Origin of the sequence: Neobacillus jeddahensis (assembly GCF_000612625.1) — a bacterium.
Taxonomy (GTDB): Bacteria; Bacillota; Bacilli; order Bacillales; family Cytobacillaceae; genus Neobacillus; species Neobacillus jeddahensis.
Genome location: NZ_CCAS010000006.1, coordinates 1 through 57,671, shown reverse-complemented (window position 1 = coordinate 57,671; position 57,671 = coordinate 1). Strand labels below are relative to the sequence as shown.

Genomic DNA, 57,671 nt, shown 5'->3' with positions numbered 1-57,671 from the left:
AATGGGTGAGTACTATTTGCCAGTTGGATTAATCAAGGAAGGGAAAATTCTTGATTTTGATACCTTGTCAACGATCCTTGAGCAATGCGTTTCAGAGTGGAAGATACCAAAGCGGATGGTTCGCTTTTTAGTTCCTGATCCCTTTGTAGTAATTCGCAAGGTCATGATTCCAAAGGATATAAGAGTGGATGAAATAAAAGGATATTTATATATGGAGATAGGCAGCAGTATCCACTTACCATTCGAAGATCCGGTCTTTGATTTTCACTTACTAGATAAAGGCAATAGTGAAACAAATGAATTACTATTATTTGCTGCTCCTGAGACAATCGTTCGAGAATATATCGACTTATTTGAAGAAGCAAAATTAAAGCCCGTTGTGGCAGATATTTCATCATTGGCTTTAAATCGTTGTTTTAATCAACTCGATTCAGTACAAGCAGCTGAAAATTACATAATGATTCAATGTGATTTACAAACAGTTAATGTGTGTATCTTTGAAAAAAATATTCCCGTCATTATGAGACATTTAACGATGGATATTGATCGGGGAAAATGGGAACATTCGCTAAATAGTGACTCTGTCCTTTCCTTTCGCTATTCGGGTGATCGTGAGGATATCCTTTTTCCTTTAGAGGAAATTTATAATGAAATAGAAAAGGTCATGAATTTTTATCAATTTTCCCTGAATCAAGGAAAAGCTCAGGTGCAAAAGCTGTTAGTAGATGGTGATCACCCTTGGTTAGATGAAATATATCATCATATGAGGAAACGGTTTGCCATCCCTATTACGAAATTAAGCGATCTCAAAGAAAGTCAGGATGCAAACCAAATACCACACCAGTTTTATTTAAACGTGGGGTTAGGTTTAAAAGAGGTGTAGCAATGCTTATTGATATTAACCTTCTTCCGAAAAGGGATGAAAAGAATATTGCTTCATATGTTATCGTTGGAAGTATTGTGTTAGTTCTGATCATTCTTGCGGCCTCAGTCTTATTCTATTTAAACGATAAGCAACAGGATCTCCAAACAATCGAGAAACAAGTAGCACAGAACCAAAAAATCGTTGATGAGCAGCGTCAGAAACTGGTAGATTTTCAATCCTCAAAATCTGTAGTAGAACTTGAACAAGCTATTAATTGGGCAAAGGAACAACCATTTGATATGGTCTATGTATTACGTGATCTAACGAAAGCCTTGCCACAAAGAGGATTTATTCTAGACTGGGAAATTGGCGAAGATCAAAAGATTAAACAACAAGTCCAGTTTGATACAAAAAGCTATGCCGCCTATTACTTACATGAAGTCCTCAATATTCCCTGGGTTGATGAAGCGGTCATTGTAGAGGCGAAAACAAGCGATATCATGATGACGACGGATGGTGGGGAGACCCAGACTGAAGTCGAGCCAACCGAAACAGACGTCCTCCCACGTTATGTAGCAACATATGAAATAAGACTCGATGTTTCCAAGCTTAAGAAGCAAATTGCCGAAAAGAACAAGAAGGATAAAACCGAGGAAGGGGAGGATACCCCATGAACCTCGAGCTATCAAGAAAACATTTGATCATCCTGATCTTTAGCCTAGTAGTGATCGTACTCCTGGCTGTTGGGTCCTATTACCTCTATATTGTTCCAGTCCAAAATAATCTAGAACTAAAAAAATCAGAATTAAAAACGTCAACCCAAGAGCTGAGTATAATAAGGAATAAGCTTAAGCAGGCAAGTGATCAAACTGTCGAGAGTACGATGGAGCTTCAAGAAAAAGTCCCTGTTAAACGACTTCAAGACCAATTACTTTTAAATATTGAAAAAGCCGAGATTGTATCTGATTCGGTTATTACAAATATGAAGTTAAATGGAACTGAAAGTGATGAGGATGAGCTGGCCACTACAGAGACAACGACGACGAATAATCAAAATACACAAACTGATACAGATGAAAAAACGGAAAATTCATCTCAACAGGATATAACGTTACCGAACGGAATGAGAAAGACCTCGATCTTAATTACTGGTGAAGCTAAGACTTACTTTGAAATGGAAAAATTTCTCACGGAGCTGACGTCTTTATCAAGAATTATCAAGATAGACCAATTAAAATTTACTGGCAGAGAAGAAATTTATTCCGTTGATCAGGCCACTGAACCATTGAAATTTGAGGTAACGATTTCAGCATACTATTATCCGTCGTTATTGGACTTGCAGAAGGAAATCCCACCTTTGGATACTCCAGATGTATCTAACAAGAAGAATCCACTAAGTGAATTTTCCGAGGTGGAAGGAAATGGCGAAAATGATGAAAATAGCACCCCTTAAACGTATGCAATGGAAATGGATCAATTCCAAAAAACTAAATCAGGCCGGATTAACACTGATTGAATTACTAGCTGTGATTGCTATATTGGGGATTGTTTCCACGATTGCGGTCATCTCAATTTCACGAGTCATTCAAGATTCAAAAGACCGTGCCTTTGTTGGGAATGCCTTTGCATTAAAGGATGCAGCTAATTTATATCTAAAAGAAGAAATCATCAATGGAAAAGTTCCCCCTAGCGTCATTACCTATAAAGACTTATATGATTCCGATTATCTTGATGAATTTATAGATCCTGACACTAAGAAGTACTTGAAAGCATCAGCGGATACGTTTGTCACGATCACTGACGAAAAGATTACAGCTGTTTGTCTGGTCGGGGAAGAACGGAATTTATGTTCAAATGGTGGAGCCAATACTCCTATTCCATTTGTAAATTTATCACCTGAGCTAATTAGCGACAATGAATAATATCACCGTGGCTATTTGACTTCTATATGAAAAATTTGGCGAAAGTCTACGATAACAAGACGACAAAAGTCTTGTTATTTTTTTTTTTCTTTATGATAGGATGAAACCACTTACCTATCGGAAGAGAGAGGAGTACGAATTAGTGGACAAGCCTAATAAAGGCAATACCATCAAAATAAAACTAAATGGAGAAGAAAACATATTTCCAGAAGAGCTGGCTAAAACGAAGCCAGAGGATAATCGTGATCCAAAGACAAGAGTAATAAAAATAGATCATTCTAAGCTTGATTCAGCTGGTTTCGAAGAAGCAGCAGCCGCTAAGGATCCTGTCGGTGATGAAAGCTTTGACTGGATGATACCGGAATCATCGGATGATGACATAGAGGAAATAATCAAAGCGAGCTATACTAAACCCAAAAAAAGTGCCCTACCTAAAATTACTTCCTTTTCAACAAACACAAAGAAAAAGACAGGACGGCCATTAGGATCAATCCTTATTGCCGCTGCGTTCGCCATCTTGATTGGGACTACAATTGGTGTTACTTTGTTAAAATTACTGATAAGTGGACCTTCCGATAAAGAGGTAACTCAACCAACCGTTGTAGAGGAACAAGGGGAATCAGACGGAAAAGCTGTCAGTGGTAATAAGGCCACAGCTTCGCTTGCTCAATTAACAGTCTATGTGATCCAAGGTGGGGTTTTTTCTTCGGAAGAAGGGGCGAACGAAACATCGACTCAAATCACTTCAAAAGGGGTTCCAGCTCAATTAATAAAAATGGATGAAAAGCAATACAACTTATTCTTGGGAGTTGCTGATTCAATCGAAACGGCAAAATCACTGGGTAACCACTATAAAGAGCAGGGGGTAACCGAGCTATTTCCCAAGCCGCTCTTACTTGATGAAAAGAAGGTTTCTGGTTTAACTGATAAAGAAAAAAGCTTTATCGAAGCGGCTCCGTCCATCTATCAAACTCTTTCTCAAGTGACGTCCAGTGCGCTCACAACCAACACTATTTCAAAGGAGTCGACTAATACCATTGCCGATTTCGATGAAAAGCTAAAAGCGGATGGTATAAAAAATGAGAAAGTGAAAGATATAAAAGCAGAGCTCACCAGTGCAGACGAAAAAGTAGCAGAGTATCAAAAATCAAAAGATGCCAAGAGCTTAACGGAGGCACAGAAGCATCTATTAAACTTTTTATCCATCTATTTTTCATTGTAGACGACAAAACTTGATATTTTCCGGGAAATAAGGCCTATCCACTAATGGATGGGTCTTTGTTTTATAGTCGGATAATTCTGTTAAATACACAAGAATAAACTTTCCCCCATTCGTGTTATCATATCAATTTCTTCATTAAGAGGAGAGTTGCATCATTTGACAACTTTCTTCAAAAATTTTTTGTGTAAAAAATTGTTTGCTTCTACAATTTCTGATAGGATTGATATGTATCTCCCTATACAAAAATGACAAAATGCAAAAAAGGTAAGGTGATTGAATGCAGAACCTCATTTTAGCCTCTTCTTCTCCACGGCGGAAAGAACTTCTAGAAAATCTCCACTTATCATTCGCGATTTCGAGCAGTGAAGTTGATGAAAGTTTTGACCCATCACTCTCTCCGGAGGATGTTGTCATGGAACTGGCTGAGCGTAAAGCAAGGGCTGTTTTTAAAGAAAATCAAGATGCCTTTGTGATTGGCTCTGATACTATTGTGGTTGCGGATGGTCAAATCTTAGGTAAACCCGCAGATGAAGCAGAAGCCATTAGAATGTTAACAAGGTTGTCAGGAAGACAGCATGAAGTTTTTACAGGGGTTGCGATTTTGTCTCCAACGAAATCCACTCGATTTTACGAAAAAACAGAAGTTTGGTTTTGGGAGTTAACAGACGAAGAAATTAAGGCCTATGTGCAAAGTGGTGAACCGCTTGATAAAGCTGGTGCATATGGCATTCAACAACTTGGAAGTATGCTTGTCAAAAAAATAAATGGAGACTATTTTGCGGTTGTCGGTCTGCCTGTAGCAAGGACGATAAGAGAATTGAAAAAGGTAGGCTACCAGTTGCCGTATTAGGTTTGTCTTGTAAGGGACTCCCAACAATAATAGGGAGGTAAGACATTGTCCACTAATACATTAATGATCCGTGATTTTCCACAAGACGAGAGGCCCAGAGAACGCTTTATTCAACATGGCCCGCAAAGCTTATCGAATCATGAACTTATTGCCATTTTGCTTCGAACAGGAACGAAGGATGAATCGGTATTACAATTATCTAATCGCCTGTTGACTCATTTTGAGGGGCTTAGGCTATTAAAGTCAGCTACATTAGAAGAAATGACAGAAATAAAAGGGATTGGTTCGGCGAAGGCTATTCAAATACTGGCTGCCGTTGAAATTGGCAGAAGAATTGCTAACTTAAACTATACAGATCGTTATGTGATTCGCTCTCCTGAAGATGGGGCCAATTATGTCATGAACGATATGCGTTTTTTGACGCAAGAACATTTTGTTTGCTTATATCTAAATACGAAAAATCAAGTCATTCATAAACAAACTATTTTTATCGGCAGCCTTAACGCGTCAATTGTGCATCCTAGGGAAGTCTTCCGTGAGGCATTAAAACGGTCTGCCGCCTCGTTGATTGCGATTCATAATCATCCCTCGGGGAGCCCAGATCCTAGTCGCGAAGACATTGAAGTAACAAAGAGACTTGTCGAGTGTGGTAAAATAATTGGCATCGACCTGCTTGACCATTTAATCATCGGTGAAAATAAGTTTGTCAGCTTAAAGGAAAAAGGTTATATATGATACTAGGATATTATTTGACGTTACGCTATAATATTGGGTATGATTTTTTAGGATTGATTTAAAAATACTATATAAATAGTACGAAAATAGACATGATAATTAAGGTGATTACCTACCTATTGGATTTTGTGCATTTCGTATCAGAAAGGGAGATACATTAATATGTTTGGAATTAAACCTAGAGATCTTGGAATTGACTTGGGTACGGCTAACACCCTTGTATATGTAAAAGGAAAAGGAATTGTGTTACGAGAGCCTTCAGTTGTGGCGATGCAAACAGACTCGAAAAATATCGTAGCAGTAGGAAACGATGCAAAAAATATGATTGGACGGACACCGGGGAATGTCGTAGCTCTAAGGCCAATGAAGGATGGAGTAATTGCTGACTTTGAAACAACCGCTGCCATGATGAAGTATCATATTCGGCAAGCACAAAAAAGTAATAATCTCTTCTCAGGAAAACCATATGTGATGGTATGTGTGCCATCAGGCATTACTGCTGTGGAAGAGCGAGCTGTTATTGACGCGACAAGACAAGCTGGGGCAAAGGATGCCTACACGATTGAAGAGCCATTTGCGGCAGCAATTGGTGCCAATTTGCCTGTTTGGGAGCCTACTGGTAGCATGGTTGTCGATATCGGTGGTGGGACAACGGAAGTTGCGATTATCTCATTAGGTGGGATTGTAACAAGCCAATCGATTCGTGTAGCAGGAGATGAAATGGACGAGTCCATCATTACCTATATTCGAAAAACCTATAATTTGATGATCGGGGAACGTACGGCTGAATCAATTAAAATGGAAGTAGGCTCTGCCGGGATCCCTGAAGGTATCGACAATATGGAGATTCGTGGACGCGATTTATTAACAGGTCTACCAAAAACAATTGAGATCACAGCAAAGGAAATTGCGACGGCTTTAAATGATACTGTGTTTGCGATTGTTGAGGCTGTGAAAAATACACTAGAAAAAACACCACCTGAACTAGCTGCCGATATTATGGATCGTGGGATTGTTCTGACCGGTGGCGGTGCTTTGCTTCGCAATCTAGATGTGGTGATCAGTGAAGAAACGAAAATGCCTGTCTTGATTGCTGAAAACCCACTTGACTGTGTGGCTATTGGTACAGGGAAAGCATTGGATCATATTCATTTATTTAAAAATAAAGCAAGGGATTCCCGTTAAGTAAGAGAAGCTAAAAACACCATGCGAAATGGTATATTTTTATGGAAAATAGAGGTGTATAATCATGCCACAGTTCTTTTTGAATAAACGACTGATTATTTTGCTTGTCAGCATTATTGTTCTCGTGGCATTGATTGGGTTTTCTTTAAGGGAGAGAGAGAAGCTTTCCTGGCCGGAACAATTTATCAAAGACACGTCCGGCTGGGTTCAATCCCTGGTTTCAAAGCCAACCAACTATGTTGCAGGCTTTTTTGAAAATCTCCAGGACTTAACCAATACATATGAAGAGAATAAAGAATTAAAATCGCGGATCGAAAATCTTGCCAGCCTTGAAGCCCAAGTTCAGGAGCTGAAAAAAGACAATGAAGAATTGCGTGACGTTCTCGGTGAAGAAAAAACCCTGCGAGATTTTGAACCACTTCCAGCTACTGTGATTGGAAGAAACCCTGATCGCTGGCATGAAATGATTATTATCGACAAAGGTAAATTAAACGGTATCAAAAAAAATATGGCTGTTGTGACTGCCAATGGCCTAATTGGAAAAGTAAAGAGTGTGACGCAATTTAGTTCAACAGTCCAGCTGCTTAGCTCGATGGATCCGAAGAATCGGATTTCAGCTGTCGTTCAAGGCGAAACGGATATATATGGACTCGTAGAAGGCTACGATGATGAGAAAAAATTACTGATGGTTAAAGCCATTCCATCAGGGGCAAAAATTGAAAAAGGGCAAAAAGTCGTTACCTCAGGTTTAGGTGATATCTTTCCACAAGGGTTAATGATTGGAAAAGTAGTCGAGGTAAAGCAAGACCAATACGGATTAAATCAAACAGCATTGGTCAAACCTGGCGCTGATTTCTATGATATTAAAACAGTGATGGTGACGAAAAGAAGTATGGCTCAGGCGGATGAAAAAGACCTAACCGACGGGAAGGAGGAGGGATCGTGAAAAAATTCCTTCTTCCTCTTTTGTTTCTGTTTTTATTTTTTTTAGAAAGCTTGTTTGTACAATATGTACCTGCAGACTTGTTTGGACATCATCAAATTACCGTACCGCACTTTCTTTTTGCTGCTCTTTTGTTTCTGATGATGTTTGTTGGAATGAAACAAGGGATTATTTATGCAGCCATTTTCGGTCTGTTATTTGATATTGTCTATATTGAAATTATTGGTATTTACCTATTCCTTTACCCATTTATTTCCTACCTTGCATCGAAAATAATGAATATTATGCAAACAAATTTCTTTATTGCCTTCCTCGTTTCCCTGTTTGGTATTGCCTTATTAGAAGTGGGTGTCTATGAAATGGACCATTTGATTCATGTCACTAGCCTCGATTTTATGAAATTTATTCGTTTGCGTTTATATCCAACTATGATCTTAAATGCAATCTTTATCATTGTTGCGGGGTATCCTTTAAAGCGGATGTTTGAAAAGTACGCTGTTACTCGTAGAGACGAATAGTCTATGGAGGTTGCTATTTTTTTAACTTGCTTATTAGCGTGATAGTTTTCTTTAAATATAAAGAGGAGAATGGACGCCTCGTGTCGAATTTTTATTAAAATATCTGTATTTTCGATTCGGAAGGGCGAAATTAATTTGACAAGCCTATAAAAATAGGTGATATTCGCTTGCTCCGAAATTGTTTTCTTATTATGAGGTGAAAATTCTCCATGAAAAAACGGCAAAATGTTACAATAAAAGGAACGAAGGAAGGACTTGTCCTTCATCTTGATGATACATGCTCCTATGAGGAACTAAAAAGGGAACTGGATCAAAAGCTTTCTGCTAACTCCAGAGCACAGGATGAGCGCAATTTAATCTCTGTGAAAGTGGACGTCGGTAATCGTTATTTAAGCGAGGAACAGCGCGAAGACTTAAAAAACTTAATTCGCCAAAAGAAAAATTTGGTTGTCGATAATATTGATTCGAATGTCATCACAAAAGAAGAAGCACACCGAAAGAAGGCAGAAAATGAAGTCATGACTGTTTCAAGAATTATTCGTTCTGGACAAGTACTTAAAGCACCTGGTGATATTCTGTTAATTGGCGATGTGAATCCAGGTGGAACAGTCATTGCGGGTGGAAATATTTTCATTATGGGTTCACTAAAAGGAATGGCCCATGCTGGCTGTTATGGGAATGATGATGCAGTGATTGCAGCGTCAAGTATGAAACCGTCCCAACTAAGAATTAGTGACAGTATCAATCGAACTCCTGATTCAACCATAAGCAATGAGAAGCGGGAAATGGAATGTGCCTATATTGATGATGACCGACAAATGATTATTGATAGATTGCAAGTTTTAATACAGATAAGGCCTAATTTAAATAGATTAGAAGGGGGACATTAAGGTGGGAGAAGCGATCGTAATTACATCCGGTAAGGGCGGAGTGGGGAAAACAACAACTTCTGCTAATATTGGGACATCTCTGGCCCTTCAAGGTAAAAAAGTATGCTTAGTGGATACAGACATCGGTCTTCGAAACTTGGATGTCGTAATGGGACTTGAAAATAGAATCATTTATGATCTTGTCGATGTTGTCCAAAAACGATGCAAAATTCATCAAGCCTTGGTGAAGGATAAACGTTTTGATGGGTTATTGTACTTACTTCCTGCAGCGCAAACTGTCGATAAATCTGCGGTTACGCCTGAACAGATGAAAGAACTCATGACCGATTTAAAACAAGACTATGATTATATCATTATTGATTGCCCAGCTGGAATTGAACAGGGCTTTCAGAATGCTGTGTCCGGAGCGGATAGGGCAATTGTTGTCACCACTCCTGAGGTTTCTGCTGTCCGTGATGCGGATAGGATTATTGGACTGCTTGAAAAGCAAAAGAACATGGAATCGCCAAAACTAGTGGTTAATCGGATTCGAAATCATATGATGAAGAGCGGCGACATGCTCGACATCGATGAAATTACCCAACATTTATCGATTGAGCTAATTGGGATTGTTGCAGATGATGAAGAGGTCATTAAAGCCTCCAATCATGGCGAACCGATTGCTTTAAATCCTAATAGTAAAGCGTCCATTGCTTATCGTAATATTGCTAGAAGGATTCTTGGTGAGTCCATTCCCCTGCAACCACTTGATGAAGTGGACAAGGGAGTTTTTAAGAAGCTTAAAAAGTTTTTTGGCGTCCGTTAATCGGAGCACCTAAAACATTTAAGCAACTCCATGATGTCAATGTTAGCTTGCCCACTTCTATGTGGACAGGCTTTTTTCGATTGTAAGTCATACTCTTTATTTCACCCGCATAGACTTGTACAAAAAAGTGGGAAAAGGGTTGATGGGTATGGCGCGGTCTACACCGGAAGAAATACGGCGAAGAATAGCCAAAAGAAAAAAAGAACTTGGTTCGACATCAAAAAGTCCTGACCGGCAAATTGATTGGCCGGGTAATGATGAAAAATATGGACTACCTGATTTACGTCCTACAGGGAATAGTGGCGGAGAATCTGGGCATCCATTATTTAGAAAAGAAGTATTCTTTTTTAAAATATTAGCCTCTGTGCTCCTATTTTTAATGGTTGCCATTTTGTTTCGTAATCATGCCGTAACCTTTGAACCTGCAAGGGAATTCGTTGCGAGTCAAATGGACAAGGATTTTAAATTTGCCACTGTTGCCAATTGGTACGAAAACAAGTTTGGCAAACCTTTAGCATTGCTCCCGTTTTCTGACGATGATCAAAGTGGGAAAAAGGAAGTAGTCCAAGAAGGGAACTTCTCTGTACCGGCTATGGGGAAAATTCTCGAAAACTTTGAGAAAAACGGTCAAGGGATCATGATTGAAACGGGAAAAGGGGCGGCTGTTCAATCCATCAATGACGGGAATGTCATGTTTGTAGGTGTGAAAGATGGCATTGGAAAAACAGTGGTTATTCAACATCCGGATAAATCGGAAACCTGGTACGGAAATTTAGACGAGGTTAAGGTCAAATTATATGAGTACATTGATAAAAGAACGGTGGTCGGGACAGTTTCAGCTTCAACTGGTGAAGATAAAACAAAGGGTAAATATTATTTTGCCATTAAAAAGGGTGATGATTTTATCGACCCGATCCAGGTGATTCGCTTTGACTAGAATGATCTCACTATTACGACTCCTCTCTATTCATCCTTTGTTATGGATCGTGATGGCACTAGCGATTGCAACGGCACACTTTGTTGATGTTTGCCTGTTAATCGTCATCATTTTTATCCACGAAATGGGGCATGCAGCTGCGGCTTCTTTTTTTTCCTGGAGAATTAAGAAAATTACCCTGCTCCCTTTCGGCGGTGTGGCTGAAATGGATGAACACGGGAACCGTCCCCTGAAAGAAGAGGCAATTGTCGTGATGGCTGGTCCACTCCAACATATATGGATGGTTGCACTAGCCTATAGCTTATTTTTACTGGACATCCTACCGGATGACTTATTTAGACTGTTTATCGATTATAATGTGATGATTTTTCTGTTTAATCTTTTTCCAGTTTGGCCGCTTGATGGTGGAAAGCTCGTATTTTTACTGCTTTCCTTAAAACGTTCCTTTCCAAGTGCACATAGCTTGACACTAATCATTTCGGGTTGCAGTTTGTCGCTTTTTTCCTTGATGATCTTACTGGCCGCCCCTACACATATAAATGTATGGGTGGTCATTGCCTTTTTATTTTTCTCTCTCTATCATGAGTGGAAGCAACGGCGCTTTGTGTTTATGCGATTCTTGTTAGAACGCTATTATGGAAAAAAGTCGGGCCTGGGCAACTTAAGACCAATTCAAGCCGATGAGCAGGATTTGCTGATTCATGTTTTAGAAAAATTCCAACGGGGTTGTAAACATCCTATTATCGTCGAAGTAGGTGGCCGGGAAACAGGTACCTTGGATGAGAACGAGCTTCTACATGCCTATTTTACAGAAAAACGATTGACCGAAAAAATCGGCGACCTTCTCTTTTCCTATTAATTCGTTATAATAGGAACATCTTATTGAAAAAGTGAGGACGCTTGGCTTGGATACATTAATTGTTAATTACGCTTCACGGGAAAAGCGATTTGCCTATATAAAGGATAACCGTGTGGAGAATATTGTGTTTGACCGACCAAACAATCGCTCGCTGGTCGGTAATATTTATTTTGGGACAGTCACGAAGGTATTGCCGGGGATGAATGCAGCATTCATCGATATCGGTGAAGAGAAAAATGCCTATTTGCAGCGCAATGTCTTGCCGTCATTTGTTGGTTCTATTGATAAACAAAAGAATATCACCTCGTTTGTTCATCAAGGTGAAAAGATGTTGGTACAAGTGGATAAGGATGCCACAGGAACAAAAGGAGCAAAAGTGACGGGGATTATTGAGATGCAAGGTAATCACCTGATTTATATGCCACGAGGACGATATGTGGCGGTATCGAAAAAAATCGCGGATGAAGCACAAATGGCTGCTTTGCGTCGAAGTGGGAACCAACTAAAAACAGAAGAAGAAGGAATCATTTTTCGTACCTCTGCCATTTATAGTACGGAGGAAGAAATACTTGCTGAGCTTACTAATCTGCGAGAACGTTATCAAGAATTGTTACAGATCGCGATGTCCCAAAAAAAGCCAGGGCTGATTTTTCAAACTGATACTTTTGTTGACATGATTATCGCTCAGATAGCGAAAATGAAGACAGGTGAGGTTGTGGTTGATGAATTGTCGTTGAAAAAAATACTTGAGCCTGTTAGCACTAGGGTTAAGCTTGCCTATTACAATGGGAAAGAGAATATTTTCTCAACAAATAAGGTGGACCACGAAATCGATAAAGCACTCAAACGAATTGTTTGGCTCGACCGTGGCGCCTACCTCATCTTTGATGAAACCGAGACATTGACGATTATCGATGTAAATACTGGAAAATATTCTGGGAAGTCCGATTATCAAGATACTGTTGTTGAAACTAACCGGCTGGCAGCGATCGAAATTGTGAGGCAGCTGCGTCTTCGTGATATTGGTGGAATGGTTCTGATTGATTTTATCGATATGAAACGTGCTCAAGACCAGCGGTTTATCCTCGACACAGTTGAAACAGAATTATCCAAAGATGAAAAAAGAACGAAGTTAATCGGATTTACTCCGCTTGGTATTCTTCAGTTAACTAGAAAGAAAACAAAAGTCACGCTCTCAGAGGCCTTGCAGGTGAAATGCCCGACCTGTGAGGGGACTGGGCGGATTCTTAGTGCTGAGACCATTGCCTTTCGGCTTGAAAGAGAGCTGCTAGAGCATCGTCATAGCGAATTTGAGGCTCTTCTGGTTGAGACCACCAGTGAGGTAAAAGAGGCGCTTCTAGGTCCAAATGAAGCCCATAGAGAGGTTTTGGAGGAATGGCTCCACTTAAAGTTGTATTTTACGGTGCAGCCTTCCAGAAAACCTTATTATTTAGTAAAACAATTTGGTACTGAAGCAGAGATTTCAGTAAAGCAATTTAATAACGAATGATGTGCCCAAATTATTATTGACACATTCAATCATAGTATGTTAGGATTTTAATGTTATGTTTGTAGCACCCGTGCTACAACCGCGCAGAACAGGTAGTAAGATTTTGCTGTTCGGCAAAACGCCTGTCTATGGCGAGTCTGAGTTTATAAGGAGGTGCAGTTCATGTACGCAATTATCGAAACTGGCGGTAAACAAATTAAAGTCGAAGAAGGCCAAGCTATCTACATTGAAAAACTTAATGCAGAAGCTGGTGAAGAAGTTACTTTTGACAAGGTTCTTTTCGTTGGCGGTGAAAACGTAAAAGTAGGAAGTCCTGTTGTTGCAGGCGCTACTGTTACAGCTAAAGTTGAAAAACAAGGCCGTGCGAAAAAAATCATCGTTTTCAAGTACAAAGCCAAGAAAAACAACCGTAAGAAGCAAGGTCATCGTCAACCTTACACTAAAGTAATCATCGAAAAAATCAACGCGTAAGGTGTTGAGAATTAGATGATTAACATTACGATTTATCGTACTGAGTCCGGAAAGATTCAATCATTTGAACTGAGCGGTCATGCTTTGTTCGCTGATCGTGGCAAGGACATTGTTTGTGCAGGTGTATCAGCCGTATCTGTTGGTGCGATTAATGCGGTGCACGAACTAACCGGTGTCACTCCCGATCTTGAACATCGGGCAGATGGCTTTCTACGCTGCATTGTACCGGGAGGTCTTCCGGAAGATGTGTATGAGAAAGTACAGCTTCTTTTCGAAGGAATGACTGTATCACTAAGATCGATTGAAGAAACGTACGGAGAGCACATAAAAATAACCTTCAAAAAGTAGGAGGTGGAATAAATGTTATTAAAATTAGATCTTCAATTGTTTGCATCTAAAAAGGGAGTAGGTTCTACTAAGAACGGACGTGACTCCATCTCTAAGCGCCTTGGTGCTAAACGTGCAGATGGTCAATTTGTAACTGGAGGTTCTATCCTTTACCGTCAACGCGGTACAAAGATTTACCCAGGTGAAAACGTTGGCCGTGGCGGAGACGACACTCTTTTTGCAAAAATCGACGGCGTTGTGAAATTCGAACGTTTAGGTCGTGACCGTAAACAAGTGAGCGTTTATCCAGTAGCACAAGAAGCTTAATTGTTCATCAAAAGGAAACTCTAACCTGTTTGGTTAGAGTTTTCTTTTTGCTTAACGAAAGTACCCCTTCCAACTTATACTTCAAGGAAGCTACTTCGTAAAAGCTTCTTTTTACCTCTAATGACATTTCACCTTAAATTGATTACTCATGTTTATTTTTTTGATATACTATTAGAAACAGTGTCCAACACTTAATGTGGGAGTGTACGTATGGGGAAAGAATGGGATATCGTTGAAGTGCTTCGGCACTCACGACATGATTGGTTAAACAAGCTGCAACTAATAAAGGGAAACCTGGATTTAAATCGGATTGACCGTGCCAAACAAGTCATCGATGAAATAGTGATTGAAGCCCAGCATGAAACAAAGCTATCGAATTTACAGATGCCATTGTTTGCATCGCTGCTGTTAAAATCAAACTGGGAAAATCCTTCATTTCGATTGGAATATGAGGTCCTTCTTGACGTTGAATCGATAAAAATTGATGATGCCGCCATGACAAATTGGACAAACTCATTTTTTTCTTGTTTGAATCAAGCCATAGAGGCATTTCAAGAAAACCATTTATCAATCACAATAGAATCGCAATCACATGGCATTCGTTTCTTTTTTGATTTTAGCGGGATAATACTAAAAAGAGAACAGATTGAAAAATACCTTGCTGATTATTCAGTAGATGTAGTGGTCAAGGATTTTTCTAAAAACGAGCTCGCACTAGAGGTCTTTATGCCTATACTGTAATACTTCGTAAAGTGCAAGACTGGAGGAATAAGATGTTTGTCGATCAGGTCAAAATTTATGTAAAAGGCGGCGACGGCGGCAATGGTATGGTCGCATTTCGTCGTGAAAAATATGTTCCAAATGGTGGCCCAGCTGGCGGTGACGGCGGAAAAGGCGCCAATGTTGTTTTTGAAGTGAATGAAGGGTTACGTACCTTAATGGATTTTCGTTATCAACGTCATTTTAAAGCGCCGCGTGGTGAACATGGTATGTCCAAAGGACAGCATGGCAGGGGTTCAAAGGATATGATTGTCAAGGTTCCACCAGGGACAGTTGTCATGGATGCTGAAACAAAAGAGGTTATTGCGGATTTAGTTGAGCATGGACAACAGGCGATTATTGCCAAAGGTGGCCGTGGTGGCCGAGGTAACACACGCTTCGCTACACCGGCAAACCCGGCTCCTGAGATTGCTGAAAATGGCGAACCAGGACAAGAACGTGATGTAATACTAGAATTAAAGCTGCTTGCTGATGTCGGTCTTGTTGGTTTTCCAAGTGTAGGAAAATCGACGTTATTATCAGTGGTCTCATCTGCAAAGCCAAAAATTGCTGAATATCATTTTACTACCATTGTTCCAAACCTTGGAATGGTGGAAACCGAAGATGGTAGAAGCTTTGTGATGGCTGACCTGCCAGGATTAATTGAAGGGGCAAGTGAAGGGGTTGGACTTGGCCATCAATTTTTACGACACATTGAACGGACGAGAGTAATTGTCCATGTCATTGATATGGCTGCAACCGAAGGCAGGGATCCATATGAGGATTACATGACCATTAATAGCGAGTTAAAGGAGTATAATCTCCGTTTGACTGAGCGTCCACAAATCATTGTAGCGAATAAAATGGATATGCCTCAAGCAGAAGAAAACCTGCAAAAGTTTAAAGAGCAGCTGGAAGAAGATTTTCCGATCTTCCCTATATCTGCCCTATCTCGAAAAGGGTTACGGGAATTATTATATGCGGTAGCAGATAAGATTGAGGAGACTCCAGAATTCCCGCTTGAGCATGAAGAAGAAGAAACCGGAGTTCATCGTGTATTATATAAACATGAGGCAGACCCAGAAGCCTTCACGATCACAAGAGACCCGGATGGTTCTTTTGTCGTTTCAGGTGAAAAACTTGAAAGATTATTTAAGATGACGGACTTTTCGAGAGAAGAATCTGTACGCCGTTTCGCACGTCAACTTCGCGGTTTTGGGGTGGATGACGCCTTAAGGCAACGAGGTGCAAAAGATGGGGATATCGTAAAATTATTAGAATTTGAATTTGAGTTCGTCGAGTAGGTAGTGGATAAATGGATAACTTTGATAAAAGGTATTACTTGGTCCGTGAGGATGTTCTGCCAGAAGCGATGAAAAAAACAATTGAAGTGAAAGAGATGCTTGAAAGGGGTAAGGCGGAATCGATTGCTGATGCCGTCCTTAAAGTGGATTTGAGCAGAAGTGCCTTTTATAAATATCGGGATACTGTTTATCCTTTTTCAACGATTCAAAAGGAAAAGATTATCTCGCTCTTCTTTCATTTAGAAGATCGTTCTGGTACATTGTCAAACTTGTTAAGTGTGGTGGCGGCATCTGGCTGTAATGTTTTAACCATTCATCAAACCATTCCACTTCAAGGCAGAGCCAATGTAACATTGTCATTAAACACATCAAATATTATCTCTGATTTGGACGATTTGCTTGCAGAGTTAAGAAAACTTGAATTTGTTGAAAAGGTAGACGTGCTGGGAACTGGTGCATAGCGGACATTTGTTTGCTGGGATTAGTTCTCAGCCTTCTTGTTAAAAGAGGGAGTGGGGAAGGAATGAAAGTCGGTTTTTTAGGACCAAAAGCTACCTTCACTGAACTAGCGGTGAAAAAGGTTTTTCCAGGATATGACCTTGAGCCTTATCGAACAATTCCTGAAAGTATGGATGCATTAGTGGAACACAAAGTCGATCTTGCTGTAGTTCCTGTTGAAAATGCCTTAGAAGGATCTGTAAATATTACCCTTGATTATTTAACCCATGTAGTTCAAATTCCAATTGTGGGCGAAATTACGCTCCCAATTAAGCAGCATTTGCTTGTCCATCCAACCAATCAGGAGGACTGGCCGGCGGTTACGAAAGTATATAGCCACTCGCATGCCATTGCTCAGTGTCATAAATTTTTACATAGCCATTTTAAAGGGGTTCCCATTGAAAGTGTAACGTCAACAGCAGCAGCAGCTAAGCTTGTGATGGAGCATCCCGAATGGAACGTCGCTGCGATTGCCAATGAATTAGCGGCGAAAGAATATGGTTTATCTATGGTGCAAAAAGATATTCATGATTTTGACTATAACCACACTAGTTTCTTCGTTTTATCAGAACAAATTGTAGATTTTGCATCCATTAGTGGCTCCTCACATTACAAAACAACGCTCATGGTTACGCTGCCTTCAGATCAAGCAGGAGCGTTGCATCAGGTGTTATCAGCCTTTGCTTGGAGAAAATTGAACCTCTCAAAAATTGAATCAAGACCAATGAAAACAGGAATTGGCAACTACTTTTTCATTATTGATCTGGAAATGAAGCTCGATGAGGTGTTGATTCCAGGTGCGATTTCGGAACTGGAAGCGCTAGGCTGCGGAGTAAAAATTTTAGGAAGTTATCCATCCTATTTGGTGGAATTGGATTAATAGAAAAGGACCCGTTTTCGTTCAACGGGTCCTTTTCTTATCCCATTCCGCAAAGGAAAAATAGCTTTCATTTTCTTATGATTCAATCAAAAAACCTTCTGCCTTTAAAGCGGCTTCTGCTTTATCTAAAACATGAGTACTTGATGCAGAAATGGTATGAAGGTGGATGCCGCCAGTTAACTCGGACAAGAGTGAAGCGTTTGTTCTTTTCATATTTTCCATAAATTGTTTCACCTCTTGGCGATTAGAAACCATCACAGATGCTGTTAGATCACCGTATACTGAGTGTTCAATTCGAACATCCTTTACTAAAACACCATGGTCTACTAGTAAATTCAGTTCTTTTGCAGTTTCCTTTGGTGAATGTTTGCAGGCAATGGTCCTTTCAAAGGAGGGAGTACTTGAGCTTTGCTTTAGATAAATGTAACCCTGGCTCGTTGCGATAATGGGTTCATTTTTTGCCTTAAGCAGTGTAATATCCCCAACGATCACTTGTCTGCTTACATGGGTCTTTGCCGCCAACTCACTTCCAGTAAGCGGTTCAGTACTATCTTTAAGTTGCTGGAGAATTAAAGACCTTCTTTCCTCTCCCAATATTTTTTTTTCATCAGCCATATAAATCCTCCTATTTTTTTATCTGTTTTACTATTCTAGCACAGTTAGTTTCTTAATATAACGGAGACAGACTTAAATGATTGTACAATGCCCACAATAGTTTCCCCCAGGCGAACAATATCTTCTATTTTGGAGGAATGTCCTAAAGAGATACGAATAAATTCCGTTGCTTCCTCATCGTTTAATCCAAGTGCCTTCGTAACCTTTGCGGGGGTTTGCATGCCAATCTGGCAGGCACTTCCCGTAGATATGGCAAATCCGAGCCGATTGCACTCGAGCATCAGCCATTGTCCCTCAATACCGGTAATCCGCATCCCAATGATAGTTGGTAGCTGTGAGTCATCGTCAGCCTGATAAACCTTTACTCTGTTTTTGATTGGTTCGAGTGCCTCGATAAAAGCCTTTCGCTTCGATTTAAATTTAGATAAGTCTTCTTCCATGTTTCTAATGATTTTCTGTGCAGCGATCGTCATGGCGGCAATCGCTGGAAGGTTTAGTGTTCCTGGCCGAAATCCACTTTCATGTGAACCATCGGGGAAAAATGGTTTCCAAGGAATAGAAGGATTGAGATAGACTCCGCCAATCCCTTTTGGCCCATAAATTTTGTGACCGGAAAAAGAAAAACTACTGACGATGGGAGTAATCTTTTTTAAATTGATTTTTCCAAATGATTGGACAAAATCACTATGGAAATGAATCCTGTTTGCTTTGCAAAATCCAGCCATTTCTTTGATTGGCTGGATTGTCCCAATTTCAGAGTTAATATGTTGTAGTGCTACTAAAATTGTTTCTGGCTTAATGGAATTGATAAGCTGTTCTTGATCAATCAGTCCCTTTGAATTAAAGGGAAGTAGTGTGATTTCATATCCCAGTCTCTCCAGTCTAGTTAAAACACCATGAACTGATGAATGCTCCGCCATTCCAGCAATAATATGTTTTCCATTTTTTAGAGGAGAAGACAATAAAGCTTCGATTGCTAAGAAGTTACTTTCCGAACCGCCACTAGTAAAATATAACCCTTTTTTATCCACGTCTAATAGAGCAGCAAGTTCTTTGCGGCAATTTTCCAGCAATGTCTGAGCTTGTCCGCCAATGTCGTGAAGACTGCTGGTGTTACCGAAAATTTCGGTTGCCACTTTTATATAAACTTCTGCAGCCTCATAATCCATTGGAGTTGTGGCAGCAAAATCAAAATATATCATTATGATTCTCCCATACTCTATTTTTTGTACTTGTTTTTAGTTTAATTCTGTGTAAATATATATGTCAAGACACATGTTTTGTCAGGAAGGTGAAATGTGACAAATGATGATGTAGTAATTATAGGTAGTGGCATAGCTGCATTGCAGCTGGCTGGAAAATTAAATACACATTTAAATGTGAGAATACTCACAAAGGGAAAGATGAGAGTGACAAATTCCTATCTTGCCCAAGGTGGTATTGCAGCAGCAATTGGTGCAAATGACGATCCATCTAAACATGTTGTAGATACGTTGGAAGCAGGAAGATTTCATAATAATCGTGCTGCTGTCGAGCAAGTCATTACTGCAGCCCCATCCCTCATCAGGAACTTGGCGGAGCAAGGAGATTTTTTTGATCGAAATCAAAAGGGTGAATTATTTTTAGGGATGGAAGGCGCTCATAGTGAAAAAAGAATTGTTCATGGTGGCGGCGATGCAACGGGTAAAAACGTCATGGAACATTTAATTAATAATCTTAAAGTAAATGTCAATGTGGAAGAAAATGTTACGGCATATAAATTAATTCTTAATACTGAGAAAAATCGTTGCATCGGTGTCAAGGCAAAAGGGTTAGACGGGAAGATAAGGAAATTCTATGGTAGTCATATCATTATTGCGTCTGGGGGATGCGGCCAATTGTACAGCTACACTTCCAATGCCAAAACAGTCTGTGGCGATGGAATCGCCATGGCCTATTTAGCTGGTGCAGAAATCGTTGATATGGAATTTATTCAATTTCACCCAACGCTCTTGTATATAAATGGTGAAACAAAGGGATTAATCTCTGAGGCTGTCAGAGGAGAAGGGGCAATCCTTGTGACCGCGGATGGTACTCCGATTATGGAAGGGGTACATCCGATGAAGGATCTTGGACCAAGACATGTGGTTTCCCAAAGAATCTATGAATTTCTGAAAAATGGTAAACAAGTATTTTTAAATATTAGTAATATTAAAGAATTTAGCAACCGCTTTCCTTCCATCACAGCTATTTGTGAGCAAAATGGGATTTGTTTAGCAGAGGGGAAAATTCCGGTGGCACCTGGCAGTCATTTTGTAATGGGCGGAATTAAAACTGATTTAATCGGCCGTTCTTCAATTGATGGGCTATTTGCAATTGGTGAAACTTCCTGCATGGGATTGCACGGTGCAAATCGGTTGGCGAGCAATTCTTTATTAGAGGGCCTGTATCAAGGGCATCAATTATCAGAGTGGATTAATCAACAAGGAAAAGGCCAGCTAGAGGCTGAAAAGGATGCTTCTATTCAGCCTATAAACCAGGAAAAGGTAATGTTACCGGATATTGAGCAGATGAAGGATTTAATGATGGAGCGTGTTGGGATTATCAGAAATGAAGCGAATCTAAAGAAGCAAATGGCCTGGTTAGGTCAATTCAAAGCTGATCTTCTCAATTTAGATACATGTTTCCCTTCCGATATATCAAAGATTTTTATGTTGATTACTGCGAGTCTAATCACAGAATCTGCGTTACAAAGAACAGAAAGTCGTGGAGGTCATTATCGAAGTGATTATCCATATGAAGACGATCATCATTGGCTAAGAAAATCAATTATTCATAAATATAAACAGGAATTGGAGAATAACCATGAATTCATTGAAACTGCGCTCGCAACTTGAGAAATTTTTTATTGAGGATATTGGGGAACAAGATCTTACAACTGATTTGATCTTTCGGGATGATGCCACTGGGCAAATCGTTTTTCTTGCAAAAGATAAGGGGATTTTTTGCGGAGAGGAGATTATTAAGACTGGCTTCCAGCTTCTTAATAACGAAATTATCCCCCAAGTCTTTGTAAAGGATGGCCAAGAAATAAAAAAAGGCCAAGAGCTTGCCATCGTCTCAGGAAAAATAGCTGATTTATTAAAAGGTGAACGGGTGGTTCTTAATCTTGTTCAACGGATGAGCGGGATTGCCACATTAACGCAAAAAACTGTTAATGAACTGGACAGTGGTCATACGAAAATATGTGACACAAGGAAAACAACTCCTGGCCTTCGTATGATTGAAAAATATGCAGTGCGCTGTGGTGGCGGCTTTAATCATCGATTCGGTCTCTACGATGGGGTCATGATAAAGGACAACCATATTTCGTTTGCCGGTTCGATTTCAAGTGCAGTAGAAGCAGTTCGAAACAAGGCTGGTCATATGGTAAAGGTTGAAGTCGAAGTGGAAACAGAAGAACAGGTAGTGGAAGCAGTCAATGCAGGGGCAGATGTCATCATGTTTGATAACCGCACGCCCGATGAAATTAAGGAGTTTATCAAACTGGTTCCTCCGAGTATCATTACCGAGGCTTCCGGAGGCATTCAACTAACGAATATTGCTGATTATCGAGATACGGGAGTAGATTATATTTCCCTTGGATACTTGACTCATTCATATAAAGCATTGGATATAAGTGTAAAAGTGATATGGAATAAAGGGGATGAGTAGTTTGAATATCTTAGCAAGTTTACAGACAAATGGTATGATTCCTGAAGAATATAAACAAATGCCGAGAGAGGCACTCGAGAAACGGGTTGTTGAGATAAAACAACAGTTGGGAAAACGACTTTTTATCCCAGGACATCACTATCAAAAAGACGAGGTCATCCAGTTTGCAGACGCAACAGGTGACTCTTTAAAACTGGCGCAAATCTCGGCTGAAAACACAGACGCAGAATTTATCGTCTTCTGTGGCGTCCATTTCATGGCAGAGACTGCCGATATTTTAACAAACAATAAGCAAAAGGTTTTCTTACCCGATATGCGTGCGGGGTGCTCAATGGCCGATATGGCGGATATCCAGCAGACTGAAAGAGCATGGGAGGTCCTGCAGGGACACTTTGGGGACACAATACTACCTTTAACATATGTTAATTCTACTGCCGCTATTAAGGCGTTTGTCGGTGCAAACGGAGGGGCAACGGTTACCTCCTCAAATGCAGAAACAATGGTCAAATGGGCATTTGATGTAAAAGAACGAATTCTATTTTTACCTGATCAGCATTTAGGACGGAACACCGCAGCAGATTTAGGTTTAGGATTAGATGAAATGGCCATTTGGAACCCAATTACAAACACGCTTGAATACGATGGAGATTATTCAGCGATAAAAGTGATTCTGTGGAAAGGTCATTGTTCAGTTCATGAAAACTTTACGGTGCAAAATGTGGTTGAGACACGCAATCAATATCCAAACATGAAAATTATTGTTCATCCAGAATGCCGCCGGGAAGTTGTAGAATTAGCGGATACGGCGGGTTCAACGAGTTATATCATTAATGAGATAGAAAAGGCGGAGCCTGGTTCAGCTTGGGCCATTGGAACAGAAATGAACCTCGTCAATCGTATAATAAACGATCATCCTGATAAAAAGATTATTTCATTAAATCCACATATGTGCCCCTGCCTGACTATGAACAGGATTGACCTGCCGCATCTAGTATGGAGCCTCGATACATTAGATAATGAGAACAATATGGTAAAAGTTAGTCCTGAGATTACTGAGAATGCCAAGCTTGCCTTAGAAAGAATGTTAGAAAATTCATAAGCAGTATAGTGATGCAATGATGATGATTGCATCACTTTTTTACTAAGTCAGAACAGGATAATATAAGTGGATTCATATTTTTTGGAAAGTAAGCATAAGTTTTTTTGAAGAATGTTAGCACTTTGCCCATCTTCACATACACTATATGGACTTATGCCATAGGAGGGAAATCAGAGTGAAGATCCATATCGTACAGAAAGGGGATACTCTTTGGAAGATCGCCAAGAAGTACGGCGTGAATTTTGAAGAGCTGAAAAAGATGAATTCACAGCTCAGCAACCCTGATATGATTATGCCCGGTATGAAAATAAAAGTCCCAACTACAGGTGGAACTATAAAAAAAGAAGCACCTATGGGACACTCAAAACCGGAAACAACAATCAATTTAGGAACAAAGAAGGAAATGCCGATTGCTGAGCAACCGTTCGTTAAAGAAAAACCAATTCCTGCCCCGATTAAGGAAGCGCCAAAAAAGGAGGTACCGATTAAAAAGGAACAACCGATTATCAAAGAACAACCAATTATCAAAGAAGTACCTAAAACACCTTATACTCCAAAAATGCCTCTACAAATAGTCCCTGAAATTGATATCAACAATTATTATATGACGAACATGTCTAATATGACCGTTCAACCACAATTACCGCCTAAACCTGCCAATATACTTCCTGAGGTCAAAGAAGAAATTCCAAAGAAGGAAATTCCAGTCCCAGCTCCACCACCAGTACAAGAAATGCCAATGGAAATGCCACCACCGCAAGATTATTGTGTACCAATTACACCTGTTATGCCTGGACCTGGATTCTGCCCACCATTCGGTGGAGGGGTTCCAATGCAGCCATTCATGCCATTTCCACAACAGGGTATGGCTTATGGCCCACCAACCGGAATGAATCCTGGAACGAATTTTGGAGCACCAGGAGTTGCTCCATCTATGGCTGGTGGTTCAGTTGCTCCAGGACAATTTTTCCAAGATGAATCGTCATCCTTTATGCCACAATTGCCTGTAATGAACCCTGCCTACAATCCGGGCTCAGTGATGGGTGCGCAAAACCCAGGGTTCCAGCAACAAATGATGGATCCGTCATCGTTTGGCCAAATGCCATCCGGCTATAGTCAAATGCCAATAGGTGCTGGAGAAATGCCAGCGGGATACGGTCAAATGCCAATGGGTGCTGGAGAAATGCCAGCGGGATACGGTCAAATGCCGATGGGTGCTGGAGAAATGCCAGCAGGATACGGTCAAATGCCAATGGGGTCTGGAGGTATGCCAGCGGGATACGGTCAAATGCCGATGGGGTCTGGAGGTATGCCAGCAGGATACGGCCAGATGCCGATGGGATACGGAGAAATGCCAGCAGGATATGGCCAGATGCCGATGGGATACGGAGATATGCAGCAAGGATATCCGATGACAAGTCCGGCTGGGTACTCTGGTCAAAATCCTGCAATGGGCCAATCCACATCAGCAATGCCTGGAATGATGTATGGAAATCCTGGTATGGCTAGTCCATCTGGAATGGGTTCACCATATGGTCAAAGGCCGTATGGTTATCCACAAATGGGCGGACCAGTCCCGCAAATGATGGGGGGGCAGGATTTTGGATCTCAAGACATGTCTGCACCAGGATACAGTAGTCAAATGCCATTTATGCAAAGTCCACCCATGCAGGGGTTACCTGTAGGAACGGGGGCTATGGACGACTGTGGGTGTGGCTCAACGCCATCACTAAACCATGCAGGAGCGGTACCAAATGCCGTACCGACTAACTTTGTGCCACCGACGCCACCCATCTATAGTGCACCATATATGGGGCCAGCCAATGTTGCTCAGCCTCCTTATATGAATCCATATGGAATGGGTCCAGTTGGAACAAATCCTTACGGTATGCCTGGTTATCGAGATGAAAGTAATTAATAGGTCAACCAACCAAAAAGGAGACGATGATTATTTTGATCGTCTCCTCTCTTATTTTCAGTCTCAGTTTTTAGAGAGAATCATTCAGCTCGTTTCGGTTCGAAATTCCGTATTCTTACTTAAAACAGAAAAAAATACTTATATGATGAAGGGGTATCATACTAATAGCAGGCTCCGTCTCCAAGAAGCTTTTACTACTTCACTTAGAAAAGAAGGATTTTTTAAAACCTATCTGTTTTTAACACCACCTACGAAAGAACAGCTATTTTTTGAAGGAACTTACTTTGGGTGTATAGAGTATATTCCGCCAAATAAAAAGCCCTTTTCATTTCTTACACAAAAAAATCGTCAAGAAGGGATTGAGCTCCTAGCACAATTTCATCAGACGACAGCTTCTTTTGAATCGCGTTATCGGACCTTGCTTCCTAAAGGTCAATTAATTGAAAAATGGACAGAGAGGCACCGCCTTTTTGCGGGAAATATCCCTTTTATTCAATATTTTATGAATGACCAGTGTCTGTCAGAATTGACTTCGTGGGCCAATTGGTCACTGAAGGGTATGAATAATCATCGTCATTTTTTTCAACAGGAACCTAATCTCATTCTTCATGGCGATGTCGCCCACCATAATTTTTTACGTGATCGCAATGGCCGGTTACATTTAATTGATTTTGATTTAATCAGCAGCGGACCGCCATCATTCGATTATTTGCAATATGCCAATCGAATCCTTCCCTACATGGATTGGTCATTTGAAAAGTTAGCAAGTTTAAAACAAATCAATCAATATTTGCATGAAGAGGCTTTTTTATATGCCTTAGCTTACCCTGCTGATATATTTCGCGAGTGGAATCGGTTAATCCGAGAAAAAACGTATACCGACCATGTCAGATTCAGTCAGGTAATGGAATTATCTATTAGTCAGTTTTACACAAGAAAAAAATTCATTCACCACTTACAAAAAATCGTGACTTGAATAGGTGGAAATATTTTTGCGGAATGAAATTCCTTATAAGATAACACTCTATAAATGAGCAGGAAAGTGATGCTCATGATGTTATTCTAGGGGGTTTTTCGCTTGAACAAGAAACAGTGGATGATTCCTCTTTCCGTCTGTTTGCTGTTGGGGGTCACAGGTTGTACAGGTGATCAAAATCGTACGGGTGCGAATGAAGGTAATACCAATTCTGTACGACCGATTGGATATTACTCGAATGAAAATCATCCCAATAACAATAATGAATTACTTCGGGACAATGACGGTGCGTTTACCGAAATGATGGACCATACTCTTGGGGATGAGGATCAGGTCATAAACGAGCAAAATAAGCAACAGGCGAAAACTAGAGATGGGAACGGAAATCCTAAAAATCCGACCACTCCAATCGCAAAGAAGGATCGCAACTTTTTCCAGCGAGATAATCGGTTTAGTACGAGTGACATGAATTATCACGGTCATTTGAGTACAAATATTGGCAATACGGGAGTAGCAACGGACCCGAATTTTCAAGATAATGTAACAGAAAAAATTAGAAACACTGTCGCTGATATAAATAATGTTAAGGATGTAAGGTCTGTCGCTTATGGAAATACCGTCATCGTGTCCGTAAAGTTACATGATGATACAAAAGCAGCAGCAACAAAAAGTGCCATTAAAAATGCGGTGAATCCTTATGCAAATGGACGGACAGTAACCGTCTTGACAGATGAGGGAGCCCTCGGCCGTGACCGAAACATGGATAATGATTTCCAGCGAGAAAAGGGAGGAACTTAATCCTTCATCGAAAAAGGCAAGGCCTCGGGCTTTGCTTTTTTTTATCGTCTGCGCTCGGATAAAATGTAAAAATAAGGCTAAACTAGTACTGGCAAATGATTGTTCAATTATTAACAATAAGAGGTGAGTAACATGAGGGTCAATTGGATAACAATGTACCGGTCTGGATTAGCCGTATTTGCTGTTATTCTCTTCATGTTTATCGGTAGAGTCCCAGGAATGATGATAATTGGCTCTGCTGCACAACAGGATAACCTTCAGATACAGCAGGAGACACAGCCACTTAATGTGACCGTTATTTTGGAAAGAATCTATCTAGATGGAGAAATAAGTCAGGAAGTGGTTCATGAGACATCTTGGTCCAGGGAAAGTTTTTGGGCCAAATATGATCAGTGGCAGCTTATCGACATCGATGAATCAACCTTTGTTTTTAGAAAACAGGTCGATGATATATCTCCATTGCTGAAGGCAAATGGATTCTTTGGTGTGACTGAAGATGGAGTCCTGACCATTTTTAACGGAAGACCCGGGCAATCACGAATCATTCAATCGTTTTTTCAAATAGATATCAAGAAGCTTGAAAGTAATAAGCAAGAAGAGCTATTTCAAGGCATACCCATTAAATCAAAAGATCATTATGTGAAAGTTTTAGAGACCTTTAAGTCCTATTCTATAAAAAAAGAATAAACCTCCCCAAATCAGTCTGATTGTTTCCATCAGCCTGGTTTTTTTATTCCTATGTTATTTTCTTCAACATGCATAAAATTGTATGGTAGAATGGGATACAGTGTCCCCCAACGATCAATGTGGGGCGTAGTTAGGGGAGAATAGTATTGTACGAATTTATAAAAGGAAACGTTGAGTTTGTTGGTCCGGAATATATTGTCATGGAGAATAATGGCATTGGTTATCAAATCTCAACACCTAATCCGTTTATTTATGCAGGTAAAATGGAAACGATGGTGACTATATACACCTATCACTATGTTCGTGAAGATGTAATCGCCTTATATGGTTTCGAAACAAGAGAAGAGAAAAGACTGTTTACGAAATTACTAAATGTTTCAGGAATCGGCCCTAAAGGAGCACTAGCCATTCTTGCTTCAGGAGAAGTTCAACAGGTAGTTACGGCAATCGAAAATGAGGATGAAAGCTTTCTAATTAAATTTCCAGGAGTCGGTAAGAAAACGGCCCGGCAGATGATCCTTGACTTAAAAGGAAAATTACAGGATATCGTTCCTGATTTCTTTCCGAATCTATTCAATGCAGATCAATTTTCACCTACAACTACCGTCGATTCGTCCCTAGACGAAGCAATCCTGGCCCTGAAAGCCCTTGGTTATTCGGAAAAAGAGATTAAGAAAATTACTCCTGAGTTACGTAAAGAACAACTCTCAACAGACCAATACATTAAAAAAGCCCTTCAACGGCTTTTAAAATAGGTGATGATTCATGGAAGAACGGATAATTTCTAGTGAAGTGAATGAAACTGAAATTGGTATGGAACAAAGTCTGCGGCCACAGACCTTAAAGCAATATATCGGACAGAATCAAGTCAAGGAAAATCTTGGGATTTTTATAAAGGCGGCAAAGCTACGGAAGGAGACTTTAGATCATGTTCTCCTATACGGTCCACCGGGGTTAGGGAAGACAACCCTTGCGGTCATTATTGCCAATGAAATGGGGGTCAATATCCGGACAACTTCAGGACCAGCTATTGAAAGACCTGGAGACTTAGCTGCCATTCTTACTGCATTAGAACCAGGTGATGTCTTATTTATAGATGAGATTCACCGATTGCCACGGACGATTGAAGAAGTTTTGTATCCAGCAATGGAGGATTTTTGTCTTGATATCGTCATCGGGAAAGGTCCAAGTGCAAGATCTGTTCGTCTTGATCTTCCACCGTTTACACTTGTTGGTGCTACGACTAGGGCTGGATCGTTATCAGCTCCCTTACGAGACAGATTTGGAGTTTTGAGCCGGCTCGAGTATTATAAGGAAGATCAGTTAAAAAATATTGTCATTCGAACAGCAGAATTGTTTGATACTGAAATAGACGAACCTTCTGCCGCCGAAATCGCTCGGCGCGCAAGAGGGACCCCGAGGATTGCCAATCGTCTGCTGCGAAGAGTTAGAGACTTTGCTCAGGTAAAGGGAAATGGTACAATAAACCCTGCGTTAGCTCGAGAAGCATTGGAACTTCTCCAAGTTGATCGACTAGGTCTTGATCATATTGATCACAAGCTTTTAAAGGGAATTATTGAAAAATTCCGCGGTGGTCCAGTCGGTCTTGATACGATTGCAGCATCGATTGGTGAAGAGGCCGAAACTATCGAAGATGTCTATGAACCGTATCTTTTGCAAATAGGCTTTTTGCAACGAACACCACGGGGAAGAGTAGCGACCTCAGCGGTTTACGAACATTTTGGCATGGAAGTGCCCAAATAGAGCCACTGTTAATACAATGATATGAAGTAAGGTGTGTTTTAATATGAAAGTAGATTTATTTGATTTTCATTTACCAGAGGAACTAATTGCGCAAGTTCCGTTAAAAAATCGAACAGACAGCAAACTGATGGTTGTGGATAAACAAACAGGTGAAATCAACCATGAAGTGTTTAAAAATATTTCCGAGTATCTGCGTGAAGGGGACTGCCTTGTCTTAAACGATACAAAGGTATTGCCGGCACGTCTTTTTGGCGTGAAAAAAGATACCGGTGCTAAAATTGAAGTCCTTCTTTTGAAACAGCTCGAAGGCGATCAATGGGAAACACTCGTCAAACCCGCGAAACGTGTGAAAGAAGGTACAGAGATTGATTTTGGGAATGGCCTCCTAACAGCCGTCTGTACAGGGACATCGGACCATGGCGGAAGAGTGCTCGAATTCAAATATGATGGAATTTTTTACGAAGTACTCGATCAACTAGGTGAAATGCCACTGCCGCCCTACATAAAAGAGCAGCTCGAGGATCGTGACCGGTATCAGACCGTATATGCACGCGAACCTGGTTCAGCCGCCGCGCCAACTGCAGGCCTTCATTTTACGGAAAGTCTATTAGCAGAAATCAAAGAAAAAGGTGTCCATGTTACGTTAATTACACTCCATGTGGGACTTGGGACCTTTAGGCCGGTAAATGTCGATGATGTGTTAGAGCATGATATGCACTCTGAATTTTATATGGTAACGGAAGGCACCGCCCGGTTGTTGAATGAAGTAAGGAGCAACGGTGGAAGAATCATAACCGTTGGCACCACATCAACAAGGACATTGGAAACAATTGCTTCTCAGCATGATGGGAAGTTTGTTGAGGGGAGCGGTTGGACCAATATATTTATATATCCTGGGTACCAATTTAAAGCTATTGATGGAATGATCACCAATTTCCATTTGCCTAAATCGACGTTAATTATGCTTGTCAGTGCATTAGCAGGAAGAGAGAATATCTTGCATGCCTATAATACGGCCGTTGCAGAGCACTATCGTTTTTTCAGCTTTGGCGATGCCATGTTCATCATCTAAGATTTCGTAAAGTTTTTCTATATTATCAGAATTTATATGTTTCAACTTTGAGAATTGTCTAGCTCCAGGCGCCATCGGCTCGAGGTCACAAGCCAATCCGTCCAAAAGGTTAAAGAACAACCTTTCGGCCGGCTCGTCTTGTGCTTGTCGCCGATAGGCAGGCGCCTTGCGCTTTTCTTTGTAGGAAGGAGAAAATAATTTGACAGCTATTCGTTATGAATTAATTAAAACATGTAAACAAACAGGAGCTCGTCTAGGTCGTGTCCATACACCACATGGCTCTTTTGATACACCTGCATTTATGCCGGTGGGAACTCTAGCAACCGTGAAGACTATGTCACCTGAAGACTTAAAAGAGATGGGTGCTGGGATTATTTTAAGCAATACCTATCATTTATGGCTCAGACCTGGTCATGAAATCATCAAGGAGGCAGGTGGCCTTCATAAATTTATGAACTGGGACCGGGCGATCTTGACAGATTCTGGCGGTTTTCAAGTGTTCAGTTTAAGTGAATTCCGCAAAATTGAAGAAGAAGGAGTTCATTTCCGCAACCATATGAGTGGGGAAAAATTATTTTTATCACCGGAAAAGGCAATGGAAATTCAGAATGCCCTTGGTTCCGACATTATGATGGCCTTTGATGAGTGTCCACCATTCCCGGCAACCTTTGACTATATGCAAAAATCAGTTGAACGGACTTCACGATGGGCTGAACGGTGCTTAAATGCCCATCAACGTCCTGAAGATCAAGGATTATTTGGTATCGTTCAAGGTGGAGAATTTGAAGAACTCCGTAAACAAAGTGCAAAAGACCTTACCTCATTGGATTTCCCTGGCTATGCGGTTGGGGGATTATCAGTCGGTGAGCCAAAGGATGTTATGAATAGGGTACTTGAATTTACAACACCACTTTTACCAACAAATAAGCCAAGATATTTAATGGGCGTTGGTTCTCCGGACTCGTTAATCGATGGTTCGATTCGGGGAATTGATATGTTTGACTGTGTTTTACCGACACGTATCGCTCGAAATGGTACCTTAATGACAAGCAGTGGCAGATTAGTAGTTAAGAACGCCCAATATGCTCGTGATTTTGGCCCGCTTGATCCGGAATGTGATTGCTACACATGCCGAAATTATTCAAGAGCCTATATTCGCCATTTAATAAAATGTGATGAAACATTCGGAATTCGATTAACGTCTTACCATAATCTCTATTTTCTGTTAAGATTAATGGAGAAAGTCAGACAAGCCATTATGGAAGACCGGCTTGGTGATTTCCGTGAAGAGTTTTTTGAACGTTATGGTTTTAATAAGCCTAACGCGAAAAATTTCTAATAGAACCTTTTTGAAAGGAGGGTAACAAGATGCAAGGTATTGGTACAATCATTCCATTAATATTAATGTTTGTGTTATTTTATTTCCTATTAATTCGCCCGCAGCAAAAGCGTCAAAAAGCAGTTTCGAACATGCAAAGTGAATTGAAAAAAGGGGATAAAATTGTCACGATTGGTGGCCTTCATGGCTTTGTCGATTCGATTGATGAATCTAAAGTCGTCATTAAATGTGGTGATGGCAGCCGTCTAACCTATGACCGCTCAGCGATTCGCGAAGTCACTGAAGCTAGTGCAGGCACTGGTGAAGGCGTTAGTCTTTCAAAATAATAAAAAGGAAGCCATCCAAAACGTGGCTTCCTTTCTTTTTACGCAGATCTTTGAGAATTATTCGTTGAAATATTAACCCCTAATATTCCACCCATCATGGCGATTAAGGTATAGCAGGTGTGATAAATGATTTGTTCAGAGTCAAATAAGCGATCATAGCCAAGGTATTGAAATAAAAATACAACAAGTGAATAGATCAGACCTGTTAAGCCCCCTATCAGCCAGCCCTTTTCTTTGCGCTTCCCACCAGAAAGGAAACCCCCGACAAAAAGGCCTATGAATGATAAGGCTGTAATGACATATTGCAGTGATCCTTCTCGTGTCGATGTAAATCTAAGGATAAATGCAAAAATGAGGCTGCAAATCATAGCAAAAGCCAAAATGAAAATTAATCCATACAGAATGGATGTTCCAAAACTCTTTGATTCGATTTTCATTCTCTCCCTTCGGTGTCCTTAAGACTTGACCCCATCTTATTCACTTTTTTTTGTCACGTCTTTTAGACAGTTTCTTTCCTAGTACAAGCGTATTCACGAAAGCAAGCAAATAGAATCAAAGTGAAATTAAAAATTTGGATGGTATATAATTCCTCACATGTTTCTCTGTGGAATGCACATACTATTTTTGAATGCACGAAGGGGAGAAAATTGTGGGAGATATAATAACGATTGTCATTCGAACGATTTTATTTTATATTCTAATTTTGATCATTTTTCGGTTAATGGGGAAAAGGGAAATCGGGGAGCTAAGCATTCTTGATCTTGTTGTTTTTATAATGATTGGTGAACTAGCTGTCGTTGCAATTGAGAGACCAAATGTGAGGATCTTTCATGCAGTACTGCCAATGGCTATACTTATGTTAATTCAAATTACCCTCGCCATGATTTCCCTAAAAAGTAAACCATTTCGCGATCTCGTAGATGGAAAGCCAACCATTATTATTAACAAAGGAAAAATAGATGAGATAGCGATGCGAAAACAAAGGTATAATTTTGATGATTTAATGACGCAATTAAGAGAGAAGGATATCCGTAGTATTGCTGATGTTGAATTTGCTATTTTAGAATCATCTGGAAGCTTATCGGTGATCGAAAAATTAAAGAATAGTAAGGACGATTCGAAACAAGGTGATATCACGATCCCTTTAATCCTTGATGGGGAAATTGATGAGGAAAACTTAAGTAGAATCAATAAAACGAACTTTTGGCTGCGTCAGGAATTGAAACAAAAAGGATATCGCGATATCAAGAAGATTTCCTTTTGTAGCTATGAAAATGGGAAATTTTTTGTGGATATTATGGATGAAAGATAAGAAGACAAGCTAGTAAAACAGCCTGTCTTCTTGCTTGTTCCGATGGATTAAAGGATTATTTCTCCTCGTTTCACAGTTTAAAAGGAAAAAATTTTACCAATCCATGGAATTCGCTTTAGTTCATCTTTTTTAATTAGGCGGAATAAAACAAGCATCAGGAAATAAGAAACCGCCATGGCAACAGTTGTGGTTATTACACGGGTTATCAGATTTTCACTTAACAGGGTATGAGCAAAAAGCCAATATCCAAGCCAACCAGCAGCACACATGACTAGGATTCCTGTTAAATAGTCACGGATATAGAATGAAAAGGACACCTTTTTTAACACTGTTGCAAAGTGAAGACCGGTCACTAAAACAAACCCTACAATAATTCCTAAAGCAACGCCGGTAATACCGAATGTTGCCTGCGAGGCGAGGAAAAAGATTACCGCTGTTTTGATGACAGCCCCAATAAGACTATTGATCATCGCTGCTTGGGCTAAATTTAATGCTTGGAGAACAGCTTGTAATGGACCTTGGTAGTAATAAATTAAAAAAAACGGTGCCATAAGGCGGATGAAGTATGAACCTTTAGTTGAGCCGTACATAAGCTCCATGAGCGGGTCTGCCAATACATATAGTACGATAACAGCAAGTCCACCTGTTAAAAAAACAAACCGCAATGCCTGCTGCAGCCGGTATTCAATTAATTTATAATTTTTATTTGAGTTAGCCTCGCTAATGGCTGGGACGAGTGACGTTGCAAGCGAAAAGGTCACAAATGAGGGAAGCATTAACAGCGGCATAGCATAACCAGTTAGAGCACCATATTGTTTTGTAGCATTAACGGCCACCACTCCTGCCAAGGCTAAGCTGTGGGCCACGACAATCGGTTCGAAAAACCAGGAAATAGAGCCGATCATTCTGCTTCCCATTGTTGGCAAGGCAATTTCCATTAAATCGGCGAAGGTCCGCTTTCCTTTATGAACAAATTGAAAGAAATTTTTCCTTAGCTTAAATCGTTTTTTTATTTTAAACATGGTCAATAAATAAACAAGTGAGAGTAATTCCCCTAAAACAGAAGCCCCCATTGCTGCGGCAGCGCCATATTCAACTCCATAGGGAAGGAACGTCTTTGTTGCTGTTGCGATTAAGGTGATTCGAACAAACTGTTCGATAATCTGCGAGACAGCAGAAGGTCGCATGTTTTGTCTGCCTTGGAAGTAACCTCTTAAAACAGACGAGATCGCGATAATGGGTAGTGCTGGTGCAATCGCAATTAAAGGATAATACGTCCTTTGATCGGTGAAAAGCGTCGTTGATAGAATGGGGGCTAAAAGGATCAAGGCCGGTGTGATGATAATCGATAAACCTACCGTGATAGCCAATGAAACAACCAGAATTTTTTTTATTTCAGCATAATCCCTTTTGGCTTCCGCTTCGGCAATATTTTTTGAAATGGCAACGGGAAGACCTAACTGCATGATCGTAACCATCAGAATAAACGTAGGATATGCCATCATATATAAGCCGACGCCTTCCTCGCCAATGCTTCGTGCTAAAACAATTCGATAAATAAACCCAAGGACTCTCGTAATGAACCCAGCTACTAACAGGATAAAAGTCCCTTTTAAAAACTTTGACATGTAGGTTCCCACCTTCTCAAATAAGAAGAATTCATATACAATTAACTATATGCCTAATGGTGGACAAAGCATGACAAGTAGTAGAAGCTTTTTGTAAAGGTTCAATTAATAGGTGACCTCAGGTGGGGTCCAAGGAGGCACGGGGAATGGATAATAGCCACGTAAATGAACATTTTCGTACCCAAGTACAGCCAGCGTTGGCAAGTAAACTCAGGGAGTTTCGTCTTTTAGGAATTGATTCTGTAGCTGAAAACGAATTTTGGGATTTCTTAGTGAAAAAAAAGTGGAAAAAGGTAAAAGATGAAATGAGGCTTTACGAAATTATCCAGGATATTCTTTCCGTTAAGGTTAGTGATTATATTAACTTTGCAACAATTGAATCTTATAAAACGTCAGAATTTTCCTTCGATGATGGGGATGAACTGAAAGAACTTTTAAAATAAGACTCAATATGTTCATCTATAGTAAATTGACAGCCTATCCAACTTATTTCATAATGATAACAGTGACTTATTAATTAGTTTATTTGGCTTATATGTTACAGTGCTGTGGCACATGCACTAAGGAGGAACAATACATAATGGTAAAGCGTAGTAGAATTATTGCTTTCTTTCTTTTAGTACTTATAATAGGAAGCACAATTGGAGCAACGACGAAAAATATCTTAAACAATATTAAGCTTGGTCTTGATCTCCAAGGTGGGTTTGAGGTTTTGTACGAGGTTAAGCCTGCTAAAAAGGGTCAAAAAATTGACAAGGACGTTTTGGCTAGCACCGCAGAAGCGCTTGATAAACGGATTAATGTCCTTGGGGTTAGTGAGCCGAATATTCAAATTGAAGGAGATAATCGAATTCGTGTTCAGCTAGCTGGTGTTACTGACCAAAATAAAGCACGTGAAATTTTGTCTACTCAGGCAAATCTCACGTTCCGAGATGCCAATGATCGTCTGATGATGGATGGATCTGACCTTAAGCAAGGGGGAGCCAAGCAGACCTTTGATCAAAACGGTGCGCCAAGTGTTTCTTTATCATTAAAAAGCGCGGATAAATTCCGCAAAGTATCAGAAGAAATTATGAATATGGCACCAAATAACTACCTAGTTATTTGGCTTGATTTTGAAGAGGGGAAAGACTCTTTTAAAACTGAAGTATCAAAAGCGGATCCGAAATATTTATCAGCACCAACAGTAAAAGAAATTTTCAATCAAGATACGGTTTCCATTGTCGGTAGCTTTACAGCGAAGGAAGCACAAACATTGGCATCACTTTTAAATGCTGGTTCCTTACCAGTAAAACTAACAGAAGTGTACTCAACATCTGTAGGTGCTAAATTCGGTGAACAGGCATTGAACGAGACAATTCTTGCGGGAATTATTGGTGTGGCAGTTATTTACTTGTTCATGCTTTTCTATTATCGTTTCCCTGGATTTATTGCGGTCATTACATTATCTATTTATATTTATTTGGTTTTATTGATTTTCGATTGGATGAACGGCGTCCTGACCTTGCCGGGAATTGCAGCTATCATACTTGGGGTCGGTATGGCCGTCGACGCCAACATTATTACTTATGAACGGATTAGAGAGGAATTAAAAGTGGGTAAATCCATTAAATCTGCCTTTCAGGCCGGTGAAAAAAATGCATTTACTTCGATTCTTGACTCTAACTTAACGACTATCCTAACGGCAGGCGTGTTGTTCTTCTACGGGCAAAGCTCTGTTAAAGGGTTCGCAACGATGTTAATTATCAGTATCTTAATGAGCTTTTTTACGGCCGTATATGGCTCAAGACTATTGTTAGGACTTTGGGTTCATAGCAATATCTTTAAAAAGAAACCAAGTTGGTTTGGTGTGAAATCAGCTGATATAAGAAATATAGCTGAAAATGTGGATACATTAGATCTGCCTACTCGTTTTGATAAGTTAGATTTTGTAAAGCCTCGAAAGAAATTTTTTGCTATTTCGGGTGTTCTTCTAGTAGCTGGTTTCATTATACTAGTTGTTTTCCGTTTGAACCTATCAATTGATTTTACTAAGGGTACCCGGGTAGAAGTATTATCGGACAAACCATTAACAACAGAAATGGTAAAAAGTGCGTTTGAGGATCACAATTTGCAAACAGATGACATTGTGATCTCAGGAGACAATAAGGAACGGGGCTCTGCACGATTTGTAGATGTACTCAAAAAAGATGAAATAGCGAAATTAAAATCAGATTTTAAAAAAGAATTTGGTTCGGAACCAAATGTTAGCACTGTTTCGCCAACAATTGGGAAGGAATTGGCAAAAAACGCCATTATCGCCTTACTGATTGCATCGATCGGGATTATTATCTATGTAAGTATCCGTTTTGAATGGTCGATGGCGGTTGCAGCAATTATATCGCTATTGCATGATGCCTTCTTTATGGTGGCATTCTTCAGCATCACTAGACTTGAAGTGGATTTGACGTTTATTGCAGCTGTGTTAACCATCGTTGGTTATTCGATTAACGATACGATTGTTACCTTTGATAGGATGCGCGAGAATATGCATAAGAAGAAGCGTCTTAAAACAGATGCGGACATTGCGGATGTATTAAATACAAGTATCCGTCAAACCTTGTCTAGGTCTGTTAATACGGTATTAACAGTATTAATTACAGTCGTTTCACTTATGATTTTTGGGAATGAATCTATTTTCAATTTCTCTATTGCTTTATTTGTCGGACTAGTGGTGGGGGTATATTCCTCTATCTGTGTCGCTGGTCCTGTCTGGTATGTACTGAAAACAAGAGAGCTTAAAAAGAAGGGTACTATTAAAACGGTGAAAGAAAAGAGAAAGTATTCTGATCAGCCACAAGTTTAAAAACGCAACGATTCATTTTATTTGAAAAATCGCAGAGTTTCTGCGATTTTTCTTTTTATTGAATCCTAATTACTACTCTTGTATAATAAGAAAGTCTGAGGGGTGAACATACGCATGTTAAAGTCCAAAACAAAATGGATTGTTCGCAGTTCTGATAACAATCTAGTTGAAATGCTAGCAAATGAATTGAAACTAACACCTCTAGTTGCTTCGCTTCTTGTTAACCGTGGATTGAATACCGTTGATACAGCACGGTATTTTTTATTTGGTAAAGATGAATTCCATGACCCATATCTCTTAAAAGGAATGGATCTTGCAGTTCAGAGAATTCGCCAAGCCATTGAAAAGCAAGAACCGATTCTCATTTATGGTGACTATGATGCCGATGGAGTAAGCAGTACCTCGGTGTTAATGATGACACTTCGTGATCTGGGGGCAAATGTACAATTTTACATTCCCAATCGTTTTACTGAAGGATATGGACCGAATGAACCCGCATTCCGTCAGGCGGCGGAAAATGGAATAAATTTGATTATTACTGTGGATACAGGAATATCAGCGATCCACGAAGCAACTGTTGCAAAAGAGCTAGGAATTGACCTGATCATAACGGATCATCATGAACCGGGACCGGTGCTTCCTGACGCCCTAGCCATTATTCATCCTAAGATTCCTGACAGCATTTACCCGTTTCGCGAACTAGCTGGGGTAGGAGTTGCCTTTAAACTAGCCCACGCCTTATATGGGCATGTTCCGGAGCATCTGTTTGAAATTGCTGTTATTGGTACGGTGGCTGACTTAGTTTCGTTAACGGGTGAAAATCGTCTTATTACCAAAAAAGGTTTGGAAAAACTGAAAGTTACAAATAACATTGGCCTTCGGGCAATTCTTAAATTAGCTGGGGTCGATTTGACTTCTATCAATGAGGAAACAATCGGATTTACACTTGCACCAAGAATAAATGCAGTGGGAAGATTGGAAGATGCAGATTTAGCGGTTCAATTGATGCTGACAGAGGATCCGGAGGAAGCTCAAGCATTAGCTGAGGAAATGGATGCTTTGAATAAGACGAGACAGACAATTGTAAATTCCATCACAGCTGAAGCAATTGCAGAGGTTGAACAAAATTTTCCAATTGATACCAATAAGGTTATTGTCATTGGCAAGGAAGGCTGGAATGCTGGTGTCATCGGTATTGTTGCCTCTAGATTGGTCGAAAAATATTACCGGCCGACGATCATATTAAATTTTGACCCGATAAAAGGTGTCGCAAAAGGTTCAGCCCGGAGTATTGCAGGTTTTGACCTATTTAAAAATTTATCAACCTGTAGAGAAATTCTCCCACACTTTGGTGGCCACCCAATGGCGGCAGGGATGACCCTTGGACTTGACGATGTGGATGAGCTTCGTGAAAGATTAAATAATCTGGCGGAAGAGCAACTAACGGCTGCTGATTTTATTCCGGTAACCCATTTAGACGAGAAAATTCGTCTAGAGGATATTAGTTTATCCTCTTTGGATGAAATAAATCTTCTTGCTCCATTTGGAATCGACAATCCCAAACCTAAAGTGTTAATTAATAATGTTGAAATTACGAGTATGAGAAAAATTGGCAGTGAACAAACCCATCTTAAGGTCTTAGTTAATGAAAATGGCTCAAGTCTTGATGGTGTAGGCTTTGGTTTAGGTGCTTTAGCTGACCAAATTTCACCTGCTTCGAAAATTTCATTAATCGGAGAATTATCTATTAATGAATGGAACAATATACGTAAACCACAAATCTTTATCCAGGATATTGCTGTTGAATCATGGCAGTTATTTGACTATCGGGGTCAAAAAAGGCTCAATAGCTTAGAAACAGCTATTCCAGCTGAAAACAGGAAATTGATTATTTTTAATAAAGAACAACTTGAAAAAATTAGCCCTAAGCTGAGACCTGAGGCTATTCTCATCGAAGATATTGAGGCGGCACAAGCATTTGATTGTAACAGCGCCAATATTGCTTTAGTTGATTTTCCGCCAACAAAAGGACTTCTAAGGGGTTTATTGGAGGGGAAACGTCCAGCTAGGATTTATGCCTATTTTTATAAAGAATCCAGTGATTTTTTCAGCACGGTTCCGACACGTGACCATTTTAAATGGTTTTATGCCTTTCTTATGAAAAAGGGTCCTATTGATCTTAAACGTCATGGAGAGACAATAGCTAAGCAGCGTGGTTGGTCAGAGGAAACTATTATCTTTATTTCAAAGGTGTTTTCTGAACTGGATTTTGTTACAATAAACAATGGATTTATTACTTTGAAAACGGGCGCGCAAAAGCGTGATCTAACTGACTCAAGTACTTATCAAACCAAAGAGAGACAATATGCACTTGAACGAGACTTATTGTTTTCATCTTATCAGGAATTAAAAGCATGGTTCGATCAGGTTATTCGAGAGTCAGTTGAAACTGAGGAGGCAATTTAAGCATGGATTTAAAGCAATTTATTACGATCGTACCTGACTGGCCAAAACCAGGAATTAAATTTAAGGATATTACCCCATTAATGAATAATGGTGAAGCCTATAAATACGCAACAGACCAAATTGTTTCATATGCAAAAGAGAAACAAATTGATATTATTGTTGGTCCAGAAGCACGTGGATTCATTATTGGATGTCCTGTTGCTTACTCACTTGGAATTGGTTTTGCTCCAGTACGGAAAGAAGGAAAGCTTCCAAGAGAAACCATTAAAGTTGGATATGGACTTGAATATGGTAAAGATATTCTAACCATCCATAAAGATGCCATTAAACCGGGTCAACGTGTTTTAATCACAGATGATTTGTTAGCAACAGGTGGTACAATTGATGCAACCATTCAGTTGGTTGAACAGCTAGGTGGAGTGGTAGCAGGGATTGCTTTCTTAGTAGAATTAAGTTATTTAGATGGCCGTAAGAAGCTTGATGGCTACGATGTTTTAACATTGATGCACTATTAAAGGATGCAAGAGGGCACTCAGTGACGAGTGCTCTCTTTATATAATTCTTGAATGAATCTGAGAAATTTCGACACTTTTTTCTTTATTTGCGGAAAAAAGGGTACAATCTCTTTACATCTATGCTTTTTTTTTCGATAATAGAAACAATCATTCTAATTTAGGAACATTTTTTATTGAATGACATTTAAATAATAAATATGAGATGAAAATAAAGGTGATTTCATGGCGAATGATCAAGTGTTAACAGCCGACCAGGTCATCGACAAGACGCGGATCTATTTAAATGAGGAGCATGTTGAATTAGTGAAAAAAGCGTATGAATACGCGAAACATGCTCACCGTGAACAATATCGAAAATCGGGAGAGCCATACATTATTCATCCTATCCAGGTTGCAGGAATCTTAGCTGACCTTGAGATGGATCCTGCAACAGTGGCTGCCGGTTTTCTTCATGACGTTGTGGAAGATACGAATATATCCTTATTGGATATTGAGGAAGCTTTTAACGGCGAAGTGGCGATGCTTGTCGATGGGGTTACAAAATTAGGGAAAATTAAATATAAATCTCATGAAGAACAGCAGGCGGAGAACCATCGGAAAATGTTCGTTGCCATGGCACAGGACATCCGGGTTATTCTCATTAAGCTCGCCGACCGGTTGCATAATATGCGAACATTAAAGCATCTTCCTTTAGAAAAACAACGTCGGATTTCAAATGAGACACTTGAAATTTTTGCCCCTTTAGCTCATCGTCTTGGGATATCTAAGATTAAATGGGAGTTGGAAGATACTGCATTAAGATATTTAAATCCGCAGCAATATTATCGGATAGTGAACTTAATGAAGAAGAAACGAGCGGAACGGGAGCAATACTTAGAGGACGTCATCGAGGAAGTAAAGAATCGGATGGGTGAGGTTTCTATTAAAGCTGAGCTTTCAGGAAGACCAAAGCATATCTACAGCATTTATCGGAAAATGGCCCTGCAAAATAAGCAATTTAGTGAGATTTATGATTTACTGGCAGTTCGAATTGTTGTAAACAGCATTAAAGATTGCTATGCAGTCCTTGGGATCATTCATACATGTTGGAAACCAATGCCAGGCCGCTTCAAGGATTATATCGCAATGCCTAAGCCAAATATGTATCAGTCTTTGCATACGACGGTCATCGGTCCTAAGGGAGACCCGCTTGAGGTGCAAATTCGGACGTATGAAATGCATAGGATTGCAGAGTTTGGGGTCGCGGCACATTGGGCCTATAAAGAAGGAAAGGCGATTAGCGATAGCTCAACCTTCGAACAAAAGTTAACGTGGTTTCGGGAAATTCTAGAATTCCAAAATGATACCGCCAATGCCGAAGAGTTCATGGAATCATTAAAAATAGATCTATTCTCCGATATGGTGTTTGTATTTACGCCAAAGGGAGATGTGATTGAATTGCCGTTTGGGTCTGTTCCAATTGATTTTGCCTATCGTATTCACTCAGAAATCGGTAATAAAACCATTGGTGCAAAAGTAAACGGTAAAATGGTGACCCTTGATTACAGGCTTAAAACAGGTGATATCATCGAAATTCTCACCTCCAAGCATTCATATGGTCCAAGTCAGGATTGGCTAAAGCTTGCGCAAACCTCGCAGGCGAAAAATAAGATTCGTGCCTTTTTCAAGAAACAACGTCGTGATGAAAATGTTATTAAAGGAAAAGAACTGGTCGAAAAAGAAATTCGTAATATGGAATTCGACAGTAAAGAAATTTTAACGCCTGATAATTTAAAGAAAGTGGCAGAGAAATTTAACTTTTCCAGTGAAGAGGATATGTATGCGGCAGTCGGGTATAACGGCGTAACAGCCTTACAGGTTGCCAATCGTTTGACCGAGAAATGGCGTAAACAGCGGGATAAGGAACAATCAGCTACAATTGCTAATGCTATTACTGATTTAAAATCCTTTCCTTCTACCAAAAAGCGGGAATCAGGTGTTCGGGTTCAGGGAATTGACAACCTATTAATTCGCTTATCAAGATGTTGTAACCCCGTACCAGGGGATGAAATAGTTGGTTTCATTACAAAGGGGCGCGGTGTCTCTGTCCATCGCTCTGACTGCACTAACATAGACTCCAATGATGCACAATCAAGATTAATTCCAGTAGAGTGGGAATCTTCTTTAAATGATCGGAAAGAGTATAACGTTGATATTGAGATTAGCGGCTATGATCGCAGAGGTCTGTTGAATGAAGTCCTTCAAGCGGTTAATGAGACGAAAACGAATATATCTGCTGTGACTGGGAAATCTGATCGCAATAAAATGGCGACGATTATTATGTCGATAGCGATTCACAATGTTAGCCACCTGCAAAAGGTAGTAGAGCGAATTAAACAAATTCCAGATGTTTATTCAGTTCGCCGGATTATGAATTAAGGGGTTTCAGTATGAGAGTAGTTGTTCAACGTAGCAAAGCGGCAAAGGTTACCGTAGATGGTGTAGTCACTGGACAGATTACCAAAGGGTACGTTCTTCTGGTTGGGGTGACACATGAGGATAACGAAGCGGATGCTGCTTACTTAGCTGATAAGATTGCCAACTTAAGGATCTTTGAGGATGCAGATGGCAAAATGAATTTGTCCTTATTAGAAGTTGGGGGAGAAATTCTTTCGGTTTCTCAATTTACTCTTTATGGGGATTGCCGAAAAGGAAGAAGACCTAATTTTATGGAGGCTGCACGTCCTGAACAGGCGGTAGAGCTTTATGAAACTTTTAATAGCTTGCTCCGAGATAAAGGTATCCTTGTTGAAACGGGTGTATTCGGGGCGATGATGGATGTTGAGTTAATCAATGATGGTCCTGTGACCCTAATTGTAGAAAGCAAAAATTAAACAATAAGCCTGGCACCCATTTTAGGTGCCAGGCTTATTGTTTGTTTTTTGCTTATTCTGCTTTAAAATAGCGTGCGAGTCCATTAAATAAACCGGACGCGGCGTTTTCTTGAAAGCTGCTGGATTTAAGTGTTATTTCTTCTTCGGGGTTACTTAAATAGCCAAGCTCAATCAAAGTAGCATTTTGACTGTTTTCACGAATCACATGGAAATCTCCAATTCGAACGCCACGGTCTTTCAATTTTGTTTGAGCAACTGTTGAAGCAAGTACCGAATTGGCAAGTGCTTCTTGATAAGGATGATAGTAATAGCCGGTCATACCTCGAACGCTTCGATCTAAATTACTGTCGTAATGGATGCTGATAAAAGCATCAGCATTCTGCGATTGGGCCGCATTCACTCGGGATGGTAACGATATAAAAGAATCGTTGTTGCGCGTAAGATAGACGTTTGCACCGGCTGCTGTTAATTTATCATATAAAAGCCGAGCCGTACGAAGTGTCAATTCCTTTTCCAATGTCCCGTTTGCTCCTGTAGTGCCGTTATCCCCACCGCCATGACCTGGGTCAAGCACAATGGTTTTATTTTTAAGATAACCTTCGGCCCCAGCCTTTTCGATCTGTGGCTTTGTGCCATTGATGGAAACAATCCAGCCAGCAACAAAGCCTGATTTTCCATTCTTTAGTTTCACTTCATACCAGTCATTCACAATACTTTTAACAGAATACGTGGCCCCTTCATTGGCAAGTTCAGCCACATCTGCTTGGACATTTGCCTCTTTTCGAATATTGGTTCCATTATGTAAGATGGTAACGGTACTCCCATTGACAGCTTGTCCAGCTTGAGATTTTTTTGTGGTCTTAGTTAAATACCAGCCTGCTATCCAACCAAAACTACCAGACTCAAATTCTATCTTAACTGCACTGTTGTTTTCTTCTAAAATAGCAAAACTCTGCCCCTTTGTGACAGTTCCAATGATGGAAGAATCTAATGAAGATTCAGAGTGGACATTGAGACGATTGACGGTTACAGTTCCATTGATTCCAGTCGATGTTTTCGATGGGGAATCTTTTAATTCTCCCGATTCGCTATCAATAAACGCAGAACTAGCCCATCCTCTAAGATTTGAAAAACCGATCTCTATCCAATCATTTTGTTTGCTATAAATGGTGACACTCGTGCCTATGGAAAGTTTTCCAATAACAGGGCTCGTTGTGGAGGGATCTTTCCTCACGTTTAAGGTGTCACCAGTAACCACTCCTGTACTTGTTTTAGCTGAACTGGAAGAAGGCTTTTTAGCTTGTTTCTCCGTTTTGATGGTTAAAAAATCTTTAACGACCCATCCATCGCCAAAGGTTGAGGTTATTTTATACCAGTATTCATTTTGATCCAGGACAGTAACCTCTTGCCCTTCATTTAACAGGCCGACAATCCGGAAGCTAGTCCCAGGACCAGAGCGAACCCTTAATTGATCGGTGTTAGCCTTGGCAATCGTCTGATTACTTCCCGATGAAGAAGCGGAGGAAGTAGTCTTTTGATCATTTTCCATTGTCACCAGCCAGTTGACAATCCAGCCTGTTTTACCCAGTGACAACTTAATCTCGATCCAATCGTCTTTTTCCTTTACAATTTCAAACTTTTCACCTCGAGTTGCCACCGTTACAAGCGGATAACTTAATCCAGGTCCGCTGCGAACATTAACCGTTTCAGTCGATATGGTCAGTGAACCACTTGCTGCACTGCTTTTTTCTTGGGGCAGGAAGGCTCCGAAAATAAGAATGATTGATAATAGCAGTAAGGTAAATTTCTTGAGCATCGACACCATCCTTTTCTTTAAGTCTATCAAAGTGCCTCTGATAGCAACTTCTTTTTTATTTTAACGTAAACCAGTGAGAAATTCATTCCTTAATTGTTAAAAAAGTCCATTGCCTATTGAAAAATTACCTTTCACATGCAATTTTTTCAGCCGTGATGGAAATGATAGAAGAAAAGGACAGAGGTGATTTGGTTATGAGATCGAGTGAAAAAGGAATGAACATACAATCAATGGATGGTCGCTTGTTTGGCGTGGATTTTCATGATTTTATTCAAAAAGAACAACAAGCAACCTCTTATGAACTTGCATCTGAATTTGGAATATCGATGGGGGATGTCAGAAAGTTAAAAAAACATCTAGAAAGGTCTTAAATCTTTCTTGACAATACTAGTGATGCTCCGTATTATTATATAAATAAAATGTAATATCAGGATATAACCAATGATGGAGCATAGTAGTTAAGTTAACCCATGAAAAGAGAGGAAATGCCTTTGGCTGAAAGCATTTCTACATGAGCCTTAATGAAAGAACACTCCGTAGGCTTCTCTCTGAAAAAGCAAATGCTTTAGTAGGTGAAGAACGTGGCAGGCGTTAACTGTTTAAGCGGAAGGGCAGTCAATTTGTGCTCTTCAACTAGGGTGGCACCGCGGGAAGATAACTCTCGTCCCTTGTATTTATTACAAGGGATGGGAGTTTTTTTATTTTTTCCAAAAACAGAAGTAAGTGGCTGCTTACCCTAGGTCGTATACAAAGAACACCCCATTTACATACACGCTATTTTTATTAAAAGGAGGGTTACCACCATGTCTATTAGCATCCCTAGAGGTACGCAAGACATTCTGCCAGGAGAGGTAGAAAAGTGGCAGCTGATTGAAGCAAAAGCGCGAGAACTATGTGAAAAATATCAATACCAAGAGATTCGTACGCCCATCTTTGAACATACCGATCTTTTTTCAAGAGGGGTAGGCGATAGTACAGACATCGTTCAAAAAGAAATGTACACCTTTGAAGACCGCGGGAAACGCAGTATTACTCTAAGACCTGAAGGAACGGCTGCTGTTGTTCGTTCATATGTGGAAAAGAAAATGTTCGGTCTAGCAAATCAGCCTGTTAAGCTTTATTACATGGGACCTATGTTTAGATATGAACGCCCGCAAGCAGGACGTTTCCGTCAGTTTGTTCAATTTGGTGTCGAGGCGTTGGGCAGTAATGATCCCGCGATTGATGCGGAGGTTATTTCCCTCGCAATGAATCTTTATAAAGAAATGGGCCTACAAAAGCTTAAACTCATTATCAACAGCCTTGGTGATAAAGAGAGCCGAAGCGCACATCGCGAGGCCTTAGTCAATCATTTCAAACCGCGAATTGGCGAGTTTTGTCATGATTGTCAAAATCGTCTCGAAAAAAATCCGCTCAGAATCCTTGACTGTAAGCAGGATCGCGAGCACGAATTAATGAAAACAGCTCCATCCATCCTTGAATATCTTAATGATTATTCCAAAGCTTATTTTGAAAAATTACAGCACTATTTAACCCAGCTTGATATTCCATTTGAGGTCGATGCTAACTTAGTGCGAGGCTTGGATTATTATAATCATACCGCCTTTGAGATTATGAGTAATGCAGAAGGGTTTGGCGCCATCACCACTCTTTGTGGTGGAGGGCGATATAACGGTCTTGCTGAAGAAATCGGCGGTCCAGAAACACCAGGGATAGGTTTTGCTTTAAGTATTGAGCGTTTTATCGCAGCACTTCAGGCTGAAGGAATCGAGTTAGAAGTCAATCAAGGCATCGATTGCTATTTAGCCTCTCTTGGTGAGGAAGCAAAAGATTACACAGTAGGATTATTGCAACAGCTTCGAATGGCAGGCTTTTCAGCAGAACGAGATTACTTAAATAGAAAAATTAAGGCACAGTTTAAAGCTGCTGACCGCTTACAAGCAAAATATGTTGCGATTCTCGGTGATGATGAACTGAAAAATAACAAAATTAATGTGAAAAATATGGAAACTGGTGAGCAAGTAGAAATAGACCTAAACTCTTTCATTAAACAATTCCAGGAATGGCAATCTTAAGGGGGATCAATATGTTTGGCAGATCATATTTTTGTGGTGAGGTTCCAGAGTCAGCAATTGGAGAAAAGATAACATTAAAAGGTTGGGTGCAAAAACGACGTGACCTAGGCGGATTGATCTTTATTGATCTGCGCGACCGTTCCGGAATTGTTCAGGTTGTGTTCAACCCGGATCTATCAAAGGATGCACTCAAAACGGCAGAAAAAATCCGTAATGAATTTGTTCTTGATATTGTCGGTACCGTTGTGGCACGTGAGGCTGGTACCATTAATGAAAATATAAAAACAGGTAAAATTGAGGTGCAAGCGGAGAAGGTTACAATTATTAATGAGGCGAAGACACCACCGTTTATGATATCTGATAAAACGGATGCTTCTGAAGATATTCGTTTGAAATATCGTTACCTAGATTTTCGCCGTCCTGTTATAGTTGAAACCTTGAAAATGCGTCACCAGGTGACAAAAACAATTAGAGATTACCTTGATGGGGAAGGTTTTCTAGATATTGAAACACCTATTTTGACCAAAAGTACACCTGAGGGGGCACGTGATTATTTAGTCCCAAGTCGTGTTCATCCAGGTGAATTCTATGCATTGCCACAATCTCCACAGTTGTTTAAACAATTGCTGATGGTAGGTGGAATAGAACGTTATTATCAAATTGCCCGTTGTTTCCGTGATGAGGATTTGCGTGCAGACCGTCAACCGGAGTTCACACAGGTTGACATTGAAACTAGTTTCTTAAGCCAAGAGGACATCATGGCGATGATGGAAAAAATGATGGCGAAGGTCATGAAGGATGTCAAGGGAGTAGACGTTCCTGCTGCGTTCCCACGGATGACGTATGATGATGCTATGAGTCGTTTTGGTTCGGATAAACCTGATACGCGTTTTGGTTTGGAGCTTGTCGACCTTTCTGAAATTGTCAGTGACTCTGGGTTCAAAGTGTTTGCTGCAGCCGTGGCAAATGGGGGTCAAGTTAAAGCAATTAATGTCAAGTCTTCTGCCGACAAGTATTCACGAAAAGACATTGATGCCTTAACAGAGTTCGTAGCAGTATACGGTGCGAAAGGCCTAGCATGGTTGAAGGTGGATGGAGAAGGCCTTAAGGGTCCGATTGCGAAGTTTTTCTCTGAGGAGGATGCACAAGCACTGCAAGTCACACTTGAAGCTTCTGCGGGGGATTTGCTCCTGTTTGTTGCGGATAAGAAGAGTGTTGTTGCAGATGCTTTAGGTGCATTACGATTAAAGCTAGGGAAAGAATTAGGTTTAATCGACCAAAGTAAGTATAATTTCCTTTGGGTTACGGATTGGCCGCTGCTAGAATACGATGAGGAAGAAGGTCGTTATTACGCAGCCCATCATCCATTTACCATGCCATTTAGAGAAGATCTTGACTATTTAGATTCAGATCCTTCAAAGGTACGTGCACAAGCATACGATATTGTTTTAAATGGATATGAACTTGGAGGCGGCTCACTTCGTATATTTGAACGTTCCATTCAAGAAAAAATGTTTAATGTCCTTGGATTTACTCCAGAAGAGGCAAAAGAACAGTTTGGATTCTTATTAAATGCCTTTGAATACGGAACACCGCCGCATGGTGGCATTGCGCTCGGGCTTGACCGTTTAGTTATGCTTCTGGCAGGAAGTTCAAACTTACGAGATACGATCGCATTTCCGAAAACAGCCAGTGCTAGCTGCTTGTTAACAGATGCACCTGGTGAGGTCTCAGAGGGCCAATTGCAGGAATTAAATTTGTTATTAAATGTTAAAAAATAACAGGCATTTCCGTTTATGATTCCTTGAAGATCGTAGCGAAATATGCTAAGATAAAAGCAATCAAAGAAGAGTCCTGAAATGTTCGTTGTATAACCTAAAGTTTTGACCAACATTATTTATCCGGGAGTCTGGAGTTTTCTGATTGCGTAAATGCCTCGCCCTTAACGGGTATGGGGACTTACAATACCGGAAACAGGACACCCACCTGCTAAAGTTGCGGGATCAAAACTATGGATCAAGTCAACGGCACCATTGGGACTCTTTTCTATTTGAAAAAATCAACCTCTTGCTGGACTACGGCGAGAGGTTTTTTGTGGGATTTCAACTTAATTCCTATAAAAATACTTGTTTTTATAGGCGGGTATGATATATTTTTATGGGGAAAAATAGTTATAAATTGAATTTAAATTTGGAGTGAACATACATGCTACATCAATTTTCACGAAATGAACTAGCGATTGGAAAAGAAGGCCTTGATATCATGAAAAACAGCACGGTTGCTGTTTTGGGAATTGGCGGTGTTGGTTCATTTGCGGCAGAAGCCCTTGCCCGATCTGGCGTTGGTCGGTTAATCTTAATTGATAAAGACGACGTTGATATCACAAACATTAATCGTCAACTAATTGCCCTTCTATCAACAGTCGGAAGACCAAAGGTGGACATTATGCAGGAGCGGATTAAAGATATTAATCCTGACTGTGATGTGATTTCGTTAAAAATGTTTTACACAGAAGATACCTATGAAGAAATTTTTAGTCATCAATTAGATTTCGTTGTGGATGCTTCTGATACGATTGTGTATAAGATTCATTTGATGAAGGAATGTTTAAAGAGAAACATTCCGATTATTTCGAGCATGGGAGCTGCCAACAAAATGGATCCAACTCGCTTCCAAATTGCTGATATTTCTAAGACTCATACTGATCCGATTGCCAAGGTAATTCGTACTCGTTTGCGGAAAGAGCGAATTCATAAAGGGATTCCGGTTGTGTTTTCAGATGAAAGTCCAATTGTCATCCGCGAAGATATTAAAAAAGAAGTTGGAAATGAAAATGCCCCTATTCGCAAAGCCCAAATGCCACCAGCATCAAATGCCTTTGTTCCATCGGCTGCTGGATTGATTATGGCTAGTTATGTGGTAAGAGAATTGTTAAAAGACATTAAAATTCAACGTGTTTCTGATGAAAAATAATGTAGGTGCCCTGAACTAATTAGTTTAGGGTGTTTTTTTGTATAATGATTAGGGTAGGAAAAAATTTCAATAATAAGGTAAACTGATTAAGGACCAATTGAGAGGAGTGAGAAGTTGGAAACAATTGTGGAATTGAAGGATGTAACGAAAGTTATTAAAGGAAGGACAATTATAGATCATATTAGCTTCCAGGTAAATAAAGGTGAGGTATTTGGTTTTTTAGGACCTAATGGTGCAGGGAAAACCACGACGATTCGGATGATTGTGGGCTTAATGGGACTTACTTCGGGTGATATCATCATTGGTGGTTCAAGCATTAAATCTGAGTTTGAACAGGCAGTTGGTCATATTGGAGCCATCGTTGAGAACCCGGAAATGTATAAATTTTTGACGGGCTATCAGAACCTTGTCCATTATGCTCGAATGTCCAAAGGAATTACAAAGGAAAAAATTGCTGAAACCGTGGAATTGGTAGGGTTAACAGAACGGATCCATGACAAGGTAAAAACATATTCGCTTGGGATGAGGCAAAGATTAGGTTTAGCCCAGTGTCTCTTACATGACCCAGATGTGTTAATCCTTGATGAGCCAACCAATGGCTTAGACCCAGCTGGCATTAGAGAAATCCGAGATTATGTCCGCTTACTAGCTCGTGAAAAAAATATGGCAGTGATCGTTTCTAGTCACATGCTCTCGGAAATGGAAATGATGTGTGATAGGATTGGCATTATTCAAAATGGCCAGTTAATCGATGTGCAGCTTGTACATGATTTTGTGCAGAGCAGTGAAGTGACATTTGAATTTGAAGTCCTTCCAAGTGACAAAGCCTTGGCACTTATTGAGGCCCATTATCCAAATGTGCGGGCCATCCGCTCACGAAATGGGATCTCAGTTGAATTAACGAAGGAAGACATTCCGAATCTTGTCAAGTTGTTTGTTGACGACAATATCTCCGTTTTTGGTATAAAGGAAGTGGCAAAAACGTTAGAAGATCGCTTCCTTGAAGTGACATCAGAGAAGGAGGGTTCGACTCGTGGTTAATTTAATCAAAAATGAATGGATGAAAATTTTTAAACGACCTGGTACCTTTGTCATGATTGGGATTCTGATCGTTGCAGTGGCACTTTTTGGTATTGTGATTAAATCGCAACAAAATGATATGGATTTCACCCAAGATAAAAATTGGGAGCAAGTATTACAGGAAGAAAATAATGCCCTAAAGCAGCAAATGGATCAAAGTCAGACAAAAACAGATAAGCAATTTTATAAAAAGGAAATTGCTATTAATGATTATCGCATTAAGCACCATATTCCAACTAAAGAACAATATTCTGTTTGGTCTTTTGTAAAAGATACATCACAGCTGATTATTTTAGCAGGGTTATTCATTATTATTGTATCCGCTGGAATTGTTGCTAGTGAGTTTAATTGGGGAACGGTGAAGTTACTTTTGATTAGACCAATCAATCGTACTAAAATTCTCCTATCTAAATATTTGACCGTGTTATTGTTTGCTTTGTTTATGCTGGCTATTTTATTTGTTTTCTCAATGGCACTTGGCGCTAGTTTATTTGGTCTTCCGGACAATCCACTTTCATACCTAAATTATAATAATGGTCAAGTGACAGAGCAAAATATTGTCGTCCATTTGTTAGTCTATTACAGTCTTAGTTCAATTGATACAATGATGCTGGTGACGATGGCATTCATGATATCATCTGTATTCCGAAATAGTTCTCTTGCGATTGGATTATCCTTGTTTTTATTGTTTACTGGCGGGCAATTTACGGAATTGTTGTCAATGAAGTTCACCTGGACAAAATACATACTATTTGCAAATACAGATTTGATGCAATATTTCGAAGGCACACCAATGATCGAAGGGATGACCTTACCCTTCTCCATCTTCATGCTGTTGATCTATTTTCTCATCTTCCTGTTCCTTGCATTCTTTGTCTTCAAAAAACGAGACATCGCCTCGTAAATATGGAAATAGGTAGAAAAAGGGGTCAGGCACCATGTGAAAAATTCACATGGTGCCTGACCCCTTTAATCCTATTTGGACCTTGTTAATTTTTCGTAGACGGTTGCTAGTGCTTGTTCGAATTTGCCCGTTTTTTTTGGCTGGTAGTATTTTTTGTTTTTTAGTTTGTTCGGTAAATACTGTTGCGGTACCCAGCCGTTTTCAAAATCGTGGGGATACAAGTAGCCAATTCCTCGTCCTAACTCTTTAGCACCTTGATAATGGGCATCTTTTAGATGGTCTGGGACTTCCCCGACGATGCCTTTTTGAATATCGTCAAGTACCGCTTGGATCGCCAAAACAGCTGAGTTTGATTTTGGTGATAAGCATAGTTCGATCACGACATTTGCGAGTGGAATTCTTGCTTCTGGAAAGCCAATTCTCTCTGCCGTTTCAATCGCGGCCAAGGTCCTTGCCCCAGCTTGTGGATTGGCGAGTCCGATATCTTCATAAGCAATGACTATCAAGCGACGACTAATGCTTGGGAGATCACCTGCTTCAATTAATCGGCCGAGATAGTGGAGGGCCGCATTGACGTCGCTGCCACGAATCGACTTTTGAAAGGCGGACAAAACATCATAGTGCCCATCTCCATCTTTATCCGCAACCAAGCTCTTCTTTTGCAAACATTCTTCAGCGGTTTTAACATTAATATGAATGATGTCATTTTCATCTTTATCGGTTGAAAGGATGGCTAATTCTAATGCGTTCAAAGAGCTTCTAACGTCACCATTCGAGCCTTGGGCAAAATGCAATAATGCTTCATCTGCTATTTCAATCTTTAACTTTCCAAAACCGCGCTCATCATCTTCAAGGGCACGTAATAATGCCTGGCCTACTTCGTCTGGTGATAAGGGTTTTAGTTCGAAAATTTGACAGCGACTCCGGATGGCAGGATTAATGGCATGATAGGGGTTACTGGTTGTTGCCCCGATCAACACGATCATTCCGTTTTCTAGATAGGGAAGTAAAAAATCTTGCTTCGCTTTGTCTAAGCGGTGTACCTCATCGAGAAGTAAGATCACTTTACCAGACATTTTGGCCTCGGCTGCGACAATCTCCATATCCTTTTTATTGTTTGTAACGGCATTAAGCGTTCGAAAGGCATATTTGGTACTTCCTGCAATGGCACTTGCGATGGAGGTTTTGCCAATCCCTGGTGGTCCATATAAAATCATTGATGTTAGCTGTTTTGCTTTCACCATTCTCGCGATTATTTTCCCATCCCCAACTAGATGCTGCTGGCCTACAACCTCATCAATGGTTCTTGGCCGCATTCGAAATGCTAATGGTTTCTGCTGCATAATCATCTCTCCAAAAATTTTACTGATCTTTCCTAACGGAGACTTCCGCTTTTCTTATAACAATACCATTATCGCTTGCAAAAGCATACGAAAGAAGAATATGATATAATTTTTAATATCTATCAGTTTACTGAGTATTAATGTGATTATTGAGATATATCAATGAATAGAGGTGCGAGGGATGAAAATTTCAACTAAAGGACGTTATGGTCTTACCATTATGATCGAACTTGCAAAAAAACATGGTGAGGGTCCTACTTCATTAAAAACAATTGCCCAGGCAAATGATCTATCCGAACATTATTTAGAGCAGTTGATTGCTCCATTACGAAATGCGGGTCTAGTAAAAAGTATCAGAGGAGCTTATGGAGGGTACATACTAGCTGATGAGCCAACCAAAATCACTGCTGGAGACGTAATCCGTGTCCTCGAAGGTCCAATTACGCCCGTTGAAGGGATTGAAGATGAGGAACCAGCTAAGCGAGAGCTGTGGATTCGAATTCGCGATGCCATTAAGGATGTCCTGGACAATACGACATTAGAAGACTTAGCAAGTCATAGTGAAGATGAGGATCAATTAGAAGGTTATATGTTTTATATTTAATGTGAAAAATAACAAGCAAACATATAAACACTGATTGATTTTGGTATAGAAAGATTATGCTAGACAGTGAATTAATTTTGATTGAAGGTGTAACAATGGAACGAATTTATCTCGACCATGCTGCGACCTCTCCTATGCACCCAAGGGTGATTGAAAAAATGCTTCACGTGATGAATGCGACCTTCGGAAATCCGTCAAGTATTCATTCATTTGGTAGGGAGGCTCGTCATTATATTGATCAAGCACGAGCAGCACTGGCCAATAGTATAGGTGCAAAAGAAAGCGAGATTATTTTTACAAGTGGAGGGACAGAGGCTGATAATATGGCCTTATTTGGTGTAGCTGAAAGCTTCCAGCATAAGGGGAAACATATTATTACTACTGAAATTGAACACCATGCCGTGTTATATGCCTGCAAAAAGTTAGAAAAAATGGGCTTTGAGGTTACCTATCTTCCTGTTGATGAATCGGGACGAATCTCAATCAGTGAACTCCAAGCTGCGTTACGAGATGATACCATCCTCGTTTCGGTTATGTATGGGAATAACGAAGTAGGTACAACCCAGCCAATTGCTGAAATAGGAAAACTATTAAACGATCATCAGGCTATTTTTCATACCGACGCAGTTCAGGCATATGGGCTGGAAGACATTGATATTAATGAAGAGTTGATTGATTTATTATCTGTCTCTGCTCATAAAATCAATGGACCGAAGGGAATGGGATTTCTCTTTGTAAAATCAACTGTTAAAATTCCACCGCGCTTATATGGCGGCGACCAAGAACGAAAACGGCGTGCGGGTACGGAAAACGTGGCTTCCATAGCGGGATTTCATGAGGCTGTCCTGATTGCTGCTGAAGACAGGAAGTCTAAACAGGATAAATTCAGTGGCCTAAAAGAAACCATGCTGCAAAAGCTTCATGAGTTAAAGGTTGAATTTGACATAAACGGATCACTTGAATATTCCTTACCACATGTATTAAACTTAAGTTTTCCGGGGACAAGCGTGGAGGCAATGCTTGTTAACCTAGATTTAGCAGGGGTTGCTGTTTCTAGCGGTTCAGCGTGCACAGCTGGTTCAATTGAGCCATCACACGTCCTCGTTGCAATGTTTGGTAAACAATCAGAACGGTTAACCAATTCGATTCGCTTCAGCTTTGGCTTTACTACGACGCCAGAAGAAGTCATCAAGACCGCAGAAGAAATCGCAAAGGTTGTCGCGCGTCTGAAAAAATAAATCAACTTAGATGCCACGGCGAAGAGAGAGGTGAAATGTATGGAAAAGAAAGATCCAAAAAATACTCGTGTTGTAGTGGGAATGTCAGGTGGAGTTGATTCCTCCGTTGCCGCGCTTTTATTGAAGCAGCAGGGCTATGACGTTATCGGTATTTTTATGAAAAACTGGGATGACACCGACGAAAGCGGTTTTTGCACCGCAACGGAAGACTACGAAGATGTTATTCGTGTCTGTAATCAAATTGGCATTCCCTATTATGCAGTCAACTTTGAAAAACAATATTGGGATAAGGTATTTACCTATTTCCTTGAAGAATATAAAGCAGGACGAACGCCTAACCCAGATGTTATGTGTAATAAGGAAATCAAATTTAAGGCTTTTCTTGAGCATGCAGTCAATTTAGGGGCAGATTATCTTGCAACAGGACATTACGCGCGAGTTGAATACCGCGAGGGAGAATACAAAATGCTCCGCGGTCTTGACGAAAATAAGGACCAAACCTATTTCTTAAACCAATTAACACAAGACCAACTAAGTAAAGTCATGTTTCCGATTGGAAATCTTGAAAAACCTAGGGTGCGGGAAATTGCCTTGGAAGCTGACCTAGCTACAGCAAAGAAGAAGGACAGCACAGGGATTTGTTTTATTGGTGAACGGAATTTTAAAGAATTTCTGGGTCAATATTTACCGGCACAGCCAGGTAATATGGAAACCTTTGATGGTGAAATTAAGGGTAAGCACGAAGGTCTCATGTATCATACGATCGGTCAGCGCCATGGATTGGGGATTGGTGGATCGGGTGAGCCATGGTTTGCGATTGGTAAGGATTTAAAAAGAAATATCCTTTATGTTGGCCAAGGCTTTCATCATGAAAAACTATACTCAGATTCGATTACAGCTGTAAATGTTAGCTGGGTATCGAACGCGGAAAAACCTGTGGAATTTGATTGTACAGCTAAATTCCGTTATCGTCAGGAAGACCATAAAGTGACTGTCCGCCTCTTAGAAGGAGATAAGGTGGAAGTCCGTTTCCATGAACCAATACGTGCGATCACGCCTGGACAGGCAGCCGTTTTTTATAATGGAGAAGAATGCTTGGGTGGCGGAACAATTGATGAAGTATATAAAAATGGTGAACGGTTAACATATGTTGGCTAAGAGTAAACCCTGATTCCTTTCTGGAGTCGGGGTTTTTCTGTTTGGAGCTTATCAAATATGGTATACTTTTTCTGAAGATTGGAGCTGACAAAAATGGATAAAAACCAATTAGGTGTACAATACATGCAAGAAGGAAACTGGGAAGAGGCAGCGAAGGCTTTTAATGATGCCATAGAAGAAAACCCAAAAGACCCAGTAGCCTATATAAACTTTGGCAATGTACTCTCTGCCGTGGACGATGATGAAAAAGCAGTAAAATTTTATCAAAAAGCGATTGAAATAGATGAACATGCAGGGGCAGCTTATTATAGCATCGGGAATGTCTTCTTTACTCAAGACCGTTTTACTGAGGCCAAAAAAATGTTCGAAACTGCAATGAAAAAAGGTCTAGAATCAAGCGATAATTTCTTTATGCTAGGTCTAACACTTGTTCAACTAAATCAAGGGAAATTGGCGCTCCCCTACCTGCAACGAAGCGTAGAGTTAAATGAACATGATGCAGAAGCACGCTTTCAATATGGATTATGTTTGGCCCAACTGGAACTAATTGACGAAGCCATCCTTCAATTAGAAAAATGTATTGAGTTAGACCCTGACCATTCGGATGCGTTCTACAATTTAGGGGTTTCATTTGCGTTTAAAGAAACTTCCGTTAAAGCGATTGAAATGTTCAATAAAGCACTTGAGATTCAACCAGATCATTTGCTCGCAGGTCATGCGAAAAAATTAATTGAAAACAACCTATAG

The 57,671-nt window shown here is 40.1% G+C and carries 57 protein-coding genes, 1 other RNA gene and 2 other annotated features (1 of these 60 running past the window's edge); of the genes, 52 read left to right on the top strand and 6 right to left on the bottom strand.

Annotated elements, in window-relative coordinates; genetic code table 11:
- From pilM to pheA, 22 genes are all read left to right on the top strand, one after another.
- Positions 1 to 883: the 3' portion of a type IV pilus biogenesis protein PilM gene (gene pilM, locus TY15_RS04410; protein ID WP_040207784.1), read on the top strand. Its footprint begins 110 nt before the window's first position; only the last 883 of its 993 coding nucleotides appear in the window; the start codon falls outside the window, past its left edge; its stop codon occupies positions 881 to 883.
- Positions 884 to 885: 2 nt separating this feature from the next.
- The gene (locus TY15_RS04405; protein WP_040207785.1) at positions 886 to 1,539 is read left to right on the top strand and encodes a hypothetical protein; all 654 of its coding nucleotides are present in this window, start codon (positions 886 to 888) and stop codon (positions 1,537 to 1,539) included.
- Positions 1,536 to 2,318, top strand: a complete 783-nt coding sequence (locus tag TY15_RS04400; RefSeq protein ID WP_040207786.1) for a pilus assembly protein PilO — start codon at positions 1,536 to 1,538, stop codon at positions 2,316 to 2,318. The genes TY15_RS04405 and TY15_RS04400 overlap by 4 nt, the downstream gene beginning before the upstream one ends.
- A complete protein-coding gene (locus TY15_RS04395; protein WP_052353695.1) occupies positions 2,287 to 2,787 on the top strand; it encodes a type II secretion system protein in 501 nt (166 codons plus the stop codon). The genes TY15_RS04400 and TY15_RS04395 overlap by 32 nt, the downstream gene beginning before the upstream one ends.
- A gap of 142 nt (positions 2,788 to 2,929) precedes the next feature.
- Positions 2,930 to 4,009 (top strand): hypothetical protein, encoded by a 1,080-nt coding sequence (locus TY15_RS04390; protein ID WP_040207788.1) that lies wholly within the window; start codon positions 2,930 to 2,932, stop codon positions 4,007 to 4,009.
- A 277-nt stretch (positions 4,010 to 4,286) separates the two neighbouring features.
- A complete protein-coding gene (locus TY15_RS04385; protein ID WP_040207789.1) occupies positions 4,287 to 4,859 on the top strand; it encodes a Maf family protein in 573 nt (190 codons plus the stop codon).
- Between the two features lie 45 nt (positions 4,860 to 4,904).
- Positions 4,905 to 5,594 (top strand): RadC family protein, encoded by a 690-nt coding sequence (gene radC, locus TY15_RS04380; RefSeq protein WP_040207792.1) that lies wholly within the window; start codon positions 4,905 to 4,907, stop codon positions 5,592 to 5,594.
- Positions 5,595 to 5,756: 162 nt separating this feature from the next.
- Entirely contained in the window at positions 5,757 to 6,779 is a 1,023-nt protein-coding gene (locus TY15_RS04375) for a rod shape-determining protein (RefSeq protein ID WP_040207795.1), read from the top strand.
- Positions 6,780 to 6,843: 64 nt separating this feature from the next.
- Positions 6,844 to 7,725: a rod shape-determining protein MreC gene (gene mreC, locus TY15_RS04370; protein ID WP_040207796.1), complete on the top strand. Its 882-nt coding sequence runs from the start codon at positions 6,844 to 6,846 to the stop codon at positions 7,723 to 7,725.
- Entirely contained in the window at positions 7,722 to 8,240 is a 519-nt protein-coding gene (gene mreD, locus TY15_RS04365; RefSeq protein WP_040207797.1) for a rod shape-determining protein MreD, read from the top strand. The genes mreC and mreD overlap by 4 nt, the downstream gene beginning before the upstream one ends.
- A gap of 209 nt (positions 8,241 to 8,449) precedes the next feature.
- Positions 8,450 to 9,130 (top strand): septum site-determining protein MinC, encoded by a 681-nt coding sequence (gene minC, locus TY15_RS04360; protein WP_040207798.1) that lies wholly within the window; start codon positions 8,450 to 8,452, stop codon positions 9,128 to 9,130.
- 1 nt (position 9,131) lies between these two features.
- Positions 9,132 to 9,935 carry a septum site-determining protein MinD gene (minD, locus tag TY15_RS04355; RefSeq protein WP_040207799.1) on the top strand — a complete coding sequence of 268 codons (804 nt, stop codon included), beginning with the start codon at positions 9,132 to 9,134 and terminating at the stop codon, positions 9,933 to 9,935.
- A 148-nt stretch (positions 9,936 to 10,083) separates the two neighbouring features.
- Positions 10,084 to 10,872, top strand: coding sequence for a M23 family metallopeptidase (locus TY15_RS04350; RefSeq protein ID WP_179301827.1), 789 nt, complete (start codon positions 10,084 to 10,086; stop codon positions 10,870 to 10,872).
- Positions 10,865 to 11,731: a M50 family metallopeptidase gene (locus tag TY15_RS04345; RefSeq protein ID WP_040207801.1), complete on the top strand. Its 867-nt coding sequence runs from the start codon at positions 10,865 to 10,867 to the stop codon at positions 11,729 to 11,731. The genes TY15_RS04350 and TY15_RS04345 overlap by 8 nt, the downstream gene beginning before the upstream one ends.
- Before the next feature lie 46 nt (positions 11,732 to 11,777).
- Positions 11,778 to 13,241: an Rne/Rng family ribonuclease gene (locus TY15_RS04340; RefSeq protein ID WP_040207803.1), complete on the top strand. Its 1,464-nt coding sequence runs from the start codon at positions 11,778 to 11,780 to the stop codon at positions 13,239 to 13,241.
- A 67-nt stretch (positions 13,242 to 13,308) separates the two neighbouring features.
- Positions 13,309 to 13,390 (top strand) — a sequence feature (ribosomal protein L21 leader region).
- Between the two features lie 13 nt (positions 13,391 to 13,403).
- On the top strand, positions 13,404 to 13,712 hold the full coding sequence (gene rplU, locus TY15_RS04335) for a 50S ribosomal protein L21 (RefSeq protein WP_040207804.1): 309 nt from the start codon (positions 13,404 to 13,406) through the stop codon (positions 13,710 to 13,712).
- 15 nt (positions 13,713 to 13,727) lie between these two features.
- Positions 13,728 to 14,060, top strand: a complete 333-nt coding sequence (locus TY15_RS04330; RefSeq protein WP_040207806.1) for a ribosomal-processing cysteine protease Prp — start codon at positions 13,728 to 13,730, stop codon at positions 14,058 to 14,060.
- A gap of 12 nt (positions 14,061 to 14,072) precedes the next feature.
- Positions 14,073 to 14,366: a 50S ribosomal protein L27 gene (rpmA, locus tag TY15_RS04325; protein WP_024027459.1), complete on the top strand. Its 294-nt coding sequence runs from the start codon at positions 14,073 to 14,075 to the stop codon at positions 14,364 to 14,366.
- Positions 14,367 to 14,576: 210 nt separating this feature from the next.
- Entirely contained in the window at positions 14,577 to 15,107 is a 531-nt protein-coding gene (locus tag TY15_RS04320) for a sporulation initiation phosphotransferase B (protein WP_040207808.1), read from the top strand.
- Between the two features lie 32 nt (positions 15,108 to 15,139).
- Positions 15,140 to 16,429 (top strand): GTPase ObgE, encoded by a 1,290-nt coding sequence (obgE, locus tag TY15_RS04315; protein WP_040207809.1) that lies wholly within the window; start codon positions 15,140 to 15,142, stop codon positions 16,427 to 16,429.
- Positions 16,430 to 16,440: 11 nt separating this feature from the next.
- Positions 16,441 to 16,890: an ACT domain-containing protein gene (locus TY15_RS04310; RefSeq protein WP_040207810.1), complete on the top strand. Its 450-nt coding sequence runs from the start codon at positions 16,441 to 16,443 to the stop codon at positions 16,888 to 16,890.
- Between the two features lie 62 nt (positions 16,891 to 16,952).
- The gene (gene pheA / locus TY15_RS04305; protein WP_040207811.1) at positions 16,953 to 17,807 is read left to right on the top strand and encodes a prephenate dehydratase; all 855 of its coding nucleotides are present in this window, start codon (positions 16,953 to 16,955) and stop codon (positions 17,805 to 17,807) included.
- A gap of 75 nt (positions 17,808 to 17,882) precedes the next feature.
- Here pheA and TY15_RS04300 read toward each other — a convergent pair whose 3' ends face one another.
- Both TY15_RS04300 and TY15_RS04295 read right to left on the bottom strand, forming a co-directional pair.
- The gene (locus tag TY15_RS04300; RefSeq protein ID WP_040207812.1) at positions 17,883 to 18,422 is read right to left on the bottom strand and encodes a transcription repressor NadR; all 540 of its coding nucleotides are present in this window, start codon (positions 18,420 to 18,422) and stop codon (positions 17,883 to 17,885) included.
- Between the two features lie 44 nt (positions 18,423 to 18,466).
- Positions 18,467 to 19,624, bottom strand: coding sequence for an IscS subfamily cysteine desulfurase (locus TY15_RS04295; protein ID WP_040207814.1), 1,158 nt, complete (start codon positions 19,622 to 19,624; stop codon positions 18,467 to 18,469).
- A 96-nt stretch (positions 19,625 to 19,720) separates the two neighbouring features.
- Between TY15_RS04295 and nadB the strand changes: the two genes are divergently transcribed.
- From nadB to yajC, 12 genes are all read left to right on the top strand, one after another.
- Complete coding sequence (nadB, locus tag TY15_RS04290) at positions 19,721 to 21,298, top strand: L-aspartate oxidase (protein ID WP_040207815.1); 1,578 nt, start codon at positions 19,721 to 19,723, stop codon at positions 21,296 to 21,298.
- A complete protein-coding gene (gene nadC, locus TY15_RS04285; RefSeq protein WP_040207816.1) occupies positions 21,267 to 22,115 on the top strand; it encodes a carboxylating nicotinate-nucleotide diphosphorylase in 849 nt (282 codons plus the stop codon). Before nadB ends, nadC begins: the two co-directional genes overlap by 32 nt.
- Positions 22,108 to 23,214 carry a quinolinate synthase NadA gene (gene nadA, locus TY15_RS04280; protein ID WP_142305393.1) on the top strand — a complete coding sequence of 369 codons (1,107 nt, stop codon included), beginning with the start codon at positions 22,108 to 22,110 and terminating at the stop codon, positions 23,212 to 23,214. The genes nadC and nadA overlap by 8 nt, the downstream gene beginning before the upstream one ends.
- A 175-nt stretch (positions 23,215 to 23,389) precedes the next feature.
- Complete coding sequence (gene safA / locus TY15_RS25085) at positions 23,390 to 25,132, top strand: SafA/ExsA family spore coat assembly protein (protein WP_052353694.1); 1,743 nt, start codon at positions 23,390 to 23,392, stop codon at positions 25,130 to 25,132.
- Positions 25,119 to 26,108, top strand: a complete 990-nt coding sequence (locus TY15_RS04270; RefSeq protein WP_040207819.1) for a phosphotransferase — start codon at positions 25,119 to 25,121, stop codon at positions 26,106 to 26,108. The genes safA and TY15_RS04270 overlap by 14 nt, the downstream gene beginning before the upstream one ends.
- Before the next feature lie 102 nt (positions 26,109 to 26,210).
- Positions 26,211 to 26,906 carry a YhcN/YlaJ family sporulation lipoprotein gene (locus tag TY15_RS04265; RefSeq protein WP_042374120.1) on the top strand — a complete coding sequence of 232 codons (696 nt, stop codon included), beginning with the start codon at positions 26,211 to 26,213 and terminating at the stop codon, positions 26,904 to 26,906.
- Positions 26,907 to 27,038: 132 nt separating this feature from the next.
- On the top strand, positions 27,039 to 27,593 hold the full coding sequence (locus TY15_RS04260; RefSeq protein ID WP_040207820.1) for an intercompartmental signaling factor BofC: 555 nt from the start codon (positions 27,039 to 27,041) through the stop codon (positions 27,591 to 27,593).
- A 146-nt stretch (positions 27,594 to 27,739) separates the two neighbouring features.
- Positions 27,740 to 28,348: a Holliday junction branch migration protein RuvA gene (gene ruvA / locus TY15_RS04255; RefSeq protein WP_040207821.1), complete on the top strand. Its 609-nt coding sequence runs from the start codon at positions 27,740 to 27,742 to the stop codon at positions 28,346 to 28,348.
- 10 nt (positions 28,349 to 28,358) lie between these two features.
- Positions 28,359 to 29,357, top strand: a complete 999-nt coding sequence (gene ruvB / locus TY15_RS04250; RefSeq protein WP_040207822.1) for a Holliday junction branch migration DNA helicase RuvB — start codon at positions 28,359 to 28,361, stop codon at positions 29,355 to 29,357.
- Between the two features lie 43 nt (positions 29,358 to 29,400).
- Entirely contained in the window at positions 29,401 to 30,429 is a 1,029-nt protein-coding gene (queA, locus tag TY15_RS04245) for a tRNA preQ1(34) S-adenosylmethionine ribosyltransferase-isomerase QueA (protein WP_040207823.1), read from the top strand.
- A gap of 199 nt (positions 30,430 to 30,628) precedes the next feature.
- Positions 30,629 to 31,768 carry a tRNA guanosine(34) transglycosylase Tgt gene (gene tgt, locus TY15_RS04240; RefSeq protein WP_040207826.1) on the top strand — a complete coding sequence of 380 codons (1,140 nt, stop codon included), beginning with the start codon at positions 30,629 to 30,631 and terminating at the stop codon, positions 31,766 to 31,768.
- Between the two features lie 29 nt (positions 31,769 to 31,797).
- Positions 31,798 to 32,094, top strand: coding sequence for a preprotein translocase subunit YajC (yajC, locus tag TY15_RS04235; protein ID WP_040207828.1), 297 nt, complete (start codon positions 31,798 to 31,800; stop codon positions 32,092 to 32,094).
- A 38-nt stretch (positions 32,095 to 32,132) separates the two neighbouring features.
- Here yajC and TY15_RS04230 read toward each other — a convergent pair whose 3' ends face one another.
- The gene (locus TY15_RS04230; RefSeq protein ID WP_040207829.1) at positions 32,133 to 32,531 is read right to left on the bottom strand and encodes a TIGR04086 family membrane protein; all 399 of its coding nucleotides are present in this window, start codon (positions 32,529 to 32,531) and stop codon (positions 32,133 to 32,135) included.
- 212 nt (positions 32,532 to 32,743) lie between these two features.
- Here TY15_RS04230 and TY15_RS04225 point away from each other — a divergent pair, with 212 nt between their 5' ends.
- Complete coding sequence (locus tag TY15_RS04225) at positions 32,744 to 33,406, top strand: DUF421 domain-containing protein (protein WP_040207830.1); 663 nt, start codon at positions 32,744 to 32,746, stop codon at positions 33,404 to 33,406.
- A gap of 77 nt (positions 33,407 to 33,483) precedes the next feature.
- Here the strand turns inward: TY15_RS04225 and spoVB are convergent, their stop codons facing one another.
- Entirely contained in the window at positions 33,484 to 35,034 is a 1,551-nt protein-coding gene (spoVB, locus tag TY15_RS04220; RefSeq protein WP_040207832.1) for a stage V sporulation protein B, read from the bottom strand.
- Positions 35,035 to 35,180: 146 nt separating this feature from the next.
- On the opposite strand from spoVB, the gene TY15_RS04215 reads away from it, so the two are divergent.
- The 6 genes from TY15_RS04215 (at position 35,181) to dtd (ending at position 43,733) form a co-directional block, all read left to right on the top strand.
- Positions 35,181 to 35,477: a post-transcriptional regulator gene (locus tag TY15_RS04215; protein WP_040207834.1), complete on the top strand. Its 297-nt coding sequence runs from the start codon at positions 35,181 to 35,183 to the stop codon at positions 35,475 to 35,477.
- A 137-nt stretch (positions 35,478 to 35,614) separates the two neighbouring features.
- Complete coding sequence (secDF, locus tag TY15_RS04210; RefSeq protein ID WP_040207835.1) at positions 35,615 to 37,879, top strand: protein translocase subunit SecDF; 2,265 nt, start codon at positions 35,615 to 35,617, stop codon at positions 37,877 to 37,879.
- Between the two features lie 114 nt (positions 37,880 to 37,993).
- Positions 37,994 to 40,345 (top strand): single-stranded-DNA-specific exonuclease RecJ, encoded by a 2,352-nt coding sequence (gene recJ, locus TY15_RS04205; protein WP_040207836.1) that lies wholly within the window; start codon positions 37,994 to 37,996, stop codon positions 40,343 to 40,345.
- A gap of 2 nt (positions 40,346 to 40,347) precedes the next feature.
- On the top strand, positions 40,348 to 40,860 hold the full coding sequence (locus tag TY15_RS04200; RefSeq protein ID WP_040207837.1) for an adenine phosphoribosyltransferase: 513 nt from the start codon (positions 40,348 to 40,350) through the stop codon (positions 40,858 to 40,860).
- A gap of 222 nt (positions 40,861 to 41,082) precedes the next feature.
- On the top strand, positions 41,083 to 43,278 hold the full coding sequence (locus TY15_RS04195) for a RelA/SpoT family protein (RefSeq protein WP_040207838.1): 2,196 nt from the start codon (positions 41,083 to 41,085) through the stop codon (positions 43,276 to 43,278).
- Between the two features lie 11 nt (positions 43,279 to 43,289).
- A complete protein-coding gene (gene dtd / locus TY15_RS04190) occupies positions 43,290 to 43,733 on the top strand; it encodes a D-aminoacyl-tRNA deacylase (RefSeq protein WP_040207839.1) in 444 nt (147 codons plus the stop codon).
- A 52-nt stretch (positions 43,734 to 43,785) separates the two neighbouring features.
- Here dtd and TY15_RS04185 read toward each other — a convergent pair whose 3' ends face one another.
- Positions 43,786 to 45,549 (bottom strand): N-acetylmuramoyl-L-alanine amidase family protein, encoded by a 1,764-nt coding sequence (locus TY15_RS04185; protein WP_040207840.1) that lies wholly within the window; start codon positions 45,547 to 45,549, stop codon positions 43,786 to 43,788.
- Positions 45,550 to 45,743: 194 nt separating this feature from the next.
- Here TY15_RS04185 and TY15_RS24615 point away from each other — a divergent pair, with 194 nt between their 5' ends.
- The 7 genes from TY15_RS24615 to TY15_RS04155 all read left to right on the top strand — a co-directional run bounded on the left by TY15_RS24615 (position 45,744) and on the right by TY15_RS04155 (position 52,581).
- On the top strand, positions 45,744 to 45,920 hold the full coding sequence (locus tag TY15_RS24615; RefSeq protein ID WP_040207841.1) for a hypothetical protein: 177 nt from the start codon (positions 45,744 to 45,746) through the stop codon (positions 45,918 to 45,920).
- A gap of 61 nt (positions 45,921 to 45,981) precedes the next feature.
- Positions 45,982 to 46,221, top strand: a binding site (T-box leader).
- A gap of 131 nt (positions 46,222 to 46,352) precedes the next feature.
- Complete coding sequence (gene hisS, locus TY15_RS04175; protein WP_040207842.1) at positions 46,353 to 47,624, top strand: histidine--tRNA ligase; 1,272 nt, start codon at positions 46,353 to 46,355, stop codon at positions 47,622 to 47,624.
- Positions 47,625 to 47,635: 11 nt separating this feature from the next.
- Positions 47,636 to 49,405, top strand: a complete 1,770-nt coding sequence (aspS, locus tag TY15_RS04170; protein WP_042374118.1) for an aspartate--tRNA ligase — start codon at positions 47,636 to 47,638, stop codon at positions 49,403 to 49,405.
- Between the two features lie 67 nt (positions 49,406 to 49,472).
- Positions 49,473 to 49,668: non-coding RNA, 6S RNA (gene ssrS / locus TY15_RS23460), on the top strand.
- A 161-nt stretch (positions 49,669 to 49,829) separates the two neighbouring features.
- Positions 49,830 to 50,597, top strand: a complete 768-nt coding sequence (locus tag TY15_RS04165) for a tRNA threonylcarbamoyladenosine dehydratase (RefSeq protein ID WP_040207844.1) — start codon at positions 49,830 to 49,832, stop codon at positions 50,595 to 50,597.
- A gap of 114 nt (positions 50,598 to 50,711) precedes the next feature.
- Entirely contained in the window at positions 50,712 to 51,638 is a 927-nt protein-coding gene (locus TY15_RS04160) for an ABC transporter ATP-binding protein (protein ID WP_040207845.1), read from the top strand.
- A complete protein-coding gene (locus tag TY15_RS04155) occupies positions 51,631 to 52,581 on the top strand; it encodes an ABC transporter permease (protein WP_040207847.1) in 951 nt (316 codons plus the stop codon). The genes TY15_RS04160 and TY15_RS04155 overlap by 8 nt, the downstream gene beginning before the upstream one ends.
- Positions 52,582 to 52,652: 71 nt before the next feature.
- Here TY15_RS04155 and TY15_RS04150 read toward each other — a convergent pair whose 3' ends face one another.
- Complete coding sequence (locus TY15_RS04150; RefSeq protein ID WP_040207848.1) at positions 52,653 to 53,924, bottom strand: replication-associated recombination protein A; 1,272 nt, start codon at positions 53,922 to 53,924, stop codon at positions 52,653 to 52,655.
- Between the two features lie 181 nt (positions 53,925 to 54,105).
- Here TY15_RS04150 and cymR point away from each other — a divergent pair, with 181 nt between their 5' ends.
- The 4 genes from cymR to TY15_RS04130 all read left to right on the top strand — a co-directional run bounded on the left by cymR (position 54,106) and on the right by TY15_RS04130 (position 57,671).
- A complete protein-coding gene (gene cymR, locus TY15_RS04145) occupies positions 54,106 to 54,528 on the top strand; it encodes a cysteine metabolism transcriptional regulator CymR (RefSeq protein ID WP_040207849.1) in 423 nt (140 codons plus the stop codon).
- A 95-nt stretch (positions 54,529 to 54,623) separates the two neighbouring features.
- On the top strand, positions 54,624 to 55,766 hold the full coding sequence (locus TY15_RS04140; protein WP_040208083.1) for a cysteine desulfurase family protein: 1,143 nt from the start codon (positions 54,624 to 54,626) through the stop codon (positions 55,764 to 55,766).
- 39 nt (positions 55,767 to 55,805) lie between these two features.
- The gene (gene mnmA, locus TY15_RS04135) at positions 55,806 to 56,924 is read left to right on the top strand and encodes a tRNA 2-thiouridine(34) synthase MnmA (protein WP_040207851.1); all 1,119 of its coding nucleotides are present in this window, start codon (positions 55,806 to 55,808) and stop codon (positions 56,922 to 56,924) included.
- 93 nt (positions 56,925 to 57,017) lie between these two features.
- Positions 57,018 to 57,671: a tetratricopeptide repeat protein gene (locus tag TY15_RS04130; protein ID WP_040207853.1), complete on the top strand. Its 654-nt coding sequence runs from the start codon at positions 57,018 to 57,020 to the stop codon at positions 57,669 to 57,671.

Excerpts from the sequence above, each read along its gene's own strand:
- TY15_RS04405 (WP_040207785.1), top strand. The coding sequence starts at position 886 with ATGCTTATTGATATTAACCTTCTTCCGAAAAGGGATGAAAAGAATATT.
- TY15_RS04400 (WP_040207786.1), top strand. The coding sequence starts at position 1,536 with ATGAACCTCGAGCTATCAAGAAAACATTTGATCATCCTGATCTTTAGC.
- TY15_RS04395 (WP_052353695.1), top strand. The coding sequence starts at position 2,287 with ATGGCGAAAATGATGAAAATAGCACCCCTTAAACGTATGCAATGGAAA.
- TY15_RS04385 (WP_040207789.1), top strand. The coding sequence starts at position 4,287 with ATGCAGAACCTCATTTTAGCCTCTTCTTCTCCACGGCGGAAAGAACTT.
- TY15_RS04375 (WP_040207795.1), top strand. The coding sequence starts at position 5,757 with ATGTTTGGAATTAAACCTAGAGATCTTGGAATTGACTTGGGTACGGCT.
- mreC (WP_040207796.1), top strand. The coding sequence starts at position 6,844 with ATGCCACAGTTCTTTTTGAATAAACGACTGATTATTTTGCTTGTCAGC.
- minC (WP_040207798.1), top strand. The coding sequence starts at position 8,450 with ATGAAAAAACGGCAAAATGTTACAATAAAAGGAACGAAGGAAGGACTT.
- TY15_RS04350 (WP_179301827.1), top strand. The coding sequence starts at position 10,084 with ATGGCGCGGTCTACACCGGAAGAAATACGGCGAAGAATAGCCAAAAGA.
- rplU (WP_040207804.1), top strand. The coding sequence starts at position 13,404 with ATGTACGCAATTATCGAAACTGGCGGTAAACAAATTAAAGTCGAAGAA.
- TY15_RS04330 (WP_040207806.1), top strand. The coding sequence starts at position 13,728 with ATGATTAACATTACGATTTATCGTACTGAGTCCGGAAAGATTCAATCA.
- rpmA (WP_024027459.1), top strand. The coding sequence starts at position 14,073 with ATGTTATTAAAATTAGATCTTCAATTGTTTGCATCTAAAAAGGGAGTA.
- TY15_RS04320 (WP_040207808.1), top strand. The coding sequence starts at position 14,577 with ATGGGGAAAGAATGGGATATCGTTGAAGTGCTTCGGCACTCACGACAT.
- obgE (WP_040207809.1), top strand. The coding sequence starts at position 15,140 with ATGTTTGTCGATCAGGTCAAAATTTATGTAAAAGGCGGCGACGGCGGC.
- TY15_RS04310 (WP_040207810.1), top strand. The coding sequence starts at position 16,441 with ATGGATAACTTTGATAAAAGGTATTACTTGGTCCGTGAGGATGTTCTG.
- pheA (WP_040207811.1), top strand. The coding sequence starts at position 16,953 with ATGAAAGTCGGTTTTTTAGGACCAAAAGCTACCTTCACTGAACTAGCG.
- TY15_RS04300 (WP_040207812.1), bottom strand. The coding sequence starts at position 18,422 with ATGGCTGATGAAAAAAAAATATTGGGAGAGGAAAGAAGGTCTTTAATT.
- TY15_RS04295 (WP_040207814.1), bottom strand. The coding sequence starts at position 19,624 with ATGATATATTTTGATTTTGCTGCCACAACTCCAATGGATTATGAGGCT.
- nadC (WP_040207816.1), top strand. The coding sequence starts at position 21,267 with ATGAATTCATTGAAACTGCGCTCGCAACTTGAGAAATTTTTTATTGAG.
- nadA (WP_142305393.1), top strand. The coding sequence starts at position 22,108 with ATGAGTAGTTTGAATATCTTAGCAAGTTTACAGACAAATGGTATGATT.
- TY15_RS04270 (WP_040207819.1), top strand. The coding sequence starts at position 25,119 with ATGAAAGTAATTAATAGGTCAACCAACCAAAAAGGAGACGATGATTAT.
- TY15_RS04260 (WP_040207820.1), top strand. The coding sequence starts at position 27,039 with ATGAGGGTCAATTGGATAACAATGTACCGGTCTGGATTAGCCGTATTT.
- ruvB (WP_040207822.1), top strand. The coding sequence starts at position 28,359 with ATGGAAGAACGGATAATTTCTAGTGAAGTGAATGAAACTGAAATTGGT.
- queA (WP_040207823.1), top strand. The coding sequence starts at position 29,401 with ATGAAAGTAGATTTATTTGATTTTCATTTACCAGAGGAACTAATTGCG.
- yajC (WP_040207828.1), top strand. The coding sequence starts at position 31,798 with ATGCAAGGTATTGGTACAATCATTCCATTAATATTAATGTTTGTGTTA.
- TY15_RS04230 (WP_040207829.1), bottom strand. The coding sequence starts at position 32,531 with ATGAAAATCGAATCAAAGAGTTTTGGAACATCCATTCTGTATGGATTA.
- spoVB (WP_040207832.1), bottom strand. The coding sequence starts at position 35,034 with ATGTCAAAGTTTTTAAAAGGGACTTTTATCCTGTTAGTAGCTGGGTTC.
- TY15_RS04215 (WP_040207834.1), top strand. The coding sequence starts at position 35,181 with ATGGATAATAGCCACGTAAATGAACATTTTCGTACCCAAGTACAGCCA.
- secDF (WP_040207835.1), top strand. The coding sequence starts at position 35,615 with ATGGTAAAGCGTAGTAGAATTATTGCTTTCTTTCTTTTAGTACTTATA.
- recJ (WP_040207836.1), top strand. The coding sequence starts at position 37,994 with ATGTTAAAGTCCAAAACAAAATGGATTGTTCGCAGTTCTGATAACAAT.
- TY15_RS04200 (WP_040207837.1), top strand. The coding sequence starts at position 40,348 with ATGGATTTAAAGCAATTTATTACGATCGTACCTGACTGGCCAAAACCA.
- TY15_RS04195 (WP_040207838.1), top strand. The coding sequence starts at position 41,083 with ATGGCGAATGATCAAGTGTTAACAGCCGACCAGGTCATCGACAAGACG.
- dtd (WP_040207839.1), top strand. The coding sequence starts at position 43,290 with ATGAGAGTAGTTGTTCAACGTAGCAAAGCGGCAAAGGTTACCGTAGAT.
- TY15_RS04185 (WP_040207840.1), bottom strand. The coding sequence starts at position 45,549 with ATGCTCAAGAAATTTACCTTACTGCTATTATCAATCATTCTTATTTTC.
- TY15_RS24615 (WP_040207841.1), top strand. The coding sequence starts at position 45,744 with ATGAGATCGAGTGAAAAAGGAATGAACATACAATCAATGGATGGTCGC.
- hisS (WP_040207842.1), top strand. The coding sequence starts at position 46,353 with ATGTCTATTAGCATCCCTAGAGGTACGCAAGACATTCTGCCAGGAGAG.
- aspS (WP_042374118.1), top strand. The coding sequence starts at position 47,636 with ATGTTTGGCAGATCATATTTTTGTGGTGAGGTTCCAGAGTCAGCAATT.
- TY15_RS04165 (WP_040207844.1), top strand. The coding sequence starts at position 49,830 with ATGCTACATCAATTTTCACGAAATGAACTAGCGATTGGAAAAGAAGGC.
- TY15_RS04150 (WP_040207848.1), bottom strand. The coding sequence starts at position 53,924 with ATGCAGCAGAAACCATTAGCATTTCGAATGCGGCCAAGAACCATTGAT.
- cymR (WP_040207849.1), top strand. The coding sequence starts at position 54,106 with ATGAAAATTTCAACTAAAGGACGTTATGGTCTTACCATTATGATCGAA.
- TY15_RS04140 (WP_040208083.1), top strand. The coding sequence starts at position 54,624 with ATGGAACGAATTTATCTCGACCATGCTGCGACCTCTCCTATGCACCCA.
- mnmA (WP_040207851.1), top strand. The coding sequence starts at position 55,806 with ATGGAAAAGAAAGATCCAAAAAATACTCGTGTTGTAGTGGGAATGTCA.
- TY15_RS04130 (WP_040207853.1), top strand. The coding sequence starts at position 57,018 with ATGGATAAAAACCAATTAGGTGTACAATACATGCAAGAAGGAAACTGG.